General features: G+C 73.2%; 52 protein-coding genes (1 of these 52 running past the window's edge). 9 read left to right on the forward strand and 43 right to left on the reverse strand.

What is annotated here, in order from left to right:
• Positions 1–290 precede the first annotated feature (290 nt).
• From JQN83_RS27150 to JQN83_RS27165, 4 genes are read right to left on the reverse strand one after another with little or no spacing between them, the layout of a single operon-like run.
• The gene (locus JQN83_RS27150; protein WP_208570000.1) at positions 291–1184 is read right to left on the reverse strand and encodes a VOC family protein; all 894 of its coding nucleotides are present in this window, start codon (positions 1182–1184) and stop codon (positions 291–293) included.
• Positions 1181–1510, reverse strand: a complete 330-nt coding sequence (locus tag JQN83_RS27155) for a Dabb family protein (RefSeq protein ID WP_088647650.1) — start codon at positions 1508–1510, stop codon at positions 1181–1183. The genes JQN83_RS27150 and JQN83_RS27155 overlap by 4 nt, the downstream gene beginning before the upstream one ends.
• Before the next feature lie 10 nt (positions 1511–1520).
• Positions 1521–2009, reverse strand: a complete 489-nt coding sequence (locus JQN83_RS27160; protein WP_208570001.1) for an aromatic-ring-hydroxylating dioxygenase subunit beta — start codon at positions 2007–2009, stop codon at positions 1521–1523.
• A gap of 44 nt (positions 2010–2053) precedes the next feature.
• Complete coding sequence (locus JQN83_RS27165) at positions 2054–3427, reverse strand: aromatic ring-hydroxylating oxygenase subunit alpha (RefSeq protein WP_208570002.1); 1374 nt, start codon at positions 3425–3427, stop codon at positions 2054–2056.
• A 309-nt stretch (positions 3428–3736) separates the two neighbouring features.
• Here JQN83_RS27165 and JQN83_RS27170 point away from each other — a divergent pair, with 309 nt between their 5' ends.
• On the forward strand, positions 3737–4846 hold the full coding sequence (locus JQN83_RS27170) for an acetamidase/formamidase family protein (protein WP_208570003.1): 1110 nt from the start codon (positions 3737–3739) through the stop codon (positions 4844–4846).
• A 248-nt stretch (positions 4847–5094) separates the two neighbouring features.
• Here JQN83_RS27170 and JQN83_RS27175 read toward each other — a convergent pair whose 3' ends face one another.
• The 7 genes from JQN83_RS27175 to fdxA are packed head-to-tail and all read right to left on the reverse strand — an operon-like array spanning position 5095 to position 10718.
• Positions 5095–5994 carry a ribokinase gene (locus JQN83_RS27175; RefSeq protein ID WP_208570004.1) on the reverse strand — a complete coding sequence of 300 codons (900 nt, stop codon included), beginning with the start codon at positions 5992–5994 and terminating at the stop codon, positions 5095–5097.
• Positions 5995–5999: 5 nt separating this feature from the next.
• Positions 6000–6374 carry a cupin domain-containing protein gene (locus JQN83_RS27180; protein WP_208570005.1) on the reverse strand — a complete coding sequence of 125 codons (375 nt, stop codon included), beginning with the start codon at positions 6372–6374 and terminating at the stop codon, positions 6000–6002.
• A gap of 17 nt (positions 6375–6391) precedes the next feature.
• Entirely contained in the window at positions 6392–7324 is a 933-nt protein-coding gene (locus tag JQN83_RS27185) for an aldolase/citrate lyase family protein (protein WP_208570006.1), read from the reverse strand.
• A gap of 7 nt (positions 7325–7331) precedes the next feature.
• On the reverse strand, positions 7332–8498 hold the full coding sequence (locus tag JQN83_RS27190; RefSeq protein WP_208570007.1) for a hypothetical protein: 1167 nt from the start codon (positions 8496–8498) through the stop codon (positions 7332–7334).
• On the reverse strand, positions 8495–9430 hold the full coding sequence (locus tag JQN83_RS27195) for a fumarylacetoacetate hydrolase family protein (RefSeq protein WP_208570008.1): 936 nt from the start codon (positions 9428–9430) through the stop codon (positions 8495–8497). Before JQN83_RS27195 ends, JQN83_RS27190 begins: the two co-directional genes overlap by 4 nt.
• The gene (locus JQN83_RS27200) at positions 9427–10407 is read right to left on the reverse strand and encodes an NAD(P)/FAD-dependent oxidoreductase (RefSeq protein ID WP_208570009.1); all 981 of its coding nucleotides are present in this window, start codon (positions 10405–10407) and stop codon (positions 9427–9429) included. The genes JQN83_RS27195 and JQN83_RS27200 overlap by 4 nt, the downstream gene beginning before the upstream one ends.
• A complete protein-coding gene (fdxA, locus tag JQN83_RS27205) occupies positions 10407–10718 on the reverse strand; it encodes a ferredoxin (protein WP_208570010.1) in 312 nt (103 codons plus the stop codon). The genes JQN83_RS27200 and fdxA overlap by 1 nt, the downstream gene beginning before the upstream one ends.
• 212 nt (positions 10719–10930) lie before the next feature.
• Here fdxA and JQN83_RS27210 point away from each other — a divergent pair, with 212 nt between their 5' ends.
• Both JQN83_RS27210 and JQN83_RS27215 read left to right on the forward strand, forming a co-directional pair.
• Positions 10931–12262, forward strand: a complete 1332-nt coding sequence (locus tag JQN83_RS27210; protein ID WP_208570011.1) for a zinc-binding metallopeptidase family protein — start codon at positions 10931–10933, stop codon at positions 12260–12262.
• Between the two features lie 49 nt (positions 12263–12311).
• The gene (locus tag JQN83_RS27215; protein ID WP_208570012.1) at positions 12312–13121 is read left to right on the forward strand and encodes an IclR family transcriptional regulator; all 810 of its coding nucleotides are present in this window, start codon (positions 12312–12314) and stop codon (positions 13119–13121) included.
• A gap of 21 nt (positions 13122–13142) precedes the next feature.
• Here JQN83_RS27215 and JQN83_RS34250 read toward each other — a convergent pair whose 3' ends face one another.
• From JQN83_RS34250 to JQN83_RS27230, 3 genes are all read right to left on the reverse strand, one after another.
• Positions 13143–13898 carry an IclR family transcriptional regulator gene (locus JQN83_RS34250; RefSeq protein ID WP_208570013.1) on the reverse strand — a complete coding sequence of 252 codons (756 nt, stop codon included), beginning with the start codon at positions 13896–13898 and terminating at the stop codon, positions 13143–13145.
• 251 nt (positions 13899–14149) lie between these two features.
• Positions 14150–14602 (reverse strand): nuclear transport factor 2 family protein, encoded by a 453-nt coding sequence (locus tag JQN83_RS27225; RefSeq protein ID WP_307799767.1) that lies wholly within the window; start codon positions 14600–14602, stop codon positions 14150–14152.
• Complete coding sequence (locus JQN83_RS27230) at positions 14590–15039, reverse strand: VOC family protein (protein ID WP_307799768.1); 450 nt, start codon at positions 15037–15039, stop codon at positions 14590–14592. Before JQN83_RS27230 ends, JQN83_RS27225 begins: the two co-directional genes overlap by 13 nt.
• 186 nt (positions 15040–15225) lie before the next feature.
• Here JQN83_RS27230 and JQN83_RS27235 point away from each other — a divergent pair, with 186 nt between their 5' ends.
• A complete protein-coding gene (locus JQN83_RS27235) occupies positions 15226–16254 on the forward strand; it encodes an aldo/keto reductase (protein WP_208570015.1) in 1029 nt (342 codons plus the stop codon).
• Between the two features lie 258 nt (positions 16255–16512).
• On the opposite strand, the gene JQN83_RS27240 is transcribed toward JQN83_RS27235, so the two are convergent.
• From JQN83_RS27240 to JQN83_RS27290, 11 genes are all read right to left on the reverse strand, one after another.
• Entirely contained in the window at positions 16513–17115 is a 603-nt protein-coding gene (locus JQN83_RS27240; protein ID WP_208570016.1) for a response regulator transcription factor, read from the reverse strand.
• Positions 17112–18350 (reverse strand): sensor histidine kinase, encoded by a 1239-nt coding sequence (locus JQN83_RS27245; RefSeq protein ID WP_208570017.1) that lies wholly within the window; start codon positions 18348–18350, stop codon positions 17112–17114. The genes JQN83_RS27240 and JQN83_RS27245 overlap by 4 nt, the downstream gene beginning before the upstream one ends.
• Before the next feature lie 4 nt (positions 18351–18354).
• Positions 18355–19299, reverse strand: a complete 945-nt coding sequence (locus tag JQN83_RS27250) for an alpha/beta fold hydrolase (RefSeq protein WP_208570018.1) — start codon at positions 19297–19299, stop codon at positions 18355–18357.
• Positions 19300–19577: 278 nt separating this feature from the next.
• Positions 19578–20492 carry an ABC transporter permease gene (locus JQN83_RS27255; RefSeq protein WP_208570019.1) on the reverse strand — a complete coding sequence of 305 codons (915 nt, stop codon included), beginning with the start codon at positions 20490–20492 and terminating at the stop codon, positions 19578–19580.
• Entirely contained in the window at positions 20489–21850 is a 1362-nt protein-coding gene (locus tag JQN83_RS27260) for an ABC transporter permease (RefSeq protein ID WP_244253318.1), read from the reverse strand. The genes JQN83_RS27255 and JQN83_RS27260 overlap by 4 nt, the downstream gene beginning before the upstream one ends.
• Positions 21850–23442: an ABC transporter ATP-binding protein gene (locus JQN83_RS27265; RefSeq protein ID WP_307799770.1), complete on the reverse strand. Its 1593-nt coding sequence runs from the start codon at positions 23440–23442 to the stop codon at positions 21850–21852. Before JQN83_RS27265 ends, JQN83_RS27260 begins: the two co-directional genes overlap by 1 nt.
• A gap of 37 nt (positions 23443–23479) precedes the next feature.
• Positions 23480–24559 (reverse strand): BMP family ABC transporter substrate-binding protein, encoded by a 1080-nt coding sequence (locus tag JQN83_RS27270; protein ID WP_244253319.1) that lies wholly within the window; start codon positions 24557–24559, stop codon positions 23480–23482.
• Positions 24556–26031, reverse strand: coding sequence for an amidohydrolase family protein (locus JQN83_RS27275; protein ID WP_208570020.1), 1476 nt, complete (start codon positions 26029–26031; stop codon positions 24556–24558). Before JQN83_RS27275 ends, JQN83_RS27270 begins: the two co-directional genes overlap by 4 nt.
• Positions 26028–27050 (reverse strand): alcohol dehydrogenase catalytic domain-containing protein, encoded by a 1023-nt coding sequence (locus tag JQN83_RS27280; protein WP_208570021.1) that lies wholly within the window; start codon positions 27048–27050, stop codon positions 26028–26030. Before JQN83_RS27280 ends, JQN83_RS27275 begins: the two co-directional genes overlap by 4 nt.
• Before the next feature lie 173 nt (positions 27051–27223).
• Positions 27224–28540 carry a PucR family transcriptional regulator gene (locus JQN83_RS34255; RefSeq protein WP_208570022.1) on the reverse strand — a complete coding sequence of 439 codons (1317 nt, stop codon included), beginning with the start codon at positions 28538–28540 and terminating at the stop codon, positions 27224–27226.
• Positions 28537–30006 (reverse strand): aldehyde dehydrogenase family protein, encoded by a 1470-nt coding sequence (locus JQN83_RS27290; RefSeq protein ID WP_208570023.1) that lies wholly within the window; start codon positions 30004–30006, stop codon positions 28537–28539. The genes JQN83_RS34255 and JQN83_RS27290 overlap by 4 nt, the downstream gene beginning before the upstream one ends.
• A gap of 73 nt (positions 30007–30079) precedes the next feature.
• Here JQN83_RS27290 and JQN83_RS27295 point away from each other — a divergent pair, with 73 nt between their 5' ends.
• Complete coding sequence (locus JQN83_RS27295; protein WP_208570024.1) at positions 30080–31162, forward strand: NAD(P)-dependent alcohol dehydrogenase; 1083 nt, start codon at positions 30080–30082, stop codon at positions 31160–31162.
• Between the two features lie 142 nt (positions 31163–31304).
• Positions 31305–33566 carry a cytochrome P450/oxidoreductase gene (locus JQN83_RS27300; protein WP_208570025.1) on the forward strand — a complete coding sequence of 754 codons (2262 nt, stop codon included), beginning with the start codon at positions 31305–31307 and terminating at the stop codon, positions 33564–33566.
• A 159-nt stretch (positions 33567–33725) separates the two neighbouring features.
• On the opposite strand, the gene JQN83_RS27305 is transcribed toward JQN83_RS27300, so the two are convergent.
• The gene (locus JQN83_RS27305; protein WP_208570026.1) at positions 33726–34370 is read right to left on the reverse strand and encodes a TetR/AcrR family transcriptional regulator; all 645 of its coding nucleotides are present in this window, start codon (positions 34368–34370) and stop codon (positions 33726–33728) included.
• A gap of 94 nt (positions 34371–34464) precedes the next feature.
• Between JQN83_RS27305 and JQN83_RS27310 the strand changes: the two genes are divergently transcribed.
• A complete protein-coding gene (locus JQN83_RS27310; protein WP_208570027.1) occupies positions 34465–35877 on the forward strand; it encodes a DUF4386 domain-containing protein in 1413 nt (470 codons plus the stop codon).
• Positions 35878–35892: 15 nt separating this feature from the next.
• Here the strand turns inward: JQN83_RS27310 and JQN83_RS27315 are convergent, their stop codons facing one another.
• From JQN83_RS27315 to JQN83_RS27365, 12 genes are all read right to left on the reverse strand, one after another.
• Positions 35893–36960, reverse strand: a complete 1068-nt coding sequence (locus JQN83_RS27315; protein WP_208570028.1) for a TauD/TfdA family dioxygenase — start codon at positions 36958–36960, stop codon at positions 35893–35895.
• A gap of 129 nt (positions 36961–37089) precedes the next feature.
• A complete protein-coding gene (locus tag JQN83_RS33940) occupies positions 37090–37215 on the reverse strand; it encodes a hypothetical protein (protein WP_255554102.1) in 126 nt (41 codons plus the stop codon).
• Positions 37216–37301: 86 nt separating this feature from the next.
• Positions 37302–38510: an MFS transporter gene (locus JQN83_RS27320; RefSeq protein ID WP_208570029.1), complete on the reverse strand. Its 1209-nt coding sequence runs from the start codon at positions 38508–38510 to the stop codon at positions 37302–37304.
• A gap of 134 nt (positions 38511–38644) precedes the next feature.
• A complete protein-coding gene (locus tag JQN83_RS27325) occupies positions 38645–39790 on the reverse strand; it encodes an RNA polymerase sigma factor (protein WP_208570030.1) in 1146 nt (381 codons plus the stop codon).
• Positions 39791–39793: 3 nt separating this feature from the next.
• Positions 39794–40201: a YciI family protein gene (locus JQN83_RS27330; protein ID WP_208570031.1), complete on the reverse strand. Its 408-nt coding sequence runs from the start codon at positions 40199–40201 to the stop codon at positions 39794–39796.
• Between the two features lie 140 nt (positions 40202–40341).
• On the reverse strand, positions 40342–41622 hold the full coding sequence (locus JQN83_RS27335; RefSeq protein ID WP_208570032.1) for a sensor histidine kinase: 1281 nt from the start codon (positions 41620–41622) through the stop codon (positions 40342–40344).
• Positions 41622–42263 (reverse strand): response regulator transcription factor, encoded by a 642-nt coding sequence (locus JQN83_RS27340; protein WP_244253320.1) that lies wholly within the window; start codon positions 42261–42263, stop codon positions 41622–41624. Before JQN83_RS27340 ends, JQN83_RS27335 begins: the two co-directional genes overlap by 1 nt.
• An 80-nt stretch (positions 42264–42343) precedes the next feature.
• Positions 42344–43609, reverse strand: a complete 1266-nt coding sequence (locus JQN83_RS27345; RefSeq protein ID WP_208570034.1) for a cation:proton antiporter — start codon at positions 43607–43609, stop codon at positions 42344–42346.
• Complete coding sequence (locus JQN83_RS27350) at positions 43606–44943, reverse strand: cytochrome P450 (protein ID WP_307799773.1); 1338 nt, start codon at positions 44941–44943, stop codon at positions 43606–43608. The genes JQN83_RS27345 and JQN83_RS27350 overlap by 4 nt, the downstream gene beginning before the upstream one ends.
• A complete protein-coding gene (locus JQN83_RS27355; protein ID WP_307799774.1) occupies positions 44940–46001 on the reverse strand; it encodes an alpha-hydroxy acid oxidase in 1062 nt (353 codons plus the stop codon). The genes JQN83_RS27350 and JQN83_RS27355 overlap by 4 nt, the downstream gene beginning before the upstream one ends.
• A gap of 1 nt (position 46002) precedes the next feature.
• Positions 46003–47565 (reverse strand): NAD(P)-binding domain-containing protein, encoded by a 1563-nt coding sequence (locus JQN83_RS27360; RefSeq protein WP_372444149.1) that lies wholly within the window; start codon positions 47563–47565, stop codon positions 46003–46005.
• The gene (locus tag JQN83_RS27365; RefSeq protein ID WP_208570036.1) at positions 47555–49072 is read right to left on the reverse strand and encodes an aromatic amino acid ammonia-lyase; all 1518 of its coding nucleotides are present in this window, start codon (positions 49070–49072) and stop codon (positions 47555–47557) included. The genes JQN83_RS27360 and JQN83_RS27365 overlap by 11 nt, the downstream gene beginning before the upstream one ends.
• A gap of 63 nt (positions 49073–49135) precedes the next feature.
• On the opposite strand from JQN83_RS27365, the gene JQN83_RS27370 reads away from it, so the two are divergent.
• A complete protein-coding gene (locus JQN83_RS27370) occupies positions 49136–50680 on the forward strand; it encodes an NAD(P)-binding domain-containing protein (RefSeq protein WP_208570037.1) in 1545 nt (514 codons plus the stop codon).
• Positions 50670–52313 (forward strand): class I adenylate-forming enzyme family protein, encoded by a 1644-nt coding sequence (locus JQN83_RS27375; RefSeq protein WP_244253321.1) that lies wholly within the window; start codon positions 50670–50672, stop codon positions 52311–52313. The genes JQN83_RS27370 and JQN83_RS27375 overlap by 11 nt, the downstream gene beginning before the upstream one ends.
• A gap of 8 nt (positions 52314–52321) precedes the next feature.
• Here the strand turns inward: JQN83_RS27375 and JQN83_RS27380 are convergent, their stop codons facing one another.
• The 5 genes in view from JQN83_RS27380 to cysK are tightly spaced (at most 28 nt apart) and all read right to left on the reverse strand, a layout consistent with a single transcriptional unit that may run on beyond the window.
• Positions 52322–52993 (reverse strand): TRM11 family SAM-dependent methyltransferase, encoded by a 672-nt coding sequence (locus JQN83_RS27380; RefSeq protein WP_208570038.1) that lies wholly within the window; start codon positions 52991–52993, stop codon positions 52322–52324.
• The gene (locus JQN83_RS27385) at positions 52993–54297 is read right to left on the reverse strand and encodes an MFS transporter (protein WP_208570039.1); all 1305 of its coding nucleotides are present in this window, start codon (positions 54295–54297) and stop codon (positions 52993–52995) included. Before JQN83_RS27385 ends, JQN83_RS27380 begins: the two co-directional genes overlap by 1 nt.
• Positions 54294–55556 (reverse strand): ATP-grasp domain-containing protein, encoded by a 1263-nt coding sequence (locus JQN83_RS27390; RefSeq protein WP_208570040.1) that lies wholly within the window; start codon positions 55554–55556, stop codon positions 54294–54296. The genes JQN83_RS27385 and JQN83_RS27390 overlap by 4 nt, the downstream gene beginning before the upstream one ends.
• Before the next feature lies 1 nt (position 55557).
• Positions 55558–56847 (reverse strand): ATP-grasp domain-containing protein, encoded by a 1290-nt coding sequence (locus JQN83_RS27395; RefSeq protein ID WP_208570041.1) that lies wholly within the window; start codon positions 56845–56847, stop codon positions 55558–55560.
• Between the two features lie 28 nt (positions 56848–56875).
• A protein-coding gene (gene cysK, locus JQN83_RS27400; RefSeq protein ID WP_208570042.1) for a cysteine synthase A crosses the window boundary here: on the reverse strand, positions 56876–56894 show its 3' portion. Its footprint extends 944 nt past the window's final position; only the last 19 of its 963 coding nucleotides appear in the window; its start codon lies off the right edge, out of view; its stop codon occupies positions 56876–56878.

Consider the following 56894-nt stretch of genomic DNA (forward strand, 5'->3'; position numbering starts at 1 on the left):
GCTCCTCATCGAGGACCCTGCCCATTGATGATCTTTGTGTGAGAACTCAGATCATGGACAGGGTCCTCCCCATTCCGCTAGACCTCCACCACCACGAATCCCCCCGACGGTCAAAACACGAGAAAAGGCCCCGACCCGGGTTTGTCCCCGGGTCGGGGCCTTTCGTGTTCATGTCCACCGCGGCCCGAACCCCGAACCCGCGGATCAGGAGTCCGAAGTTCCCTCGCCCGCTGCACCGCGCCGACCGGTCGGGCGGGTGTGCGGCCCGCCCGCCGGTCACGGGCGAGGGGTCAGAAGCGCGCCCAGTCGTCGGCGGCGGGCCGCCACACGTCGATGTTGCGCGGGTCGACCGCCATCCGGCGGGCCCGGTGGGTCTCGTGCTCCTCGGGGGTGAACACCCGGTGCCTGTCGCACAGCTCGTAGCGCGGCCCGTGCCGGGTGTCGTGCATGTAGAAGGCGATCGACGTCGAGGCCGAGTGGTTGACCAGGTCCGAGGCGATCGGGACCTTCTTGTACTGGGCCCGCGCCCGGCCGCGCATCACGTGGTCGAAGCTCTTCATCATGAAGCACAGGTGCGCGACGTAGAACTCGTTGTTGCGCTGGATCGCCAGGCTGTGGTGGTAACGGTCCTCGCTGCGCAGGAAGACCGTGACGTCGCCGACGTGGTCGGACTCCTGGAAGCCGAGCACCTTGGTGTAGAACGCCAGCGTCTCGTCGTACTTGTCGGTGGCGAGGAAGGGGTGCACCAGGTCCAGCGGGCGCAGCTCGATCAGCGGCGGCTCGGCGTACTCCTGGAACTCGGTGAACAGCTCGACGATCAGCCCGTTGGGGTCGCGGACGGCGAAGCCCCGCTGGACCAGGCCCTTGACCCGGTCGGCCAGCTCGAAGACCTCGTGCCCGGCGGCGGTGACCCGCTCGCGCAGGTCGTCGAGGACGGCGTCGTTCTCGACGCTGAACCCGACCGCCGTGGTCCAGGACTCGGTGCGCTGCGGCGCGGCGACCAGCTCGATGCTGTGGTGTTCGAGGTCGGCGCGCAGGAACGCGTACTCGTCGTCGTGCTGCTCCAGTTGCAGCCCGACGTGGTACTGGAGGAACTCGATGGAGGCGGCCAGGTCCGGCACCTCGATCCGGGCGTACTCCATGCCGTAGGGCCCACGGCGGCGGGCGGTGGCCTCGGTGGTCATCTGTGACCCCTCTCGATGGGCTGGGCGTCCCCGGCGGTGGGGAGACTGACGATGGCCTGACGCTCGATGACCGGCCGCCAGCGTTCCCGGACGAACCGCTCGTGCGAGTCGCTGTGCAGGTAGTCGAGCAGGTCCTGCTCGGTGGGGAACTCCACGACGAAGCCGTGGGTCATGCTGGTGTCGCGGGTGCTGACGTTGACCCCGCTGCGCCAGTTGCGCATCGCGGGATACCGGCTCGGGAAGGTCTCCAGCTCGGCCAGGACGGACTCGGCCGCGCCGGGCGGCAGGTCGTCGCGGAACCGGAAGACCAGCATGTGGGTGATCATGGCGGCCGGCTCAGAGGATGAAGCTGAGTCGGGCGCCGGGGTCCATCGACTCCATCACCGGCACGGCCCGGCGCAGCCGGAACCGCAGCCCGTCCGGGTCGACCTTGAGCACGTGCTCGTAGCGGCCGACGTAGGTGTAGGCGCCGTTGTCGCGGTAGCGGTGGATGAGGAAGTTGGCGCTGATCCAGACGGTCTCCGCGCCGGCCTCCAGCAGCAGCACGTTGGAGATCATGCGGTGGGTCCGCGAGTGCGGGTTCTCGGCGTGCGCCTTGCGGCTCTTGAGCCGCTTGACCCGGGCCTGGATCAGCTCGTAGTCGTCGGCGACGAAGTACCCGGCGGTGGTGGCGTCCCAACCGGCCCAGTCGGTGGTCGGCACCTCCAGCCGGCCACCCGGCTCGATCAGGGTGAGCCACTCGTCGAGTCGCCACTCGTCGAGCAGTTGCGCCTCCCGGTAGAGGAAGTCCTCCACCTCGGCCCGGGTCACCTCGCGCGACTCCACCTTGACCACTCCCCCACGGCTCCCGGCCGTCGTTGACAACGCGCTCACTTGCCCGCACCCCCCGCGGCGGGTCCGGCGGCGGGCGTACCGGCCGGCGGGTCGCCGGCCACGCTGGTGCCCGCCCCGACGACCTCGGCCCAGCGCCGCCAGAAGCTGCGCATCGCGCCCTCGTCGATGGAGCGGCCCTGGTTGCCCTGCTTCTCGTTGGCCATGCCCCGGGACATGTCGCTCCAGTCGTGCGCAGGGTCGACCGAGTCGGCGGTCGCGGTGATGCCGCGCTGCACCGCCTCGTACGCCTCGATGTCGTCGGGGGTGGCAAGGCCGCCCGGTCCGACGAAGCTGACCATCGTCTTGATCCGCAGCGCGCGGACCGACTCCGGCTCGCCGACCTCGACGAACTGCCAGGCCCGCACGTCGGTGCGGTCGGCGGCGACGGGTTCGAGCTGCCGGATGGTCAGCGCCTCCAGGTCGAACAGCAACAGGTTGGGGAAGACGAACAGGATGCGGCTGGCGTCGGCCACCTCGGCGGCGAGTTCGGGGCCGAGGCGGGCCTCCAGCTCGCGGCGCTTGGTGACGGTGCGGGTCTTCTCCTCGTCGCCGAAGCGGGGCTCCCACACCATGCCGATCCGGCCGTTGTGCCCGGTGAGCACGAGCAGCCCGTGGCCGCCGCCGAGGTCGTAGGCGTACTGGTCGTCGTCGGTGACGGCGAAGCCGGTCTCGCGCAGGTAGCCGACGAAGGTGTTGTGGGTGGGGGCGAAGTGGTAGCCGTCCATCGCGTTCTCGACGGCCAGCTTCCAGTTGCCCTTCACGCTGTAGAGCTGCACGCCCGGCAGGGTGGTCATGCCGTGCTCGCCGATCTTGGCGGTCAGCGACATGTAGTGCGCGGCCGGTCCGAGGTGGGTCAGCAGGTCCGGCACGTCCGGGTCGAAGGCGACGAAGACGAAGCCCTCGTGGATCTGGAGCCGGGGCACCTGCCGCAGGGCCATCGAGGCCCGGAAGGCGGGGTCGTCGGGGTACGCGTCGTCACCGGGCAGTGCGGCCAGCTCGCCCGAGTTGCTGAACGCCCAGGCGTGGTAGAAGCACTGGAAGAACTTCGTGTTGCCCTCGCTGTGCCGGCACAGCACGGTGCCCCGGTGGGTGCAGGCGTTGAAGAAGGCCCGCACCTGGCCGTCGGCGTCCCGGCAGAAGATCAGCGGTCGACCGCCGAGGGTACGGGTCTTGAAGTCGCCCGCCTTCGGGATCTCGGTCTCGTGACCGAGATAGAGCCAGGTGTGATTCCAGATCCGGTCGACCTCGGTCCGGAAGACCTCCGGATCGCGGTACGCCGAGCGGTGCACCCGGAACCGCAGCGCCTCCCAGTCCTCGTCGATCATCGCGCCGGTTGCACCGAGCGGACGTACCGGCGTCTGCTGCGCCATCACCTCACCGCCTTCTACGTCATGCGAGACAGCATCTCGCTACACGATGCTGCTACTCCGCCATGGCAACTGTCAAGAGCAGGGAAGACTCCGGCACCGGGTTACTCGCTGTTAATACGAACGCAACACGTACCTGCTGATTCGCCGGCCACGATGCCCCACATCCGACTCGGCCCGGCCGATCCGCCCCACGGCGATCACCGGCCCCGGATGCGGCCCGCGCACCCCGTCGCCGGCCGCCGGCCACCCGCACCGGGCAGCGCCGTCCCGTCGCACCGCCAGCCGGTGTCACCCCTCCCGGAGGATGTCATGCTCCAGCCGCACGATGGCCCGATCGGTGGAACCCACTACCTGCCCAGCAACCCGGACACCTGCCTGTGGGGCCGGCTGCCCAACCGGGGGCACGACCCCGTGCTGCGGGTCGACTCCGGGGAGACCGTGACCATCGACACGCTCAGCCACGAGGGGATCCTGGAGGACCAGGGGCGTGACCCGGTCGGCTACCTCAAGCAGTTCGACGTGCCCACCGACCGGGTGCTCACCGACGCCCGCGACCTGGCCGCCTCCGACGTCGCCCACGACTACGACGCCGACGGCCCGCACGTGGTCACCGGCCCGATCACGGTGGCCGGGGCCGAACCCGGCGACCTGCTCCGGATCGAGGTGCTCGACCTGCTCGTCCGTGCCCCCTACGGCTTCATCAGCAGCCGCCACGGCTACGGCGCGCTGCCCGGGGAGTACCCGCTCACCCCCACCGACACCGGCCCCGACAGCGACGGCCCCCGGGAGTACGGCACCGTCAGCCACTTCACCGAGGTGATCCACCACGGCGGCCGGCTGTTCGGCACCCTGCCGTACGGCGACGGCCGGGCGGCCCGCTTCCCCCTCGCACCGTTCCTCGGCCTGATGGGCGTCGCCGTCGACACCGACGAGCCGGTCCACTCGGTGCCGCCCGGCGCGTTCGGCGGCAACCTCGACATCAACGAGCTGCAGGTCGGCTCGGCCCTCTACCTGCCGGTGCAGCTGCCCGGGGCGGGTTTCTACGCCGGTGACCCGCACTACGCCCAGGGCGACGGCGAGGTGGCGCTGACCGCCCTGGAGGCACCGCTGCGGGCCACCCTGCGGCTGTCGGTGATCCCCCGGGCGCAGGCCGGCCTGCTGCTCGGCGGGGTCGACGGGCCGTTCGGCGAGACCGCCACCCACTGGCTGCCGGTCGGCCTGCACGCCGACCTCGACGAGGCGATGCGGCGGGCCGTCCGGGCCGCCGTCGACTTCCTCGTCCGCACCCAGGGCATGCCCCCGCAGACCGCCCTGGCCTACCTCAGCGCCGCCGCCGACTTCGAGGTCAGCCAGGTCGTCGACGGGGTGAAGGGCATCCACTGCCTGATCCGCAAGGCCGATTTCCCGGCCCACTTCTGACCGACGGCCCCCTGCTGACCGACGGCACGGGTCCCGGCCGGTGGCACCACGCCACCGGCCGGGACGACCGGGAGGGGTCACCAGCGGACCCGGGTCACCGCACGGTGCACCGGCGAGGCCCGCAGCGGCACCGCCGCCACGCCGTCGCCCCCGACCGGGACAGGCCGGGGGCGACGCGCAGCCGGCCGGAGCCGGGCCGCTCCGTCGCCGGAAACAGCACGACGGGCGGCAGGATCAGGGAGAACAGGTCAGGCGACCGTGGGCACCTCGGCTCGGCGCGGCGCGGCGGCCATCGCCCCCGCCCGGGTGACGGTGACCGCCGCCGCCCGGCTCGCCCACCGGGCCGCCTCGTCGATCGCCGCGCCGTCGAGCAGCGCGTCGGCCAGGGCGGCACAGAAGGTGTCCCCGGCACCGGTGGCGTCCACCGCGTCGACCTGCTCCGCCGGCACCAGCCACTGCCGGTCGGTGGTCACCACCAGCGCGCCGTCGCCGCCGAGGGTCACCACCACCGGCCCCCGGGTGCCCAGCGACCGGGCCATCGCGGCCAACCCGTCGACCCCGACGTCCGGCGTCGGCGCACCGGCCAGGGCGGCCAGCTCACCCCGGTTGGGCACCAGCACGTCGACCCGGGCCAGGGTCGCCGGATCGACCGGGCGGGCCGGGGCCGGGTTGAGCACCACCAGGCCCTCCGCCAGGCGTACCGCCTCGGCCACCACCGCGGCGTCGACCTCCTGTTGCAGCAACACCGCCCGCGCCGACCCGAGCAGGTCACGCAGGGGCGCGAGGTGCTCGGGCGCGAGCCACATGTTCGCCCCCGAACTCACCGCGATGGTGCTGTCGCCGTCGGCGGTGACCAGGACGATCGCCTGCCCGGTCGGCCGGGGGGCGCGCAGCACCGCCTCGGTGGTCACGCCCTCGGCGGCGATCAGCCCGAGCAGCCAGTCCCCGTCGGCGTCGATGCCGACCGCGCCGACTATCGCCACCCGGCGACCCAGCCGGGCGGCGGCGACCGCCTGGTTGGCGCCCTTGCCGCCGCCGGTACGCCGGTGGTCGGCCGCGCCGAGCACGGTCTGACCGGGGGCGGGCAGCTCGTGCAGCGGCACCACCACGTCCACGTTGAGGCTGCCCACCACGACGATGTCGGTCATCGCGGTCAGCCCTGCCCCGGACGCCAGGCGTGCGGCAGGAAGTCCGCCCGGGGCGGGGCGAAGACGTCCACGTTGATGCACGGGCCCTCGGTCGGTTCGATGTAGTGCTCCGCGCCCCGCGGCACGAGCAGCAGCGAGCCCGGCCCCATCGGGTGCGGCACGCCGTCGACGTAGTAGTTGCACCGGCCGCCGAGGATCAGCACCAACTGGTCGAAGTCGTCGTGGTGGTGCGGGTTGAGGTCCATCCCGACGGCCAGCTCGTGCCAGGCGAAGAGGACCTCGTCGGTGGCGTACACCTTGCGGCGTACCCCGGGCCGGACCTCGGTGGCCGGGATGTCGTCCCAGTTGACCGAGATGCCGTACAGCTGCGGATTGAGCATGTGAACGCGTCCCCTTCTCAGGCGGGTCGGGCAGGTGCGGCGAGCCGACGCAGGCCGGCCCCGAGCAGTTGCAGGTCCGAGCCGACGACGAGGTACCGCGCGTCGGTCAGGCCGCAGCCATCCAGCGTTTCGGCGGAGCGCTCGGCGACCCAACCGCCGAGGGCGGCCCCGGTCGCGCGGGCCGCGTCGGCGATGTCCCCGGTGCGCCGCAACAACGGCCCCCGGTCGTCGGTGGTCGACAGGCCCAGGCTCACCGCCAGGTCGGTGGTCCCGACGAAGCCGACGTCCACCCCGGTCAGCAGGGCGGGCAGCGGGTCGTCGGTGGTCGCCGTCTCGATCTGCGCCACCAGTACGGGCGGGTGCTCGGCCTCCGCCGCCAGGTACCGGTCGAGGCCGTCACCGCCGTACCCCGCCGACGGGTGCGCCAGGCTGATGCTGCGCCGCCCGTGCGGGGCGTACCGGCTGGCCGCGCGCAGCGCCTCGACGTCGGCCCGGCGACGCACGGTCGACAGCTGCACCCCGACGGCCCCGGCCTCCAGCAGCCGGTTGACCTGGCCGGGGTCGACGGCCGGGACCCGGACCAGCGCCGGCAGGCCGGCCAGGGCGGCGAGCCGGAGCTGGTCGGTGGCGGTGCGCTCGTCCAGCCCGGAGTGCTCCAGGTCGACCACGACGAAGTCGAGGCCGGCGCGGGTGGCCAGCGCGATCACGTCGGCCCCGGGCAGCTTGACGAAGGTGCCGACGAGCTGCCCGCCGTCGCGCAGCGTGCCCCGCAGCCGGGCCCGGGCGGCGTGCACGCCGGTGGACGGCGTCGTCCCGGCGGACGCCGCCCCCGCTGCCGGCGGCCCGGCGGACACCGAACCCGGTGGCGTCGACCCGGCGGACACCTGCGCACGCCCCGGGGGCGGCTCGACGGCGGACGCCTGCGGCGGGGTCGGCTCGACGGCGGACATCAGCGGGTCACGCCCCGGTGGCGGGCAGGCCGCGCCACGGCACGGTCGGCACCTGCTCACCGGCGAGCAGCACCACGGCCGGGTCCAGCCGGGGCGCGGTGATCTTGTTGCCGGCGGCGTCGGGCAGCACCGCCTCCTCGGCCTCGGCCAGCACGGTGACGTGGGCCGGGCCGCCCTCGACCAGGGTGCCGTAGCCCTCGGCCTCCAGGCCGGTCAGCCGGGCCGGTGCGGAGGTCACCCGGGGCACCAGCTGCTCCAGGGTCATCCCCATCGCGCGCAACTTGGCCATGCTGGTGACCAGGTCGAAGACCGGGCCGCGCCAGTTGCGGGCGCTGGTGTCGGAGGTGACCACGTCGGGCAGGAAGCCCTGCTCGATCGCCGGGCGGGCGACGGCGAAGCTGAGGTTGCTCTTGCCGTGGGCGGACTCGAACAGCACCCCGCGCTCACGGGCGGCGTACACCTCGGGCAGCACGGTGCCGTCGTTGAGGATGCCGTACGGCTTGCCGGTGTAGCAGTGCGCCACGACGTCGCCGGGGCGCAGCAGGGGCAGGATCACCGGCAGCGGCTCCGGCGTCTCCCCGATGTGGATCATGAGCGGCAGGCCGGCCTCGGCGGCGAGCGCCAGGGACCGCTTGAGCAGCGGACGCCAGTCCATCCCGACGACGTCCTCGGAGAGCCGGATCTTGAAACCGCGCACCCGGTGCGGGTTCGCCTCGGCCACCGCCAGCGCGTCCTCCGGCACCAGCGTGCCCGGGTTGATCAGCTCACCGAACCGGAAGTCGATCAGGCCGAGGACCGAGACGTTGAGGAAGTTGACCAGCCGCATCCGGGCCGGGACGGCGACGTACTTCTCGAACGCGGCGAAGGTCGACGCGCCGACCGTGCCGGCGTCGCAGGCGGCCACGACGCCCCGGTGCAGGTGCGCCTCGTCCGGCGGGGCACCGACCTTGGAGACCTCGGCGAAGATGTGGGTGTGCGCCTCGACCAGGCCGGGCAGCACGTACTGCCCGGTGCAGTCGATCACCCGGTCGGCGTCGGCGGCGAGGCCGGGCGCGATCCGGGCCACCCGGTCGCCGCTGACCGCGACGTCGGCGACCCGACTGGCCCCGGTCTCGCCGTCGAACACCTGGCCACCGGCCAGCACCAGGTCGTATCGGTCGGAATTCTCACTCATGACATCGGGCTCTCTGTGCGAAGCGAGTGGGTCGACGCGCTGACGGCGGCCGCGCTGACGGCGGCCGGCGCGGGGTGGTCCGGGCCCTCGGCACGGAACCGGGTACGCAGGGGCAGCACCCCGGCGACGGTGACCTCCACCTGGTCGCCGGGGCTCAGGAAGCAACCCCGGTCCTGGCCGGTGCCGGTGGGAGTGCCGGTGAGCACCACGTCACCGGGTTCCAGCACCACGTAACTGGTGATCCAGGCGAGCAGGTCGGGCACCGGGAAGATCAGGTCGGCGGTGCTGGCCTGCTGGCGCAGCTCGCCGTTGACGGTGGTGCGTACCCCGATGGCCTCCCGGTCGGCGACCGCGCCGAGGCCGAGCACCGAGGCGCCCAGGGCGCCGAAGCCGGGGAAGCTCTTGGCCAGGGTGGGGTTGCCGGTGGCGGCCATCACGTCCCGGGCGGTCAGGTCGTTGGCGGCGGTGATCGCGGCGAGGTGCGCCCAGACCTGCCCGGCCGGGGTGTGGTGCATCCGCGCACCGACGACCAGGGCGACCTCACCCTCGTAGTCGGGCTGTTCGCTGACCGAGCCGGGCAGCGGCACGGTGTCCCCCGGGCCGGAGCCGGCGCTCGGCGACTTGAGATAGAGCACCGGTCGGGTGGGCAGCGCCCGTCCGGTGGTCCGGGCCTTGCAGTGGTAGTTCAGCCCGACCCCCCACACCGCCCGGGTGCCGGACAGCGGGGCGCGCAGGTCGCCGACGAGGGTCTCCAGCGGCAGCCGCCGCCGGACCCGGGCCTCGACGGCCGGGGTGAAGCCGAGTCCGGCGCGCAGCATGGCCGCCACGTCCGGGTACGGCAGGTCGAGCAGCTCGACGTCGTCACCGACGATCCGGCCCAGCCCGTACCGGGTGACCACCAGGTGCGCGTCGGCGGGCCCCGGGGCGGTCATGCCGCGTCCGAGGAGTGGCCGGGAACGGTGCCGAGCGCCGGGTTGACCAGTGGGGCCAGGTTGTTGACGGCGGCGGCGGCCTCACCGAAGCCGACCGAGATGAGGCGTACCTTGCCGTCGTAGTCGGTGATGTCGCCGGCGGCGAAGACCCGGGGCAGGTTGGTGCGCATCGACCGGTCCACCGCGATGTGCCGGCGACGCATCTCCAGCCCCCACTGCTCCATCGCGCTGAGGTCGGCGATGAAGCCGAGCGCGGCCACCACCGCCTGGGCGGGCAGCGTCTGGCGGCCCTCGCCGCGCACCTCGGCGATCTGCACCGCCTCGATGTGCTGCTCCCCGTCGATCCCGCAGACCTCGTACGGGGTGAGCACCCGCACGGTCGAGTCGTGCAGCTGGGTGACGCTGTGCTCATGGGCGCGGAACTGCGGTCGCCGGTGCACCAGGGTGACGCTGCTGGCGTACGGCTCCAGGGCCAGCGCCCAGTCGACGGCGGAGTCGCCGCCGCCGACCACCACGACCTCCTGCCCGGCGAGTTCCTCCAGCCGGGGTACGAAGTAGCGCAGTCCCCGGCCGAGGTGGCCACTGCCGACCGGCAGCTCGCGGGGGGTGAAGGTGCCGATGCCGGCGGTCAGCAGCACGGCGGCCGCCCGGACCTCGGTGCCGGTGTCGGTGCCGATCAGCACGTGGTCCTCGGCGCAGGTCAGCTCGATGGCGCTCTGCCCGAGCAGGAAGGTCGGCTTGGCGGTGGCGGCCTGGGTGAGCAGGGCGTCGACGAGTTCCTGGCCCCGGACGGCGGGCAGTCCGGCGATGTCGTAGATCGCCTTCTCGGGGTAGAGGGCGGCGATCTGCCCGCCGGCCTCGGGCAGCGAGTCGATCACCGCCACGCTCATTCCGCGGAAGCCGGCGTAGTAGGTGGCGTAGAGGCCGGCCGGGCCGGCGCCGACGATCGCGAGGTCGACCTCGTGCCGCTCGGCCATCAGCTGGCGCTTTCCGCGACGGCCGGGTGGTCGTGGCCGACCCGGCCGATCTTGCGGGCGCCGCCCGGGGTGCCGATCTCGGTGAAGAACTCGGCGTTGATCGGGCCGAACCGGGCCCGGTCGGCGGGCAGGTCGTCGAAGTGGAAGATCGAGGTGACCGGGCAGACCGGCTCGCAGCGCCCGCAGTCGACGCACTCGTCCGGGTTGATGTACATCATCCGGTCGCCCTCGTAGATGCAGTCCACCGGGCATTCCTCGACGCAGGACCGATCCTGTACGTCCACACATTCGTCGGTGACCACGTAGGCCATCGGTCCTCCTGCGGTTGGGTCGGCCGGCCACATCCGAGCCGACGTGGCAGGTCGGGGCGCGCAGCCGATCCGGCGTGCCGGGCCCGTTCCGCGACGTCGCCGGATGCGGGGGCGATGTCGTTTGGTGTCAGGCCACGCTAGAGACCTGGCCCAGAGTATGTCAACATACGAGACGTCATCTTGAATGAAGTCACGCAGGCGAGAGGAACCGGATGGACGACGAGGTGCCGGCGACCCTGCGCCACGCCGCCGAACGGGCGGTCGACGAGGCCACCCTGCTCGACGCCCTGGCAGCGCTCACCGCGCAGCCGACCCCGTACGGCCGGGAACGGGCCACCGCGCACCGCGTCGCCGACTGGGCCGCCACCCGCTGGCCGGAGCTGTCCTGGCAGGTCGACCCGCTGGCCCGCACGGCGGGCACCCCCGACAGCGCCAACCTGGTCGGCGGCTCCGTGCTCGGCGACCGCCCCGAGTTGCTGATCTACTCGCACCTGGACACCTCACTGACCGGCGCGGCCGACTTCGACGCCCCGATCACCGGCCGACGGACCCCCGCCCCCGCGCTGGAGCTGTCCGGCCCGGCCCGCGAGGTGGTCAGCGGCTTCGGCCTCGGGGTGGCCCGGGCGGCCGCCGCCGCCGCCCTGGTCGGTTACGCCGCCGCCGCCGAGGCCTGCCGGGCCGCCGGCCGGCCGCACCGGCTGACCCTACTGCTCGCCGCCACCGGCACCCACCGCGACGATCCCACCGCCGGGCCGGACGACGGGGTCGCGCCGGCCCCCACCGTCGGCGGGGTGCTCCACCACCTGGAGGACCGGCCACTGCCGGCCGCCGCGATCGTGGCCAAGACCAGCCCGGGCATCCTCACCGCCGAGCCCGGGGCGATGTTCCTGCGGGTACGGCTGACCAGCGGGTTCCATCCCGCCCTGTTCCGGGACACCGCCACGCCCCCCGGCGGGCTGCTCGTCCACCTGGGCGTGCTCGTCGAAGCGCTGGAGGAGTTCCGGCACGCGCACCTGGCCCGTCGGGCCGACCCGGACGCACCGGTCGGCGCGGAGTTGGGCATCGGGGCGGTCCGGGCCGGCCAACCGGGCAAACCCGACCTGCTGCCCGGGGTGGTCGACGTCCACCTCTACCTGACCACGGTGCCCGGCGACGACCCACGGCAGATCACCGACGCGCTGCGGGCGACCCTGACCCGGCGGCTGCGCGACACTCCCCTCGCCGGCTGCGGGGTGGCGGTGACCGGCCACCCGGCCCACCCGTCCGCCGCCACCCCGGTGGACGCAGCGATCTGCCGGCACGCGGGCGGAGCCTGGCTCGCCGCGCACGGCCGGCCGGCCCCACCGGTGCGCGGTTGGACCGGCTCGACCGACGGGGTGGTGCTGCGGCGACGGGGGGTGCCGACGGTGCGGCTGGGGCCACCGGCGCTCCCGCCCGATCCGACCGATCCGCGACGGGAAAGGTACGCGGTGCCGGAACTGATGCGCTTCGCCCGGTTGTATGCCGACATCGCGCTACGCCACCAGCAGGCATCGACAGGCTGACGTGTCATATGCCATGATACTGTCTCACTCTGCGCACAAAGGAATCCAGATGGCGGACGATGCCCCTTCGCCGGTCAAGAGCGCTGATCCCAGCTCACCGGCGATCCAGACCGTGCAGCGCGCGGCGGTCATCCTCAACGCGTTCACGGCGGCACGTCCGCGCCTGAGCCTCAACGAACTCACCGCCAGCCTCGGCACCAGCAAGGCCACCGCGCACCGCTACACCAAGGCGCTGCGGGAGAGCAACCTGCTGCGCTACGACGAGCGGGAGGGACTCTACTCCCTCGGGCCGCAGATCCTGACCCTCTCCGCCGCCGCCCGCGCGGCGATGCCGGTCATCAGCATCGCCGGTCCGCGCATGCAGCAACTGGTCCGCGAGATCGACGAGACCGTCGTGCTCAGCGTCTGGGACGGCGACACCGCCGTGGTGGTCCGCGCCGACGACAACACCGACCGGGTCATCCGGGTCAGCGTGCGCACCGGCTCCCGGCTGTCGCGCACCGAGTCCGCCCAGGGCCGGGTGTTCTGCGCCTTCCTCCCCGAGGCCGACGTCCCGGGGCTGGCCGCCGAGATCGCCGCCTCCGCCGAGCTGCGCCGGGAGGTCGACAAGATCCGACGCACCGGCATCTCGGCCAACACGCCCTCGGCCAACGGGGTCCGCAGCATCGCCGCACCGATCTTCCGGGGCAGCACCCTGATCGCCGCCATGGCCATCGTCGGCACCACCACCTCGGTGCCCGAAGGCACCGACAGCGCGCTCGCCATCGCCCTGCAACGCGTCGCCGCCCTGGTCACCGCCGAGCTGGGCAGTGGCGGCAACGGCCACCACCCCCCGGTCGGCAGCAACGGTCACCGCTGACGGGCGGGCAGACCCCGGGCGTCAGCTCGCGCCGAGCGCCTCGGACAACTCCCGCGCCACCAGCCGAACGCTGTCCGCCGCAGCCGCCTCCACCGCGCCGGACAGCGTCGTGCTGGTGCCCAACACGGCCAGGGCGGCCACCACCTGGGTACGCTCGAACACCGGCGCGGCCAGCACGCGTACCCCGAAATCCTCCGGGGAGTTGGCGGCGAAACCGTCCCGGCGGACCTGCTCGACGACCGCCCGCAGCCCCGCCGACAGCCGCAACTGGCGGGCCACCGCGGGCGCCTCGGCGGCCGACAGGTAGGCACAGAACACCCGACCCTGCGCCGAGCGCAGCAGATCCAACGGCGAGCCGGTACGCACACTCAACCGCACGTCACCGCTGGTGTTGTCCATGCAGCGGACCACCGTCGGCACCTCGCCGTTCCACACGCTCAGCACCGAGGTCTGGTTGGTCAGCCGGGTGAGCCGGTCCAGGTACGGCTCGGCGGCGGTGACGATGGGCAGCGCCGCACGGGCGGCGGCCTCCATCGCCAACACCTGCGGACCGAGCGTGTAGGTCGCGGTGGCCACGTCGAAGCGCAGCAGGTTGGCCGCCCGCAACGCGCGGGCGTAACGGTGCGCGGTGGCCCGGCTGATCGCCAGGTCGGCGGTCAACTCGGCCAGGGTGAGCCGGGGCCGCTCGACGGAGAAAGCCTGGAGGATCGTGGCGGCCCGCTGCACCGTCTGGATCGCCGGCGCGTCACCGGCCGACTCGTCGACTCCGCCCGTCACCGCGTCACCTCGCACTCGCCGTCCACCGAAAGGCGAACTCTACCGAGCACGGACCGTATCCGGCGACACGGACACCACCCCGGGCGACGATCCCCACCCGACGCCCCGACGACCGGGACGGACTCCCGCCCCAGGCGGGGCCGGCGTGGTAGGGGTGCGCGACGGTGGCCGGGCTGCTGCCGGCCCGGGTGGGTGGTTCCCCACCCGGAGCGCCCCACCTCACCGGGCGGCACCGCCGTGCCGACCCGGGTTCACGCCGGGCCGCCCGCCCCCGAACCGGGGACGGGCGGCGGTCCGGTGGCCGCGGCGAGCTGACGGTGGACCTCGCCGCTGTCCCAGTAGTCGACCCGGTGGGCGATCAGACCGTCAGCGTCGACCCGGAACCGGAACACGCCACGGATGCGCACCGGGGCCCGGCCGGCCGAAGCCAGCCGGAACGACATCCGGTACGCCACCGCCGCCCGCTCACCGTCGACGAGCAGCTCCTCCACCTCGTAGCGCAGGTCGACGAACTCGGCCAGGAAGCCGTCGAGCCGGGCCCGGTAACGGACCCGGCCGACCACCGTCCGGCCGAGGGCGGCGGTGTGCTCGTTGACGAAGTCGACGCTGACGCAACCGGCGACGGCATCGGCGTCGTGGGCGTTCAGCGCCGCCAGATACCGCTGGACGGCGGCGCGGGTGGAGGCTGCGGTCAGCTCCCCCACCGACGCCGCACGGTGTCGAAGACCTGCTGGTCGTGGGAGATCTCGATGACGTTGCCGTCGGGGTCCTTCAGCGCGCAGATGTAGCCGACCGGCGGCGGCATCTGCCGCGGCTCCCAGTGCAGGCAGCCCAGCTCGCGGGCCCGCGCGGCGATCTCGTCGACGTCCGAGCGCTGCGGCACCTCGATGCCGATGTGCGCGAACGGGTGCAGCAGACCGAGCTGGCCGCCCTTGTCCTTGTTGAAGGAGACGAGCACCAGCACGAACGGGGTGTCGGCCTGCTTGTCGTTGGAGAGCCAGACGCTCTCCCCGTCGGCGTCGGCGAACCGCTCCACCACCACCAGCGGGGTGAGCGTGGTGTAGAACGAGATCGCCTTGTCGAGGTCGCCGGTAGGCAACGCCACATGCGTCCATCGGGCTTGGGTCAGGCCGGTCGCCACTGTTACCTCCACCGTACCGAAATGTCCATCGCTATCGCGTCCACCAGCCTATTCACTGTTCGGTGGCGGGGGCGATGTGCCGGGGACACAAAGCCGACGCGCCGGCTTCGACGCGCCGGGACGGTGCCGGCGGCCGGCCGGCATGCCAGCGTGGGGGCACACCGCGTACGGGAGGACGGTCGGATCATGCAGTACCGCAGACTGGGCGGGACCGGGGTCGAGGTGAGCACCCTCTGCCTCGGCACCATGATGTTCGGCGCCTGGGGCAACACCGACGAGCAGGAGTGCCACCGGATCGTCGCCGAAGCGCTCGACGCCGGGATCAACCTGGTCGACACCGCCGACGTGTACGCCCACGGCGAGTCCGAGGAGATCCTCGGCCGGGCGCTGCGTGGTCGGCGCGACGACGTGGTGCTGGCCACCAAGTTCCACGAGCCGATGGGTGACGACCGCAACCGGCGCGGCAACTCCCGCCGCTGGATCCGGCAGGCGGTGGAGGGCAGCCTACGCCGGCTCGGCACCGACTGGATCGACCTCTACCAGGTGCACCGGCCCGACCCGCTCACCGACGTCGATGAGACCCTCGGCGCGCTGACCGACCTGGTCCGGGAGGGCAAGGTCCGGATGATCGGCACCTCGGCGTTCCCCGCCGAGCAGATCGTCGAGGCGCAGTGGGCCGCCGAACGCCGGCGACGGGAACGCTTCACCGTCGAACAGCTCGGCTACTCGATCCTCACCCGGGGCGTCGAGGCCGCCGCCCTGCCCACCAGCGCCCGCTACCGGCTCGGCGTACTGGTGTTCAGCCCACTCAACGGCGGCTGGCTGACCGGCAAGTACCGGTCGACGGCCGTACCCGCCGACTCCCGCGCCGGGCGCAACGGCGACCACTTCGACTTCCGCGACGCCGCCGCCCGGGACCGCAAACTCGCCCTGGTCGACGAGCTGGCCACCCTCGCCGACGAGAGCGGCCTGACGCTGATCGAGCTGGCGCTCGGGTTCGTGCTGAGCCACCCGGCGGTCACCAGCGCCATCATCGGCCCGCGTACCCTCGCCCAGCTGCGCAGCCAACTGCCCGCCGGGGAGCCCGCCGGGCTGCCGGCCGACGTGCTGGACCGGATCGACGCCCTGGTCCAGCCGGGTCACGACGTCAACCCGGCCGACGCCGGCTACCGGGTCCCTTCCCTGACCGACCCCACCCTGCGCCGCCGCCCCTGACGTCCCCACCGACACCCGCCGCAGCGGTCAGCGGGGCGGTCAGCGGGGTCCGCGTCGCAAGATCGCGCTCGAACCTGGTTGTAGTGGCCTCGCCACGCCCGGAAGCCACTACAACCAGGAACTAGCAGGATCTTGCCGGTCGGCCACGGGCAACGGGGCTGCCGCCGAGGCGGTCAGCAGGGCCGTCGGCGGGGTCCGCGTCGCAAGATCACGCTCGAACCTGGTTGTAGTGGCCTCGCCACGCCCAGAGGCGGACGCTCAGATCCAGCCGTGTTCCCAGGCGATCGTGGCGGCGGCGGTACGCGAGTCGACGTCCAGTTTCGCCATCGCGGACGAGATGTGGTTGCGGACGGTGCCGTGGGCCAAGCCGAGCTGCCGCGCGATGTTCTTGGTGGGCAGGCCGTCCCGGGTGAGCCGCAGCACGTCGATCTCGCGGGGCGTCAGCGGGCTCTCCTGCTCGGTCAGTGCCGACGCGGCGAGGCGGGCGTCGATGTAGCGCTCCCCGGCGGTGACCGACCGGATGATCCTGGCCAGCTCCGACGCCGGGGTGGACTTCGGCACGAAGCCGTGCACCCCGGCACTCAGCGCCCGCTTCAGCGTCCCCGGTCGGGCGTGCCGGGTGACGATGACGACCTGCGTCGCGACGAGACGCAGCAGTCGTCGGGCGGCGTCGACCCCGTCGAGTCCGGGCATTTCGAGATCGAGCAGGGTCAGGTCGGGCCGGTGGGCGACGGCAGCCGCGACGGCGGCCTCGCCGTCGGCGACGTCCGCGACGACCTCGATGTCGGTCTCCAGGGAGAGCAACGCCACCAGCGCGCCCCGGATGAGTTCCTCGTCGTCGGCGATCACGATCCGGATCACCGGCGGGTCCCCCGTCGTCTCCCCGTCGGGGTCGGCTCCTGCGCAGCGGGCGCTGGCGCGTCGGCGGCGGGCACCGGGATGCGGACGGTCAGCGTGAAGGTGTCGTCCTCGCGGGTGGTCTCGACCGTCCCGCGTTGGGCCGCGACGCGTTGGGTGAGGCCGGCCAGGCCCGTTCCGTCCGGACGCGGCACGCCCGCGGCGTTGTTGGTGACGGTCAGCCGGTACTCCGCCGCGACCCGGACGAGTGCGATGGTGGCTTCGGTCGCCCGGCTGTGCCGGAGCACGTTCGTCACCGCCTCCCTGATCGCGACGGCGAACACCGCGCCGAGGGCCACCGGCAGGTCCGGTGTCCCGATGTGGGCTATACACCGGATGCCGGCGGAGCGCAGTACCGCCGCCGCGTTGCGCGCCTCCGTCGCGACGGTGACGGTGCGGTAGTCGTTGACGACGGCGCGGGTGTCGTCGAGGGCCACCTGCGCGATCCGGCGGATCTCGGCGATCTCCCCGCCGGCCCGCTCGGGCTGGCCGGGCAGCAGCCGCTCCGCCAGTTCACTCTTCAACGCGATCACCTGGAGGTTGTGGCCCTGGATGTCGTGCAGGTCGGTGGCGAACCGGAGCCGTTCCTGCGCCACCGCCAGGTCGGAGGCGAGCCGGCGGGCGTGTTCCAGGCGCAGCACCACCTGCTGCACCCAGACCGCGCTCAGCGGCAGCAGGGTGAACACCGCGAGGGTGCTGAGCACGATGGCGTCGGCGACCGCGTCGGGCGGCGGCCCGACGCGCGACGGGGCCAGCACGCCGATCAGGCCACCGGTACCGATCGCCGCCCAGCAGCCGAGGATCACCGTGGCCCGCCACCGGCCGCGCACGAGACAACTGAGCACCCCACCCGCCGTCGCCAGGGTGAACGCCCACCCCCAGCCGGCGAACGGTGGTACGACGGCCAGCACCCACACCGCGCCGGACAGTGCCAGCAGCACCAGGACGAGCGGATGGTGCGGCGGCACCTCGTCGGGGCCCCGCAGCAGCAGGGGAATCACGGCGAGTCCGGCCAGGACGGCGGCGGTCGTCCCGACCAGAAGGACGACCGTCCGGGGGCCGCTGGCGACGCCGACGCCGAGCAACACCTGCACGACGCCGCCGATGAGCATCCCCAGCCCCAGGGAGAACACCGTGAACAGCCGCATCGCCCTGAGGTCGGCGGTGACCCGCGGTGCACCCGGCCAGGTGTCCGTCACCGGCTCAGCCTAGCGACCGGGCCGCCAGGAAAGCCCTGGTCTGCTGGGCGATCTCCGGCGACAGGGTGTGGTGCAGGTAGTGGTCGCCGGTCAGGAGGACGACCTGACCGGTGTCGACGCCCGCCGCCTGCTGCTCGTGCAGGGCGACCCAGTCCGCCACGTCGGGGTCGTTCGACCGGACGAACAACAGGACGGGCAGCCCCTTCGGGAAGGTCTTCCCGCTGACCGCGGCGAAGTTCGCCGGGGCGTGCTCCATCTCGTCGACCATGGTCGGGGCGGCCGTGTTCTTCGCGCTGAGCAACCGCAGCTGCTTCCTCGTCCGCTCGTCGTAGGGCAGGCCCGCGTACGGGTCGTCGGTGATCGCCGCCAGCGCGCGGGTGACGCCGAGCTTGCTCAGGCCGACGATCACCCCGGTCGGGATCGGGTCGTCCCAGCCGGGCTGGTCGGGGACGCTGCTGTCGATGCCGACGAAGGCGACGAGTTCGTCGGCGTAGTCGGCGGCGTAGGTGAGGGCGTAGATCCCGGCGATCGAGTGGCCCATCAGCACATAGCGGTCGATGCCGAGGTGCTGGAGCGCCTCGTGCACCTCCCGGGTGATGTTCGCGGCGGTGCGGTCGGTGTCGGTGGGGTCGCTCAGGCCGGTGCCGAACGGTTCGACGGCGACGACCCGGTAGGTGCTCCGCAGTTGCGTGATCAGTGGCTGGAAGTCGAGTGCGGGGGCGGCGGTGCCGAGGCCGGGCAGGAGCACGATCGTCTCGGCACCGTTGCCCTCGACCACCACGTTCATCTGTTTGCCGTCCACGGGCACGAGTTGCCCGTAACGGGTGATCGAGGAGGCTTCCGACTTCGTCGCCACGACGTTCACCACGGCGGTGGTCGCGAGCAGGAGCACCGGCACGGCGACCAGGACACCGAGGGTGGTGAGCACGACTCGCAGGGGCTTGCGCATGGGTTCTCATTTCGGATCGGCGGCGCATCCGGATCGCTCCCGTGATGCCTGACCAGCCAATCAAGCGCGCGAGGCGCTGCGGAAGTGTCCTGCTGTCACGACCGATCGTGACAAAAAGTCATGGTATGCCCCTGGGGCCCCCGGGTCCTCGTGATCAACGAGATACGACCACCACGCCGGGCGGGTGCCGACCCGCAAACCCACACGGCGCAGCGACCGCCACCGGAGGAGGGTGGCCGCTGCGCCGTGTGGGCGGACCGGAGTCGGGGAGTGCCCCGTCAGGTGGTGCCGCGTTGGAACGGTTGGGCCAGCGCCCGGGGTTCGCGGTGGGTGGTGGCGAACACCAGCATCGCCAGCAGGGCCAGCAGGTAGGGCGCGGCGATCAGCAGCTGCGAGTTCATGGTGACCCCCAGCGCCGGCAGCGCCAGTCGCATCGCGTCGGCCAGGCCGAAGACGACACAGCCGATCAGGGTACGGCCCAACCGCCATGCCCCGAAGATGACCGCCGCGATGACCAGGTAACCCCGGCCGGCGGTCATGTTCTGGTTGAACGAGCCGACCTCGCCGACCGCGAGGTACGCCCCACCGAGCCCGGCGAGCAGCCCGCACCAGAGCAGCGCCTGTCGCCGTCGCTTGTTGACCTCGATCCCGCTGACGTCGGCGGCCTGCGGGTTCTCCCCCACCGCCCGCAGCTCCAGCCCCCACCGGCTGCGCTCGACCAGCCACCAGGTCAGCGGGATCACCGCGAGCAGCAGATAGACCGGCCAGCGTTGGACGAACAGCATCGGGCCGACGATCGGGATGTCGCGCAGCACCGGGATGTCGACCTGCCAGACCTGGTGGCCGGTGAAGGTGCTCACCGTGATCAGGTAGCTGGTGAGGCCGAGCACCAGGGCGTTGAGCACCAGACCTACGACGAACGTGTTGATCTGCACCCGGTGCGACAGGATGCCGTGCACGAACGCCACCGCCACCCCGACCAGCGCGCCGGCCACCAGGCCGATGGTGGCGCTGCCGGTGGCGCTGGCGACCGCGATCGAGCCGAACGCCGCGCCGAGCATCATCGCCTCGACGGAGATGTTCAGGGTGCCGGCGCGCTGGGCGACGTACTCCCCGCAGGCGGCGAAGGCCAGGGGCACGGTGAGCCGGGCCCCGCTGGAGAGGATGGTGGCGATGTTGTCGGCGGCGCTCATGCCAACCTGCCTTCCATGGCGTCCTTGTTGCCGGCGTCGCCGGGGTCCGCCGGCGGCGGCGCGGTGCTCCGGGGGCCGGGGACCGGGGCCGTCGACCCGGCCGGTTCCGCCTGGGCGGACCCGGCAACCGGGGCCGACGTGTCGGCCGGGTCGGTCGACGCGGCGGCGGCCGGCGGAGCCGTCGGGGTCGGGGCGGCCGTCGCAGCGGGCGGTGCCGTCGGGGTGGAGGTGGGGGTCGACGGCTGGTCGGCCAGGCGGCGTCGGCGCAGCATGCCGATCACCACCGGGGGTGCGACGAAGGCCAGCACCAGCAGCGCCTTGACCACGTCGACCAGGAACGACGGCACGCCGGTGGCGGCCAGGAAGCTGCCGCCGGCCCGCAGCACGCCGAACAGCACCGCCACCGGGATGGCCAGCAGCGGATTGTTCCGGGCGACCAGGGCGACCAGCAGGCCGTCCCAGCCGATGTTGAGCGACATCCCCGGCTGCAACCGGTTGGTGCCGACCGGGCTGGTCAGCAGCAGCGCACCGGCCAGACCGGCCAGCGCCCCGGAGATCGCCAGCGCGATGCCGCCGAGGGCACCGACCCGCACACCCGCGTGCCGGGCCGTCGCCGGGTTGAGGCCGACCATCTTCAACCGGAAACCCCAGCGGGTACGCGCCATCACCAGCGCCAGCACGACCGCCACCACGACGGCCAGCACCAGACCCCCGTTGAGCTGGAGGTTCGGGTATTCGCCGAGGGAGGTGAGCCGGGCGTTCTCGGGCACCGGGTTGGACTGCGGGGACAGCGTGCCCCGGCCGAGCCGGGACTCCTGGAGCAGCCACGGGGTGTTCACCGCGAACGAGATGAGCTGCTGGGCGAGGAACGTCATCAGCATCGTACTCACCACGACGTTGACGCCCCGGAACCGGTACATCAACGCGCTGAGCCCGGCCCAGATCCCGGCACCGACCACCGAGGCGAGCAGCACCAGGACCAGCAGCAGCGGTCCGGGTACGGCCAGCCGCAGGCCGACCCACGCGCCGGCGAGCGCGCCGATCAGCACCTGCCCCTCCTGGCCGATGTTGAAGAAGCCGGAGCGGGCGCTGACGCAGGCCCCGACCGCGACCAGCAGCAGCGGCGCGACATAGAGCAGGGAGGTGGACCAGGCCGCCGGGGAGGCCATGCTGCCCTGGTAGAGGGCCTTGGTCGAGGCGGTCGGCGAGCCGCCGGTGACCGCGATCAGCAGGGCGGACAGGCCGAGCGCGACGCCGATCGTGGCGACCGTGGCGAGGCCGACCTGCCAGCCGCCGGGGCCGGGGTTGAGCCGGCGCAGCAGCCGCTGGCCGGTGCCGTCGATACCGAGGGTGGCCATCAGTGACTCACCCCGCCGACCAGCATGCCGAGCCGCTCGGCGGTGGCCTCGGCGGTGGGGAGCACCCCGACGATCCGGCCGGAGGAGATCACCGCGATCCGGTTGGCCAGGGCCATCACCTCCTCCAACTCTGTGGAGATCAGCAACACCGCCACCCCTTCCGCGGCGGCCTGCCGCAGCCGCACGTACATGTCTTCGATCGCGCCGACGTCCAGCCCGTGGGTGGGTTGGGCGGCGACCAGCGCCTTCGGGCCGGCGGACAGCTCCCGGGCCAGCACCACCCGCTGCTGGTTGCCGCCGGAGAGGCTGCGCAGCGGGGTGTCCGGGGAGGGCGCCACGATGTTGAACTCGGTCATCCGCTGCTGGGCGATCTTGTGCATCCGCCGCCGGCTGAGCACCCCCCGGGTGGTCACTGCGGCGAGGGACTTCATCACCAGGTTCTCGGCGACGCTCATGTCCAGCACCACACCGGAGTGGTGCCGGTCCTCGGGCACGATGCCGAGGCCGGCGTGGTGCAGCGCGCCGGGGCGGACCAGGTCGACCGGCCGGCCGTCGATCTCGACGGTGCCGGAGTCGGGGACGAGCAGCCCGGCCAGCAGCTCACCGACGGTGGCCTGGCCGTTGCCCTCGACCCCGTACAGGCCGACGATCTCGCCGGGGGCGACCTCCAGGCTGAGCTTGTCCAGCACCGGCAGGCCGCCGATGAGCATGGTGACCTCCCGCAGCCGCAACGCCGCGGGCTCGTCCTGCGCGGCCGGGCCGGGGGCCGTCGGGGGCACCACCGCCCCGTCGGCCTCGCCGACCGGCGCGGGGCGCTCGACCGGCAGCAGGCCCAGCGCCGCGCTCTCGGACTGCAACGACACCTCCCGGCCGACCATCTGCCTGGCGAGTTGCTGGGCGGTGGTGTCCTTCGTCGCGCCGTGGAACGCCACCGCGCCGCGCCGCAGCACGGTCACCCGGTCGGTGGCCGCCATGATCTCGGCGAGCTTGTGGCTGATCAGGATGACCGCCCGCCGTTCCGCCTGCACCACCCGGCGCAGCACGGTGAACAGCTCCGCCGACTCGGCCTGGGTGAGCACCGAGGTCGGCTCGTCCAGGATCAGGATGGACGGGTCACGGCGCAGGCACTTGATCAGTTCGACGCGTTGCCGTTCCCCGGCGGAGAGCCGGTCGACCCGCACGTTCGGGTCGATGGGCAGCCCGTACCGGCGGGACACCTCCTCGACCTGGGCGCAGGCCGCCGCCCGGTCGATCCGCCCGGTGTCGCCGAGGATGACGTTCTCCCAGACGGTAAGCGGCTCGATCAGGCTGAAGTGCTGGTGCACCATGCCCAGCCCGAGGTCGGCGGCGACCTGCGGACTGTCGATCTCGACCGGTTCGGTGCCGCGCGTGATGGTGCCGGCGTCGCGGTGCACCAACCCGAGCAGGATCTTCATCAGGGTCGACTTTCCGGCCCCGTTCTCGCCGAGCAGGCCGTGGATCTCGCCGGGTCGTACGGCGAGATCCACGGCGTCGCAGGCGACGACCGGACCGTAACGCTTGCTGACTCCGCGCAGGGTGAGAGCCGGCGTCAGCTGGTCGTCAACGTCCACAGTCCGTTTCACCTCGTTGGTCGTCGGGCAGCGGGAATCAGGAGCCGAGCTTGGCGACCGTCGCGGCGGTGTCGGTCTTGCCGCTGGCCACGTCGGCGACGAAGGCGTCCATCTTCTGGGTCTGCTCCGGGGTCGGCTTGCAGATCTTGACGGCCGGGTACGGGTCCTTGCCCAGCTCCCACTTCTTGGTGGTGCCGAGGGTCATCTCACCCTTGGCGAACAGCTCCAGCGCGGCGGCGAAGTACGCACCCGGGTCGAAGATGACCGAGATGTCGAAGCGCGGGTCGGTCGAGTCGCACCGGTCGGTGCCGGGGGTCAGGGTGAGCGCGCCGCCGGTGTTGGCCAGCTTGGCGGCGGCGTCGGTGGCCCCGCCCAGGTACGGGTAGACGACCTTGACGCCCTGGCTGATCTGCGCCTGGACGGCCTCCCGGGCCTTCGCCGAGTCGTTGAAGTCACCGGTGTAGGTGGTCACCAGGGTCGCGTTCGGCACCACCATCCGGATGCCCGCCTTGTACGCCTTGGCGGCGTTGACCGAGAAGTCGGCCTCCATGCCGGTGACGAAGCCGGCCTTGGTGGCGTTCTTGGCCTGCATGACCAGGCCGGTGGCGTACCCGGCGGCGAGCATGCTCTGGTTGGGGTCGTCGCTGGACAGCGTCACCCGGGGCGTCTGCGGGATGTTCTCCGATGACGGCACGTACCAGGAGGTCTTGGCGCAGACCGGCTCCTCGGAGGCCGGGATGGCGTCCTTGAGCTCGGAGGCCCCGAGCGCCACCATGTCCACGCCCTGCTGGCACAGCGCGCGGGCGGCGCTGAGCGCCTCGGTCGGCGGCACGTTGCCGCGCTTGATGACCTGCCAGCCCTTTTCGGTGGCGAACTTCTCGGCACCGATCACGAAGCTCTCGTAGTAGCCGTTGTCGTTGATGTCACCGGGGCTGAGCACGCCGATGACGACCTTGCCGTCACCGTTGGCGTCGGGCTGCCCGGCGGGGGCCGTACCGCTGCTGGCCGACCCTCCCGCCGACGGCGCGGTCGCGTCGTTGCTCGCGCAACCGACCAGGGCGAATCCCAGCGCCCCGGCGAGCAGCGCCGCCGGACCCCGACCAATCCTCATTGTCATGGTGCTTTCCCTTCACGTGGGGTCGGCGCACGGCCCGGCACGGACCGGCGCGCGGAGAACTCGGTCGCTGGCACGCTGGGCCAGCGAGGGGGGATGTCGATGCCGACCCGGCGCAGCAGGGCGGCCCGACGCTGGGCGGCCTCCTCGCGCAGGGCGTCGACGTCGACGGTGGTGATCCGCCGGTCGCGGACCACCAGCCGGCCGTCGACCAGAACGTCCCGGACGGTGTGCCCGGCCGCACCCCAGACGAGCTGGGTGGGCAGGTCACCGCGGGGAATCCAGGGGATGGTCCGGGTGTCGAGCAGCACCAGGTCGGCGGCCTTGCCGACCTCGATGGAGCCGGTCTGCGTCCCCAGCCCGACGGCGGCGGCGCCGTCGACGGTGGCCAGGGCGAAGACCTCGTCGGCGCGCAGCGGGTCGGGAACGCCCCGGTCCCGCTCCAGGCCGGCGAAGAGTCGGGCGGCCCGCCACAGGTCCGGGGTGTCCCCGGCGTTGTGCGAGTCGCAGCCCAGCGCGAGCCGGCCGCCGGCCCGGTGCAGCGCGGTGTGCCGGCCGGCCCGGGTGAAACCCTGGCCGAGCCGCAGGTAGGCCCCCGGGCAGGAGGCGACGGCGGTGCCGGTCTCGACGAGCGCGTCGACCTCGGCGTCGTCGAGCCACACCGCGTGGCCGAGCAGCAGTCGGGGGCCCAGCACGCCGAGGTCGGCCAGGTGCCGCACCGGCCGGGCCCGGCCGGCGGCGGCGTAGGCGGCGGCGTCCTCGGGGCCGGGCGACAGGTGCCAGGTCATGCCCACGTCGAGCCGGTCGGCCAGCTCCGCCGCGCCGGTGAACAGCGCGTCGCTGACCAGGTCGTGTCCGACCAGGGTGATCCAGCCGGTGACCAGCGGGTCGCCGGCCAGGGCGGCGACGGTGTCGGCCTGCACGGCGAGGGTGTCGGCGGCCGGCCGGGCGTAGGGCACGTCGGGGGCGTCCCAGCCCCAGCCGCCGACCCGGGCCCGGATGCCGGCGGTACGCAGCCCGGCGGCGACCCGCAGCGGGTGCGCCACCGTGCCGGGCTCCAGCAGGGTGGTGACCCCGTAGCTGAGCGACTCGACGGCGGTGAGGGTGGCCGACAACTCGTCGTCGTCGCCGGTGACCGCGCTGTGCAGCGGCACGATCCAGTCGAAGATCGCCTGCTGGGCCGGGACGTCGTCGGGGATGCTGCTGCGCACCAGCGGGTCGGCGGTGGTGTGCTGGTGGGCGTTGACCAGGCCGGGGACGACCACACAGCCGGTGGCGTCGAGTTCGGGACTGCCCGGGTACGCCACCCGCAGCGTCGCCGCCGGGCCGATCGCGGCGATCCGGCCGTCGACCACGGCGATCGTGCCATCGGGCACGACCGCCCGGTCGGCCGCCATGGTGACGATCTCGGCGTCGACGATCAGCAGGTCGGCCGGGCGGAGGTCGGCGGTGCCCGCCGTCGGGGTGGTGGTCATGGCCGGACGAGGATCTTGCCGATGAGGTCGCCGGACTCCTGCCGGGCGTACGCCTCGGTCAGTTCGTCGAGCGGGTATTCCGCGCCCCGGACCACCCGCAGGCCACCGGTGAAGTAGGCGTCGAGCATGTCGGCGAAGTCGGCCGGGCTGTACGCCCCGGCCCCGAGCAGCCGCAGCCCGCGCCGGTAGACGTCGGAGAGGGAGAAGCTGACCTGGTCGCCGGTGGTGTTGCCGAGCAGCACGATCCGCCCGCCGGTGCGCAGGCTGGCCAGCGAGGTGGCCCAGGTGGCGGTGCCGACGTGGTCGACGGCCAGGTCGACGCCGTGCCCGTCGGTGTGCTCGAGCACCCGCTCCACGGTGTGCTCGTCGAGGTCGAGCACGTCCGCGCCGAGGTCCGCGGCGACGGCCCGCTTGGCCTCGGTACGCGCCACGGCGAGCACCCGGGCGCCGGCCCGGCGGGCGAGTTGGATGGCGGCGATGCTGACCGCGCTCGTGGCGGCCTGCACCAGCACCCACTCCCCGGCGCGGACCTCACCGACGCGGTGCACGGCGTGCCAGCCGAGGCTCCACGCGGTGGGCAGCGCGGCGGCGTCGGCGAGGTCGACGTGGGCGGGCACCCGGTGCACGACGGTGGCGGGGACGGTGACGTACTCGGCGAAGCCGCCGGGGCGGTTGCCACCGACCACGGCCAGTGTCGGGCAGTAGCCCGGTTGGCCGTTCTTGCAGGTGGCGCAGGCTCCGCAGCCGATGGTCGGGTCGATCAGCACCCGGTCGCCGGGGCGTACCGTGGTGACCTGCGGCCCGACGGCGTCGACCTGCCCGGCGACGTCCATGCCGCCGACGTGGGGCAGGGCGAAGCCGGGGAGCAGGGCGGTGCGCCGCTGGAGCAGGTCGAGGCGGTTGAGGGCGGCGGTGTGCACCCGGACGACCACGTCGCCCGCGCCCGGCTCGGGGTCGGGCAGGTGCCGCAGGCTCAGCACCTCGGGCCCCCCGAAACCGGTCTGGACCATCGCCCGCATCGCAACCTCCCCCATGGTCTACCAGTCAATATGGCGTCTTGCATTGTGATTCTCGTTGCTTGGAGACGTACTCTGCCTGCGGCGCGGCGGCGTGTCAACGGCTTGCCGCAAAAGAGGCGGAACGGTTAACGAAGCAGGTCGTCCAGGCCGTTCACAGGCCACCCACCAGGGGATCAACCGGCCTCGGACGCGGCCAGCAACTCCCGCGCGGCCAACGCCGTACGCAGCACCGCGACCGTCTGCGGATCGAGCGGGTCGACCCCCAACAGCCGCTTGATCAGACCGACCCGGTAACCCACCGAGTTGCGGTGCAGGTGCAACCGTTCGCTGACCGCCTGCCGACTGCCCCCGGTCGCCAACCAGCAGTCCAGGGTGCGCAGCAGGTCGTCGCGGTGCGCGATCGGTCCCAGGTGCCGGTGCACGAACCAGCGCAACCGCTCGTCCGGCACGGCCAACAGCACCTGCGCCAGCCCCGCCTGCCCGAACGGCAGCTCGACGCGCTCGTCCGGGGCGCGCAGCAGCAGCCGCAGCAGCCGGTCCGCGTCCCGGAACGAGGCCGCCGTCCGGGCCGGCCCGGTCACCAGCGCACCGGCGACCACCCGCACCTGCCCGGCCCCCACGATCTGGTCCAACCGGACCCGCAGCCGGGTCACCTCGCGCTCCACGTCACCGTGCAGCAGGGTCCAGGCCCGCCGCCCTTCGGCCAGCACCGGCCGGTCCAGCCAGCTCAGCGCGGACGCCCAGCGGCGCTGCTGCGCCCCGGTGTAGGCGATCCCGGCGACGGCGTGCGGCTGGTCCAACCGCCAGCCGTGCGCCGCACCCGCCCGCAGCAGCTCGGCCTCCCCGGGCCGCAGTGGCCCGGCCCCGCCGGCAGGGGACGGCCCGGTCTCACCCGCCTGCGGCAAGCCGGCCCCGCCCGCCCGGAGCAGCCCGGCAACGCCCCCGGCGGGTCCGGCTGGCGACCCGGTGGGGTCGCCGAGGCCGTCACGCAGGGCCCGCAGCACCGTCGCGGCATCCCGGACGGCAGGCGGCGGCGACTCGTGCCGGACCGCCTCGATCAACAGTGCGGTGGTCGCGGCCCCCGCCAGCGCCAGTTGCCCGGCCGCGACCGGCTCAGCCAGCAGCAGCGCGCCGAGCCGGCGGGACCCCGCACCCACCGCCACCGCCCGACCGGTCCACCCGTCGACGCAGCGGACCAGGGTCGGCACCCCCGTTCCGGCCCGGCCGGTGACCAGGGCGCGGCGCACGTCGTCCGGCGCGGCGGCACAACGGGGGCCGTCCGCGCCGTCGCTGGCGGCGAGCAGCTCCCCCGATTCGGCCACCAGCCGGCAGGCCGCGCCGGTCCGCTCCGCCACCGCGGCCAGCAGCTCCGGCCAGCCGGCGCCACCGAACGCGAGTTCGGCGAGCCACTGGGCGAACGCGGCCGGCGACGGCGCGGCGGCGACGGCCAGCCGTGGGCGGGCCGCCGCCAGCTCACCCGATCGGCTCACGCCGACGGTCGGTCGAGCAGCCGGACCGCGACGGCCTTCTCCTGGGTGTACTCGCGCAGCGCCGCGTAGCCGCCGCCCCGGCTGAAGCCGCTCTCCTTCTGCATGTTGAACGGGAAGCCGATCACCCCGGCGTCGTGGAACTGGTTGACCGCGACCTGCCCGGAGCGGACCAGCCCGGCCACCCGCAGCGCCCGGGACACGTCACTGGTCCAGATGCAGGCCAGCAGGCCGAATTCGGTGCCGTTCATCAGCGCCACCGCCTCGTTGACGCCCCGGAAGCCCTGCACCGCCAGCACCGGGCCGAAGACCTCCTCGCGGACCAGCCGCATGTCCGAGTCGACCTGGTCGAAGACGGTGGGGGCGACGTACCAGCCGTCGTCGAACGCGGCGGTGGCCGGCTCGCCGCCGACGACCAGCCGGGCCCCGGCGGCCGGGGCCTCGGCCAGGAAACCCCGGACCCGCTCGTACTGGGCCTGGCTGACCAGCGGGCCCATGTCCAGGTCCTGGTCCCAGGGGCCGGTCCGGACGGCCTTCATGCCGGCGGCGACCCGCTCGACCACCTCGGCCCGGATCGACTCCTCGACCAGCAGCCGGGAGCCGGCGTAGCAGTTCTGCCCGGCGTTCTCGGTGATCGAGGCGATGATCGCCGGGATCGCCACGTCCAGGTCGGCGTCGGCGAAGACCACGTTCGGGGACTTGCCGCCCAGCTCCAGCTTGACCGGCACCAGGTGCTGCGCGGCGGCCCGCATGACGGCCCGGCCGGTCACCGTCGAGCCGACGAAGCTGATGTGGTCGATGTCGGGGTGCCCGGTGAGCGCGACCCCGGCCTCGGGGCCGAGCCCGGTGACCACGTTGAGCACGCCCGGCGGCAGCCCGGCCCGACGGCCCAGCTCGGCCAGCGCGAACGGCGACAGCGGCGCGACCTCGGACGGCTTCAGCACCACCGTGTTGCCGGCGGCGAGCGCGGGGGCCACGTTGGCGGCGGTGAGCACGGCCGGCACGTTCCACGGGATGATCACCGCGCAGACGCCGTACGGCTCCGGCCGGGTGTAGCCGAAGTAGTCGGGCGTACGGGTGGGCAGGGTGACGCCGGTGAGCTTGTCCGCGGCCCCGGCGAAGTAGTCGACGATGCCCTGGGTGATGTACATGTTGAGCCGCCCGCCGGAGCGGGGTTTGCCCACGTCACGCGACTCGTACGCGGCGAGTTCCTCGACGTGCTCGCCGATCAGCGCGGCCCAGCGCGAGAGGATCGCGCCGCGCTCGCTGGGCGAGGTGGCCGCCCAGCCGGGGGCGGCCCGCCGGGCGGCGGCGACGGCGTGGTCGACGTCGACCGCGCGGGCGCGGGCCACCGACTGGATGGTCTCCCGGGTGGCGGGATCGAGCACCGGTAGCTCACCGCCGTCGGCGGCGGCGGTCCAGTCGCCGTCGATGAGCTGGCGGGCGGTGGGAATGTCCAGGTCAGCCATGTGCGAATCCTTGACCCTCTACGTTTCGCATGTCAAGATGCAATCTCGCTTTGTGAGTCACTAGGGAGGGCGCGTGCGGATCACAGCGGCGGTGCTGGAGAACGCTGGAGGGCCGTTCACCCTCCAGCAGATCGACCTCGCCGACCCCGGGCCGGACGAGGTGCTGGTCCGGGTGCACAGCGTGGGGATCTGCGCCACCGACCTGGAGTTCGCCAACTTCTTCCCCACCCCGGCGGTGCTCGGCCACGAGGGCAGCGGAGTGGTCGAGCAGGTCGGCGCGCGGGTCACCGGCGTCTCGCCGGGTGACCACGTCGCGATGAGCTTCACCTCCTGCGGCGACTGCCCGCTGTGCCGGGGCGGAAACCCCGCCTACTGCCGCCAGTTCGACGCGGTCAACTTCACCGGCCGGCGACCCGACGGCAGCTCGGCACTCTCCCGCGACGGGCAACCGGTCAACGGCCACTTCCTGGGCCAGTCGTCGTTCGCCACCCACGTCGTCGCCCCGGCCCGCGCGGTGGTGCCGATCAGCAAGGAGATCGACCTGGGCGTGGTCGGCCCGTTCGGCTGCGGTTTCGGCACCGGGGCCGGCGCGGTGCTCAACGTGCTGCGCCCGGAGGTCGGCTCCTCGCTCGTCGTCTTCGGCGCGGGCGCCGTCGGCGTCGCGGCGATCCTGGCCGCCCGGGTGGCCGGTTGCGCGGTCGTCGCGGCGGTCGACGTCAACGCCGGCAAGCTCGACACGGCCCGACTGCTCGGCGCCACCCACGGGGTGAACTCCACCGACGGCGACCCCCGCGAGCTGCTGACCGCGATCGCCCCGCACGGCTTCGACGTCGCGATCGACACCACCGGCCGGGAGGACGTGCTGCGCCTCGCGGTCGAGTCGCTCGGCCCGCTTGGCCGCTGCGGCGTGGTCGGGATCGGCCCGAGCGAGCAGATGAGCTTCGAGTGGCGCAGCGTGCTCAACGGCCGCAGCATCACCGGCATCATCGGCGGCAGCAGCCTCCCGCAGGTGTTCCTGCCCAAGCTGCTGGACCTGCACGCCGCCGGCAACTTCCCGGTGGACCGCCTGATCACCCGGTTCCCCTTCACGCAGATCAACGAGGCGGTGGCGGCGCTGCGGTCCGGCGAGGTCGGCAAGGCCGTACTGACCCTCTGACCGGCCGACATCGACGTTTCTGCATCTTATCGTGAAACGTTGTCTCGCTATGTGAGCGACATTACCCTTGGCGTCAGACCCACACCCAGTGGCGCGGCTGGGCAACACCGCGCAGCGTCCCGCACCTGTGGAGCACGTCCCGATGACCGAACAGCAGCGCACCGCCCCGGCCGCCGCGCAGACCGCGACCGCAGACCGGCCCGTCGCGCCCTTCGACCACCACTCGGCCGAGTGCAACACCGACCCGGTGGGCTACTACCGGGAGTTCCGGCAGACCTGCCCGGTGGGCCGGACCGACGCGCACGGCGGCTTCGTCTACACCACCCGGTACGCCGACGTGGTCCGGATCGCCCGCGACGACGACACCTTCTCCTCCGCCCGCGCCACCGCCGGGGGTGACGGCACCGCCATCGTCATCCCCCGGGGCCCCGGCCTGGAGCAGTACCCGATCGAGCTGGACCCGCCCGCCGCGACCGGCTACCGCGACCTGATCAACCCGCTGCTCACCCAGGACGCGGTCGCCGAGCTGGCCCCGATGGTCGCCCGGCACACCACCCGCGTGGTGGACGCCTTCATCGCCGAGGGGTCGGTGGACTTCGTCCGCGACCTGACCAACCCGCTGCCGGCCGCCGTCACCCTCGACTGGCTGGGCTTCCCCGAATCCGACTGGGCCAAGCTCGCCGGCCCGATCCACGACATCTTCGCCGCGCTGCCCGGCAGCGAACGCGCCGTACGCGGGGCCGCCGGCCTGGCCTACCTCGACCAGCGCATCCGCGAGCTGATCGTCGAGCGGCGGGCCGTGCCGACCGGCGACGCGGTGAGCTACCTGGCCGCCCAGCGCCGCCCCGACGGGGAGCTGTTCGCCGCCGACGAGCTGGTCTCGGTCATCGGGCTGCTGATCGCGGGTGGGGTGGACACCACCACCTCGCTGACCGGCTCCACCCTGGTGCACCTGAGCCGGCACCCCGACGACCGGCAACGCCTGATCGAGTCCCCCGACCTGCTGCTCACCGCCACCGACGAGTTCCTGCGGGTGTTCGCCCCGTCCCAGTCGATGGCCCGTACCGTCCGCACCGACACCGAGGTCGGCGGCTGCCCGGTCGCCGCCGGTGAGCGGGTGCTGATCCCCTGGGTCGCGGCGAACCACGACCCAGTCGTCTTCCCCGAGCCCGAGCAGCTCCGGTTGGACCGCGACGCCGCCCGGCACCTGAGCTTCGGCATCGGCAGCCACCGCTGCGCCGGTGCCCACCTGGCCCGGCTGATGTTCCGCGAGATGATCACGCAGGTACTCACCCGGCTGCCCGACTTCCGGGTGGTGGAGGAGGGCCTCGTCGCCTACCCCACCCGGGGCAACCAGAGCGGTTGGGACGCGATCCCGGCCGTCTTCACCCCGGGTCCCCGCCGCGACGCCGACGCGGCGGGGACCCGGCCCACCGCCAGCCTGACCGGCGACCGGGAACTGGTCATGGCGGCCACCGCCACCGCCACCGACGAGGTGCTGGAGGTACGCCTGGCCGACCCGACCGGCGCGGAACTGCCACCCTGGGCGCCGGGTGCGCACCTGGAGGTGCGGCTGCCGTCCGGGCGGGTCCGGCAGTACTCGCTGTGCGGCGACCCGGCCGACACCCGGCACTACCGGATCGCCGCCCTGCGCGAGCCCGCCGGCCGGGGCGGTTCGGTGGAGCTGCACACGCTGGCCCGAGCGGGCGTCGCCCTCTCGGTACGCGGCCCACGCAACCACTTCCCGCTCGTCGACGCCCCCGCTTACCTCTTCCTCGCCGGGGGCATCGGGATCACCCCGATCCTGGCGATGGCCCGCGAGGCCGACCGCCGGGGCGTGCCGTTCCACCTGGTGTACGGCGGGCGTACCCGTGCCTCGATGGCCTTCGTCGACGAGGTGACGGCGCTGGCCGGGGACCGGGTGACCCTGCTGCCACAGGACGAGGCCGGCCTGCCCGACCTACGGGCGCTGCTCGACGCCACCGGGCCGGGCACCGCCGTCTACTGCTGCGGACCGACCGGCATGATCGACGCGGTGGAGCGGGTCTGCGCCGAGACGGACCGGTCGGGGCAGTTGCACGTCGAGCGGTTCACCGCCGGGGACGACCTGGAGGTCGCCTTCGACCCGGCGGCGAACACCGAGTTCGAGGTGCACCTGGCGCGGACCGGGGCGACCCTGCGGGTGCCGAGGGACCGCCGGATGATCGACGTGCTGCGCGAGGTCGTGCCGGGCCTGACCTACGACTGCGAGAAGGGCTACTGCGGCGCGTGTGAGACCCGGGTGCTCGCCGGTACGCCGGAGCACCGCGACTCGCTGCTCACCGACGAGGAGCGCGCGGCCGGCCGGAGCATGATGATCTGCGTCGGGCGGTGCCACTCGGAGCGGTTGGTGCTGGACCTGTAGGTCCTGCCTGGACGGCCGGCCCGGTCCCGGGGTCGGCCGTCCAGGCGTCCACCTCCGGGCTGGACGGCCCGGCCGCACCAGTGGCGCGGCCGGAGCCTCTGATGCGTGCGGCCCGGCCGGGGCCGGCGGTTCGTGCGGCCCGGTCGGGGCCGGTGGTCGTCAGGCCGCTTTCGCCAGGGCGTCGAGGATCAGGTCGAGGCCGAAGGTGAACTGGCCGCCGAAGTCGTAGCCGGGCTGCCGGACGTGCTGGGTGGCGAACTCCACCAGGTGCGGGTAGTCGCCCGCCGCGAAACCCGCCATGATCGCATCGGCGACCTCGGTGGCCGAGCCGCCGCCGTCGAACGGCAGTGACGCCTCCTGCAACACGAAACCGAAGACGTACGCGTCGATGACCGCGTAGGCGTGGGCCGTCATCGGCAGTGAGAAGCCCCCGCCCCGCAGCACGCCCAGCATCCTGTCGTGGTGGCGCAGGGTGGCCGGGCCGGGGCTGGTCCGGGTCTCGATCAGGGTCAGCGCCCAGGGGTGCCGGGCGAGGACCGTCCGGGCCGACAGGCAACGCCGGCGCACCTCGGCCCGCCAGTCGCCGCCCGGCGCGGGCAGGTCGATCTCGGCGAAGACCCCGTCGACGAGGGCGTCGAGCAGCTCGTCCTTGTTGCGGATGTAGTGGTAGAGCGACATCGGTTTGGCGTGCAGCGCGGCGGCGAGCGAGCGCATGGTCAGCGCGCCGAGACCGTCCGCGTCGGCGATGGCGACGGCGGCCCGCAGCACCCGCTCCCGGCTGAGCTGCCGCACCGGTTCGCCCACCTGTCGCTCCCCTGACACCCGGTTGACCGCCTGCACCGCCCACCGTACCGTACTAAGTAAGTCGTACTTAGTACGAAGAGCCCTGGAGGCGACGATGTCCCTGCGTGTGGCCGGTCGGTGGGCCGGCGCGTTCTTCCTGGCGGCGTTCGTCGCCTACGGCGCCGGCAGCGCGCTCGCCGGGCACCCGGCCGGGGTGGTGCTGGTGCTGGCCAACTCCGTGCTGGTGGCGGCGATCGGTGCGCTGGCCTTCCGGGCGCTGCGCCGGGTGCAGCCGGGCGCCGCCTGGGTCTACCTGGTGACCCGGGGCGCGGAGGCGTTCCTGCTCGCCGCCGGCATCGTGCTGCGGGACCGGTTCGGCGACGGGGCCGGCGACCTCGCCTACCAGCTGGCCATGCTGGCGCTGGGGCTGGGCAGCGTGCCGTTCTGCCTGACCCTGGCCCGGTGGCACTGGCTGCCCCGCTGGCTCGCACTCTGGGGAACTGTCGGCTACGCGCTGCTGGCGGTCGGCGCGGCAGCCGAGCTGGCCGGCGTGGCGGTCGGGGTCGCGCTGGCCGTCCCGGGCGGGTTGTTCGAGGTCGTCTTCGGCCTGCGGCTGCTCACCCGGGGCTTCACGCCGCCCGGCCCCGCCCCTGGACCACGCACGTCCGCCAGCGCCAGCGATGCAGACGCCCCGGCCACCACCGGCGGTGCAGCTGCGCCGAACAACACCGGCGGTGCAGTCGTGCCGAACAACACCGGCGGAGCGGACGGGGTGGGAGCGGGCGGCTCCCGCGCCCGCCGGGCGGCACTGGCCGCCGGGCTCGGCCTGTTGCTGATGGCGGTGCTCGCCGGGTGGGCCAACTTCGGCGTCGTACAGCCGCTGGTCGACACCGACGCGGCCGCAAGCGCCACCCGACTGCCGGCCCGGCAGGGGGCGCTCACCCTGGCCGTGGTCGCCCTGTACACGGTGGCCTGCCTCGACGTGCTGGTCGGCTGGGCGCTACGGGCGCTCCTCAGCCGCACCCGGCCCACCGTCGCACTGCTGTCGGCCTGGTGCCGCACCGGGTACGCGGTCGTCCTCGCCGTGGCACTCACCCACCTGATCGCCGTCGCCGGCCTGCTGCGCGACGGCGCGGGAGCCGACCGGCTCGCCGCCGACGGGCCTCCGCGACTCACCGGCTTCCAGCAGGTCTGGGACCTGGGCCTGCTGCTGTTCGGCGTCCACCTGCTGCTGGTCGGATGGCTGGCCTGGCGGTCGGACACCGTGCCGACCTGGGTGGCGGCGCTGGTGGCGGTCGCCGGTGCGGGCTACCTCGCCGACTCGGTCGGGTCGCTGCTGTCGGCCGACCAGCCGGTGCAGGTCTCCGGGGTCACCTTCGTCGGCGAGGTCGTCCTGATGGGCTGGCTACTCACCTACGCCGCCCGCCACCGCTCCCCCGGTGCCACCCCACCCGACGATGCACCGGATGCCGACCGCACGGGGACGGCCCGCCGCGCCACGACACTGGGGCGCTGCGGGCCGTCCTGACGAGGGGCCGGTGGGTCAGTTGCCCCACTCGAAGTTGGGCTCGACCGCCTCGGCGATGTGGAACCGGCCGCCCGGCGCGATCTCGCTGCCGCGCTCGGTCACCACGTGCTTGCCGAAGCCGCCCACCAGCGGCCGACCGACGTCGCGCTTGAGCCACAGCCGCAGCAGGTGCCGGCGGCGCTCCGGCTCCGGGAAGTCGACGTAACCGGTACGCGAGTGCAGGGCGGCGTAGTTCAGCAGCCACTGCACGTCACCGGGCTGGAAGTCCATGTCCAGGGCCAGGCCGGGCGCCTGGGAGACCTCGTCGTAGAGGTGCAGCAGCTCGATCTGCGCCTCGGTGAGGCGGGGCACCTCGGGGTAGTCCTGCGCCGAGAAGATCATCGAGGTGCCGGCGTAGGTGCTGAAGATGCCGTCGACGTAGCTGCAGATCGGCGAGGTGTAGGTGTGGGCCGGGGCGTCCGGGTCCTGCCGGTGCCAGTCCCAGTGCCACGGCTCGAACAGCAGCGGCGCGAGGTCGGGCCGGCGGCGCAGGATCTCGTTGTAGATGGTGGTGCCGCTGACCAGGCTGCTCGCCCCGCCGGCCTTGGCCGCCCGCAGGCACATCAGCGCGACCACGTCGGAGCTGTCGGAGTGGAACGGCAGCCGGTCGCGGACCCGCGACGGCAGGGCCGACGGGTCGTCGAGGGTCTTGTTGGAGGTGGCGATGACGTGGTCGAGCACGTCGCCCATCTGGTTCTGCCCCATCGGCACGCCGAGGTGCAGCCCCATCACGTAGAAGATCGCCCCGGCGAGGGTGTCGCCGTACTCCTCCGTGCGCAGGCCCCGGACCAGGATGAAGCCGCGTCCGCTGTCGAGCTGGCGGGCGCACTCCTCGTTGAGCCCGGCACAGGCCGGCAGCGGGTAGTCGGCGGCGGTCACCGTACGCAGGTCGGGGTTGTCGGCGACGAACCGACGGCCGACGGTCTCCAGCTCGGCGCGCTCGGCGTCACTGAGCTGGTAGACCCATTCGGTCGAGGTACGCAGCTCGTCACCGCGCCAGGCGGACGGGCCGGAGATGGGGGCGAGATCGATTGCGGTGGTCATGATGGTGCGCTCCGAGGGTCGGTTCTGCGGAAAACGGGTCAATGTCCCGGGGCGGCGGTGCCGCCCACCGGGATGATCAACGACGTGGGCGATCGCCGTGTCCCGGTCGGGAGACGGCGTGCCTGTCCATCAGAACGGGGTCTGCGGGTCCCCGGCGGCGGTCCCGGGGCGCATGCCCTCCCGCGGCGGGTGTACCCGCAACGGCTCCTCGTAGCCGCGCACCAGCAATCCAGAGCCTTGCGGAACTCGGATCATGGCGTTCTCCTGCGGCTGGCGATGATCGGTCCAGGCTAACCAACACCCACCGCAACGTCAACAGAGACACCATCTCGCAATACGATCTATTCTCGTCCCCGGACGGCCCGTCGCGCCGTACCGCCCCGGGCGACCAGCGGCTCGGCCAGCAGGACGACCAGCGCCACCGCAGCCACCAGGCCGCCCGCCAACGCCGTGCCCTGCACCCCGGACCGGGACAGCACCACCGCGCCGAGCAGGGACCCGCCGGCGATGCCGACGTTGAAGGCGGCGGAGTTGCCGGCCGCCGCCAGGTCGGCGCTGCCCGGGGCCACCTCCAGCACCCGGTTCTGCAGGGCGGGGGTCAACGCGCCCATGGCGAACCCGGACACGGCCAGCAGCACCCCGGTGGCCACCGGCGACCCGGCCAGCAGGAACATCCCGAGCAGGGCCACCACCAGCAGCAGCACCGGGGTCACCATCGCCACCCGCTGGTGGCGGTCGCTCGCGATCCCCCCGGCGGCGATGCCGGCGAAGTCCGCGAGGCCCCGGATCAGCAGCAGCAGGCCGAGAGCGCCCGGGGCGAACCCGGAGGCGTCGGTCAGGAACACGGCGGTGAAGGTGAACGCCGTGAACAGGCCCCCCACCGACAGCGCGGTGGCTACCACGACGACCGCGTACCGGCGGGCGTCCGGGGTGGTTCCGGTCGACGCGTGCGTCGCCCCGACCGCAACCGGCGGCATCAGTGTCACGATCGCCACGAACCCGGCCAGCGCCACGGCGGCCAGGGCCAGGAACGCCGACCGCCAACCCCACTGCTGACCCAGCCAGGTGCCCGCCGGCACGCCGAGCATCGGCCCGAGCGACGCCCCGGCGAACACGACGGAGGTGACCCGGCCGCGTACCCGGGCGGGGAACATGCCGGCGGCGGCGGGCGCGACCACCGCCCAGAACAGCGCCTGGGTGAGCGCGACGACCACCCGGGTCCCGAGCAGCACCTGGTAGTCGCGGGCGGCGGCCGACACCAGCGTGGCGACCACCAGCACGCCCAGCAGGACCCCCAGCAGCCGGCGACGCGGCACCCGCCGGGTGACGTGGGTCAGCGGCACCGAGACGACCGCGACCGTGACCGCGTAGCCGGTGACGAGCAGCCCCGCGTGCGACACGGACACGTCCAGGTCGGTGGCGACCAGGGGCAGGATGCCCACCGGCAACGTCTCCATGGCGACGTAGCAGAACGCCGAGACGGACAACGCGACCAGCGCCGCCACCGCCCGGGGCGCGGCGGTCACCCCAGGGGTACGACAGTCGGTCATCGCCCGGCCCCCGTCCCTGCGCCCCCCACGAATGCGGTCACCCCGAGAGCAGTCAAGGGTATCAATGAAAAGGGTCCCGTCCCGGGTCGACGGCACCGCCGTCAGCCCCGGGTACCGGGCGGGCGCACCGGTGATCAGCCGGGCGGACGGGTGTTGAGGCGGGCGGCCTGGCGGATCAGGTGGTCGCGTTCGGCGAGGTGGGCGGCCCGGTCGGCGGCCTCGGCGTACCACCGGGCCGCCGTCGCCCGGTCACCGGCCCGTTCGTGCAGGTACGCCGTCACCGCCGCGTGGCGGGGCACCGACGGGCCCACCGCCGCCAGGGCCGCCAGCCCCGCCCACGCCCCGTCGGCCTCCCCGACGGCCACCGCCCGGTTGAGCCGCACCACCGGGCTGTCGGTCAGCCGCGCGAGTTCGTCGTACCACTCGACGATCTGCACCCAGTCGGTCTCCCCGGCGGTGCGCGCGTCGGCGTGCAGCGCGGCGATGGCGGCCTGGGCCTGGAACTCGCCCAACCGGTCCCGGGCCAGCGCCGCCTGCAGGATGCGTACCCCCTCGGCGATCAGGGCGGTGTCCCACCGGCTGCGGTCCTGCGCCGCGAGCGGGACCAGGCTGCCGTCCGGCGTGGTCCGGGCCGCGCGACGGGCGTGGTGCAGCAGCATCAGGGCGAGCAGCCCGGCCACCTCGGGGTGGTCGACCATCGCCGCGAGCTGCCGGGTGAGCCGGACCGCCTCGGCGGCGAGGTCGACGTCGCCGGAGTAGCCCTCGTTGAACACCAGGTAGAGCACCCGCAGCACGGTGGCGACGTCGCCCGGCCGGTCGAGGCGTACGCCGGACACGGTGCGCTTGGCCCGGCTGATCCGCTGCGCCATGGTCGCCTCCGGCACCAGGTACGCCCGGGCGATCTGCCGGGTGGTCAGCCCGCCGACGGCACGCAGGGTCAACGCGACCGCCGAGGACGGGGTCAGCGACGGGTGGGCGCACAGGAAGTAGAGCTGGAGCGTGTCGTCCACCCCCGACGCGGGGCCGGGGGCCGGTTCCTCGACGACGAGGTCCTCACGCCGACGCCGGGCGGCGTCCGCCCGGCCCGCGTCGAGGAACCGGTGCCAGGCCACGGTGACCAGCCAGCCCAACGGGTCCCGGGGCGGGTCGGCCGGCCAGCCGTGTACCGCCTGGACCAGGGCGTCCTGCACGGCGTCCTCGGCCGCCGCGAAGTCGGCCCCGCGCCTGACCAGCACCCCGAGCACCTGCGGGGTGAGCCGGCGCAGCAGGTCACCGTCCACCGGTCAGTCGGTGATGGTCGGCGGCTCGGTCAGGAACGGGCGCAGCTCCAGCCACTCGTGGATCGGTCGCCCGCCCGCCCCCGGGGCGGCCGACAACTCCCCGGCCAGCTCGACGGCACGCTCGTAGCTGTCCACGTCGATCACCATCCAGCCGGCGATGAGATCCTTCGTCTCGGCGAAGGGCCCGTCGGTCACCGGAGGACGCCCCGGCCCGTCGTACCGGACGAACGTCCCCTCGGGGGCGAGCGCCTGCCCGTCGACGAACTCCCCGCTGCCCTCCAGCCGGGCCGCGAAGTCGTTCATGTACCGCACGTGGGCCGTGATCTCCTCGGGCGTCCACTGGTCCATCGGGACGTCGTTGACCGCGGCGGGGGCGCCTCGGTAGTGCTTGAGCAGCAGGTACTTCGCCATCGGGTGTCTCCTCGGTGCCGGTGCGACCACCATTCTGGCCGCATTCACCCCGGGGACGATGCTGGTCCCCCGTTCTCGACATCCCGGCCGGGATTTTTTCCCGGCAGCGGACCGGCGCGGCGACCGCCGTACTGCCCCGCTCACCGCTCCACGAGCTGCCGTACCCGCAGACGTCGGATCCCCGAGACCCGCTCCGTGGGGGCGGACGGTCGGGTGGCGGGCAGACGGACGGTGAAGACCGCCCCCCGGTGCGGCCGGCCCTCGGCCTCGATCGTGCCCCGGTGGCTCGTGACCACCTCCTGGAGCAGGGCCAACCCCAGCCCGAACCGGTGCTCCCCGGCACCCCCGCCACGGTGGAACCGGTCGAAGATGCGCCGCGCGTCGGCCTGGTCGAAGCCGTCCCCGCTGTCCGCGACCACGAACTCGGCGTAGTCGCCGCCACTGCGCAGCGACACGTCGATCCGGCCACCGGGGGGTGTGTGGGCGAGCGCGTTCGCGAGCAGCTCCCCGGCCACCCGGCGCAGCGCCGACTCGACCCCCGGCACCGGCAACGCCTCGCCGGGCAGGTCCGCCGCGACAGTGACCTGGCGTTCGGCGGCCCGGTCCGCCTCGGCGGCGACGGCCGCCCCGACCAGCGCGGTCAGATCCACCGGCGGGTACGCCCGGCGGTCGGCGGGAGCGGCGGCGAGCTGGGCCGAGAGCAGCAGGTCGTCCACGATCTCGCCGAGCCGGCGGGTGCCGCCGATCAGCCGGTCGAGATCCTCCAGGCTCGCCGCGCTGCCACCGGTATGGGCCCGCCGCGCCATCAGCTGGGCGCGGATGTGCACCTGGGCGATCGGGGTACGCAGCTCGTGGCTGGCGTCGGCGATGAACCGCCGTTGCCGGGTCAGCGCCTCCGCCAGTGGCGCGACGGCCCGTCGACCGACGAGCGCACCGGTCAGCACGGCGACGAGCAGCCCGACCGCCGCGGCGAGGCTGAACGCCAGCAGCAGGTGCCGACGGTCGGACAGCTGGAACCGCGCGTCGAACACCGCCTGGACGACCAGCCCGTCGTTGCGGGACTCGGTGCGGACGTGGTAGGTCGTGCCGTTGCGGGTGACGGTGGTGACCTCGGTGACACCGGTCGCGGCCACCGACGTCAGCGCACCGGTCAGCGGAAAGCCCGGCGGCGGCGGGTTGAGACCGGTGTCGGTGATCAGGCCGTTGTAGCGGAAGATCCAGCTGCACGCGGGCGGACCCGGAATGGTGGCGTGGCTGGTGCCCCACGCCAACTCCCGGTGGATCTGGGCCTCCTGGCTGCGCACCAGCACGGCGTACGAGAGGCCGCCGGCCAACAGCAGCAGGGCACCGATGGCCAGCCCGACCAGCAGGCCGATGCGCAACCGGGCGCGGCGCACCATCGCCTGCTCCACCAGCTCCATCAGAGCGCTCCGAGCCGGTAGCCCAGCCCGTGCACGGTGCGGACCACCGTCCGGCCGAGCTTGCGGCGCAGGTAGTAGACGTAGGTGTCCACCATGGACGCCGCTGCGGTCTCGTCGAAGACCCGGCGGCGCAACTCCGCCCGGGAGTGCACGAGGTTGGGCCGGGCCGCCAGCACCCGCAGCAGCTCGAACTCCCGGGCGGACAGCGCCACCCGGGTGCCGTCGGCCAGCACGGCGTCGCGGGACGTCAGGTCGAGCAGCCCGGCCCCGACACGCAGCACGGTGGTGGCCTCGGACGTCCGCCGGCACAACGCCCGGATCCGTGCGCTCAGCTCGTCCAGGTCGAAGGGTTTCATCAGGTAGTCGTCGGCACCCGCGTCCAGCCCGGCGATCCGGTCGCCCACCGTGCCCAGCGCGGTGAGCATCAGCGCGCGGGCCGGGACCTTCCGCGAACGCAGCCGGACGACCAGGTCGAGTCCGTCGAGCGCCGGCAGCATCCGGTCGATCACCATCACGTCGTAGGTGCGGGTCAGTCCGAGATGCAGACCCCGTTGGCCGTCCGAGGCGTGGTCGACGAGGAACCCGTCACCGACCAGTGACTCAGTGAGCAGGCCGGCCAGTTCCTCGTCGTCCTCGACCAACAGCAGACGGTTCGATCCTCCCCCGGGCATGCGTCCACAATCGCACAGAGTAAGGCTAAATAGTGACAGCTATCTTTTTATCATTTCACCACCGCGAGGGTCTGGGGTCGGACAGGGGTTTGCCTACGGGCCTCCCGGTGCTCGATCCAGCTCAGCAACGGAGTCGTCATCATCGTGGTGACCAGCGCCACCACCACCAGCACGGTGAACAACGAGGCGTTCACGATGCCCGCCTCCAGGCCGACGTTGAGCGCGATGAGCTGCATCAGACCCCGGGCGTTCATCAACGCGCCCACCCGCAACGCGACACCCTGCGACTCGCCCCGCACCCGGGCCGCCGCCCAGCAGGCACCGAACTTGCCGACGATCGCCGCCGTCACGCAGGCCGCCGCGAAGAGCAGCACCGGCGCGCTGCCCAGCAACCCGAACTCCGTCCGCAGCCCCGAATAGGTGAAGAACAGCGGCAGGAAGACCGTCGCGGCGACCGGGGTGAGGGTGTCCACCACCCGGTCGGTGTTGGCGGTGTGCGGCATCACCACCCCCACCGCGAACGCGCCGAAGACCGCGTACAGGCCGATCTCGTCGGTGTACCAGGCGACCAGGAAGAGCAGGGCCACCGTGCCGAGCACCCGGGCACCGTCGTTGAGGCGGGGGCTGGTCATCAACGCGGCGGTCACCCGACGCCCGGCCAACCACAGCACCAGCCCGAACAGCACCGCGCCACCGGCGGTGACGACCGCCGGCCCGGCCCGGCCGGAGGCGAACGCCAGCACCACCGCCAGCATGATCCAGGCGACCATGTCGTCGAGCGCACCACTGGCCAGCGACAACGTGCCGTGCCGGGTGCCGGCGTGCCCGCGTTCGGTGATGATCCGGGCCAACATGGGGAATGCGGTGATGGCCAACGCCACCCCGACGAACGCGGCCGACACCCCGATCGACGTCCCGTCGGCCCGCATCGGCACGGCGTCCGCAGTGACCAGGACCAGCCCCACCCCCAGGACGAGCGGCGCGGTCACCCCGGCCAACGACACCAGCCCGGCGGTGCCGGCCAGACCGGTGACCCGGTGGGCGCCGAACGCGTACCCGGCCTGGAACATGAACAGCACCAGACCGACCTGGCCCACCACGTAGAGCACCGGCAGCAGCGCCGTCGGGAACAGGGCGTCCTTCACCTCCGGCAGGACGAACCCGAGCAGCGACGGGCCGAGCAGCACCCCGGCGAGCATCTCGCTGACCACGGCGGGCTGACCCACCCGGCCGAGCAGCCAGGCCACCGCCTTGCAGAAGATGAGGATCACCGCGACCGCGATGAAGAACCGTGGAGCCAACTGGGTGGGGGTCACCGGACCGCCTCCTCGAAGTAGTTGGTGCACAACCGTTGTCGCCGGGCGTCGACGACCATCCAGGCGCCGAACACCAGTTGCCGGACGCTGCGTCCCACGTCGGCCCAGCGGTCCCGCCACCGCATCGCGGCCAGCCGCAGCCGCCCCGGGCCGGGGACACCGGCCGGGGTCAGGTACGCCGGGCCCCGGCTGGGCAGCGACCGGCTGTGCGCGGCCGACGACGCCAGGGCGTACCGGCGCAGCACCTCACGGGTCGCGGCCCGCATCATCACCGGCGCGACCCCGCGCGCCGGGCAGGCCCGGTTGGCGGTGACCCCGTAGGGGATGAAGCGGGCATCCCGGCGGGCCAGCGTCCGCCACCGGTCCGGGTCGAACCGCTCGTCGCCGGCCGGCCCGCTGCGCTGGAACGCCAGGTAGTTGAAGAGCAGCACCGACCCGGCGGGCAGGGTCACCCCGGCGGGCAGCGCGATCGGCGCGGAGGTGATCCGGTGGGCGACCCCGAAGAGCGGATGCAGCCGCAGGGTCTCGTCGATCACCCGGTCCAGGGTGTCGTCGTCGTCGAGGCCCCGCTGGAGATCCGGATGGTTGGCCAGCGCCAGCAGCACGTGCGACATCGCCTCGGACATCTGCACCACCGCCGTGGTGCCGAACGCGCCGTGCAGGTACCAGGCCGTCTCCTCGGCGGTGAACGGCGGCGGCAACGTCACCGGGCAGGTGCCCGCCTCGACCCGCCCGCGCAGGTACCGGGTCAACGGGGCACGCCGGTCCAGGTGCCGCAGGCCGGTGCACTTCAGCGCGGCGGCCACGTCGGCGGCGTTGGCGACGAACAGCGCCCGGACCTCCCTCGGGCACACCTCCCCGAAGATCAGCTCGTGGTAGACCTCCGCCCACACCGGCATCATCAGGTCCCGCAGCCGCACGTGGACCCGCCCCGCCGGCAACTCGTCGAGCACCCGCCGGGTGGCGGCGGTCGCGAGGGCGTCGGCACGCTGCGGGCGCAGGGCGAGCACCCGCCGGGTCACCCCGGCCACCGCCCGGTAACGCTCCCCCGGCTCCAGGTGCTCCTGGTGCATGTGCGGGCCGGGTGACAGCCAGTACCAGAACAGGTCGGACAGACCGGCGCCCCGGCTGCGCCCGTCCGCCGCCGGATCAGCGTACAGCCGCTCGAAATCCTCCACACCGACCAGCGGACCCGGCACCGGGATGCCCTCCCCGCCGTTGACCCGGGCGAAGACCCACTGCCGCAGCCGCACCACCGCCGAGGGCAGCCACCGGGGCAGCGTCCAACCCACCCCGAGCACGACCACCGCGCCCCACACCACCGGCCCGCTCACGCCGACGCTCCCGTGGTGACGAGATCGGCGCTGAGATCGCCGGGTCGGGCGACGCCGACCAGGGCCAACGCCCGGTCCAGGTCGGCGCGCAGCAGGTCGAGCACGTGCCGTACCCCGGCCGCGCCGGCCACCGCCAGCCCCCACAGCACCGGACGGCCGACCAGCACCGCCGTCGCCCCGAGCGCCAACGCGACAAGCACGTCCGTGCCGCGTCGCAGGCCCCCGTCGACCAGGACCGGCAACCGGCCGTCAACCGCCGCCACGACGGCCGGCAACGCGTCCAGGGTGGCCGTCACCCCGTCGAGTTGCCGGCCGCCGTGGTTGGAGACCAACACCCCGTCCACCCCGTGCTCGACGGCCAGCCGGGCGTCCTCGGGGTGCAGCACCCCCTTGAGCAGGATCGGCACGGTGGTGAGCCGGCGCAGCACGGCGACCAGCTCCCAGCCCACCCGGGCGTTCATCTCGATGTCCCGGACCCGGCCGTTCGCGTCACGCATGTTCTCGCAGACCATGCCGGAGGGCAGGTCCACGAAACCGTGCCGCAGGTCGCGCTCGCGCCGACCGAACACGGGCGAGTCGACCGTGACGACCAGGGCCCGGCAGCCGGCGGCCACCGCCCGCCGTACCACGGTGGTGGTGAACTCCAGGTCGGTGTGCGGGTAGAGCTGGAACCACAGCGGCCCGCCAGCCGCCGCGATCTGCTCGACCGGCCGGGTGGCCGCCATGCTGACCACCATGACCGTGCCGGCCTCGGCGGCGGCGCGGGCGGTCGCCACCTCCCCCTCGGGGTGGGCCAGCCGGTGGAACGCGGTCGGTGCGACCAGCACCGGCATCGACAGCGCACTACCGAACAGCGAGATCCGCAGGTCGCGCTCACCGGCACCGCGCAGCACCCGGGGCCGCAGCCAACGCCGGCCGAACGCCGCCTCGTTGGCCCGCAGGGTCCGCTCGTCGCCGGCCCCGCCCGCGAAGAAATCCCAGTGCACCGGGTCGAGCCGACGCCGGGCGGCGGCGGCCACGTCGGCCAGGTTCAACCCCACCTCGTCGGCGGCCGGCACGTCAGTCCCCGGCCCTGCGCAGGCAACGGTCGACGAACGCGGCCAACGGTGTCACGTGCACCTGCGGCCGGTCCCACCGGTTCTCCAGGTTCTCCGCCAGGTGGTGGGTCGCGACGACCTGCCCCGCCCGGTGGTGGCGCACCACCGGATGCAGGTACGCCGCGTCGTGGGCCTGACCGACGACATCCTGGGCCACCCGTTTCACCGTCACGTCGAACGGGTCCACCTGGTCGTGCTCCGGGCCGTACTCCAGGGTGACCACGAAAGCGTCGGAGTAGTCGTGGTCGGCGGTGCGCAGACCGGCCTCGGCGAAGTACGCCACCGGCACCTCCTCGTGGTAACGCGCGTCGGCGTCGGCGACGGTGACCACGTCGGCGAGGACGTCGAACTGCTGCCACAGCGCGGAGGTGCGGTTGACCCGGGCGATGATCGCGTCGGTGATCGCCGCACCGGTGGCGTCCAGCTTCTCCGCCGGCCACGGCGCGTCCACGTACCGCCGTTCGAGGATCTTGTGCAGGGCCCGTACGGCGTAGCGGAAACCGTGGATGAAACCGTTTGTGGAACGCTTGAAGTCCCGTTCCTGGGTGATGGTGCCGGCGAAGTACAGGCCGGGGACGTTGACCGACTCCCACGCCGGGGTCTGCGCCGGGAAACGGTCCCGGATCGCCAGCTCCGGCCGGCAGGACTCGTCGAAGATCGACGCGTCGAACGCGAACCCGGTGCAGGCGAGCACCCGGTCGTAGCGCAGTTCCTTGGTGACCTCGTCGGCCCGGGAGAACGCGAACGTCACCAGGTAGCCGTCGGCGTCGCGGGTGATCTGCCGGACGGTGCCGTCCAGGATCGCGTTGGCCGACTTGAGCTGGTAGGTGTCGAGGAAGTTGTTGTTCACCGCGCGCAGGTGCCCGACGTAGTGGGTGCGCCAGGCCAACCGCACCGAACTCGGGCCGGCCAGGTGGATCAGCGTGGTGGTCTCCATCAGGCTGTCCGCGGTCTCGAAGGCGGAGTTGCCCTTGCCGATGATCAGCACCTTCTGGTCGAGGTAGTCACGCGGGTCGACGGGCATGTCCGCGTACTGTTCGGCCAGCTCCAGCCCCGGGATGTCCGGCAGGTACGGCCGGGACACCCCGGTGGCGACGACCACCCGCCGGGCCCGGAACGTCTCCCCGGCGTGCACCTCGAAGACGTCGTCCACCTTGGACACCGAGGTCACCCGCCTGCCGTAACGCACCTTGACCCCGGTCTTCGCGGCGAAGTCCGCCAGATAACGGACCATCACGTCGGCGTCCGGGAAGTACCGCTCGGTGTACGTGGTGAACCGCAGCGCCGGATCGTCGGTGAGCAGCGAGTTCCAGTCCAGCCGCAGGTTGAACTCCGGGTCGTCGGAGCCGGTGTGCGGCTTGTTGATGGAGATCAGTTGCCGGTGCCGGGGATAGGTGGCGAAGAACGCGCCCGGGATGTCCGCGCCCTCCAGCACCAGGTAGTCGCGCCGGCCGTCGGCCTCCAGCAGGGCCGCCAGTTGCAGGCCGGCCGGCCCGGCCCCGATGATCAGATAGTCAAGCGTCACGACGGCCATCCAGGGTGAGAGGGGTCAACGGAAGTTCGAGCGTGTCCATGACGTCGGCGGCCCGCCGCACGTCACCGTCGAGCGGCCGGTCCGGATCCACCGGGGGGATCGCCTCCACCAACGCCGCGAGCGCTTCGCCGCAGCCCGGCGCGGTGGGCGTCCGGGCACCCACGTACGCGGCCTGCCGCAGCCCCAACGCGAGCGACCCGACGATCAGCCGGAGCAGCCCGGCCTGGTCCCAGACCCGCAGGGCGGCCTGGGTGCCGAGCGGGATGACGTCCTGGTTGTGCAGGTTCGTCGGCAGGCTCTGCATGCTCGCCGGCATGGCGTCCCGGCGGATCTCGGCGATCAGCGCGGTCGAGGCCAACTGCACCCCCTGGAGCCCGTGCTGCTGCCCCGGGCCGGCGGCCAGCATCGGCGGCAGGCCACCGTTGCGGTGCGGGTCGACGAGCAGGTCGAGTTGCCGCTCGGCGAGGTTGCCGACCTGCGCCACCACCATCGACAGCAGGTCGGCGGCGAACGCGGCCGGCTGGCCGAAGAAGTTGCCGCCGTGCACCACGAGATCGTCGTCGGGAAAGAACAGCGGGTTGTCGCTGACGCTGCCCAGGTCGGCGGTGACCACGGCATCGACGTGGCGCAGCGCGTCCTCGGCCGCGCCGAGCAGCTGCGGCGCACACCGGATGCTGTACGGCTCCTGCAACGGGCGCTTGCCCGACGGGACCAGCCCGTCGCTGACCCGCCGCATCCGCACGCCCACGTCGATCGCGCCCGGATGGCCGTACGCGCGCAGCAGCCGGGCGTCGAGGAACTGCGGATCGGCACCGAGCAGATCGGCCAGCAGGCAGGTGAGCACCTGCACCGCCCGGTGCGCTGCCCGCACGGCGGACAACGCCAACGCCGTCGCCGCAGTGGTCAGCGAGGTGCCGTTGACCAGGGCGAGCGCGTCCCGACCGTCCAGCGGCAACGGCTCCAGACCCGCCCGTCGCAACGCCTGCGCCGCCGGCAGGCGTACCCCGTCGAGGTAGGCGTGGCCGCGACCGCGCAGCGCCTGGGCCACCGCCCCCAACGGGATCAGGTCACCACTCGCGCCGACCGAACCCCACCGCGGCACCGCCGGCACGAAGGTGGTGCCGAGCATCGCCGCCAACGCGTCGACCACGTGCGGGGACACCCCCGACGCGCCCTGGGCCAGCGACCAGGCCCGCACCAGCACCGTCGCCCGGACGATCGCGGGGGCGAGGTCGGGGCCGTGGCCCGCGCCGAGGTGGGCGAGGGTGTTGTCGGCCTGGTCGCGCAGGTCGGCCCGGCCGGCGTACCCGACGAGGGCGCCGAAACCGGTGGTGCTGCCGTACACCGCGCGGTCCTCACCGAGCACCTCGGACAGGAAGATGCGGGTGTGCGTGACCCGGTCGCGGACCTGCGGCCCGACCACGACCCGGACCGGGTCCCGGGCGGCGCTCAGGTCGGCGATCCGCAGCGGGGCCGCGAGATCTACCTCTGTCGTCATGCGACGGGACCCTAGAGACGAAATCTCAGAACGCTTTGAAATCGGGCCGATACGGTGCGCCGCATGACGCTCGACTACCTGATCATCGGAGCCGGGCCGGCCGGGCTCCAACTCGCCGCCCTGCTGGAGCGCGACGGCCGCGACCATCTGGTGTTGGAGGCCGGGCCGGCGCCGGGCACGTTCTTCGGCCGCTACCCGCGGCACCGCCAGTTGATCTCCATCAACAAGGTCTGGACCGGTTCCGACGATCCGGAGTTCAACCTGCGCTCCGACTGGAACTCGCTGCTCACCGACGACCCGTCGCTGCTGTTCCGCAACTTCAGCCGGCGCTACTTCCCCGACGCCGACGACATGGTACGCTACCTGGCCGCCTTCGCGCAGGGGCTACGGGTCCGGTACGACACCCGGGTCACCCGGATCGCCCGCGACGGCGACCTGTTCACCGTTCAGACCGACGCCGACACCCTGACCGCCCGCCGGGTCGTCGTCGCCACCGGCGTCTCGAAGCTCTACGTCCCGCCGATCGACGGCGTCGAACTCGCCGAACGCTACGACACCGTCAGCGTCGACCCGGACGACTTCACCAACCAGCGGGTCCTGATCATCGGCAAGGGCAACTCGGCCTTCGAGACCGCCGACGCCCTGGTCGAGACCGCCGCCGTCATCCACGTCGCCGGCCCGCACTCGATCCGGCTGGCCTGGCAGACGCACTACGTCGGGCACCTGCGCGCGGTGAACAACAACTTCCTCGACACCTACCAGCTCAAGTCGCAGAACGCGGTCCTGGACGGCACCGTCGAGCGGATCGCCCGCCGCGACGACGGCGGCTACCGCATCGACTTCCGGTACGCCCGCACCCGCGAGTCGATCCGGCAACTCGACTACGACCGGGTCATCCTGTGCACCGGCTTCCGCTTCGACGCCAGCATCTTCGACCCGTCGGCGCGACCCCGGCTGGCCATCAACGACCGCTTCCCCGAGCAGACCTCCGGCTTCGAGTCGGTGAACGTGCCCGGTCTGTACTTCGCCGGCACCCTCACCCAGCAGCGCGACTTCAAGCGCTCCACCAACGGCTTCATCCACGGCTTCCGGTACGGCGTACGCGCCCTGCACCGGATGCTCGCCGCCCGGCACCACGGCACGCCGTGGCCGGCCACCACCCTGGACGCCACCCCGGAAGCGATCACCGACGCGATCATCGCCCGGATCAACCGCACCTCCGCGCTGTGGCAGCAGTTCACCGTCCTCGGCGACGTCGTCGTCATCGCCGACGGCGTCGCGCGCTACCACGAGGAGGTGCCGGTGGCCCACCTGCACGACGGTGGCCTGGGGGCCGAGCCGTTCGCCGTGGTCACCACCCTGGAGTACGGCCCGGACCACGACCAGGTCGACCCGTTCGACATCACCGTCCCCCGGATCGCCGAGAACGACGCCGAACGCGCCCACGACGCCAGCTACCTGCACCCCGTCGTCCGGGTGCACCGGGGCGGGCAGCTCGTCGCCACCCACCATCTCGCCGAGAACCTGGAGAACAACTGGGACCTGCCCGGCGTGCACCAGCAGCCCCTGGCGCTGTTCCTCAAGGGCGTCCTTTCCGATGCCGGCTGAGCACCACCACGACGACCGTCGCGCGGCGGAACACCAGCACGCCGACCACCGCGCGGCTGAGCACCACGACGACTACCGTCGCGCGGCGGAGCACGACCACGCCGACCGCCGCGCGACGGGGCCCGGCCACCACGGCGGGCACGACCGGGCCGGTCGCGGGTCGGCGGACCGCGACCGGGCCGGTTCCGGCCCGGTCGCCGCCGGTGGTGAGCGGTGGCCGCAGCCCATGCTGCGGTTGCTCACCACCGGTGGCGACCGGCCGGTCTTCGAAGACGGCGACCGGATCGTCGGCGCGGCCGAGCTGGCGGACCTGGTCCGGCGGACCGCCAGCGGGCTGCGCGCCGCCGGCATCGGGCCGGGTCGGGCGGTGGCGTTGCGGATCGGGGTCACCCCGGAGGCGCTCGCCGGTGTCCTCGCCGCGTTCACCGTCGGCGCCCGGGTCTCCGGCATCCGGCCCGAGCTGACGCCGGCACAACTCGACCGGCTGCTCGCCAGCGACGACGCGCTGCTCGTCGACGACACCCGGCTCGCCGCGCTGGCGCGGACCCCCGACGACGGCAGCCCGCTGGTCGCCGCCGGCCGGCCCGCCGACATCGCCCGGATCACCTGGACCAGCGGCAGCACCGGCAACCCCAAGGGCTGCGCCCAGACGTACGCGGCGATGGGCGCGGCCTGGGCGGCGTACCCCGAACGGTGGCCGGCGGCGATCGCCGACCTCGCGCCCCGGCTGGGCCGCTACCTGGTCTTCGGTTCACTGAGCAGCCAGGTGATGCTGGAGTACGGCATCCTCACCCTCGCCGCCGGGGGCACCCTGGTCGCCGCCCGCCCGCCGGGCTTCCCCGGCATGATCACCCGGCACCGGGCCACCGCGAGCGTGATCACCGTCGGCAAGCTGCACCAGCTCGTCCGCGACCAGCGCACCGACCCGGTCGACCTGAGCAGCCTGCGGGCGCTCGTGGTGTCCGGTTCGCCGCTCACCGCGTCCCGGCTCGCCGAGGCGCTCGACGTGCTCGGGCCGGTGGTCTTCCACGGCTACGGGCAGACCGAGACCGGCATGATCGCGATGGTCACCCCGACCGAGCTGCTGGCCGACCCGGGCCGGCTCGCCTCGGTCGGGCGCGCGCCCGACGTGGTCGACCTGTCCATCCGCGACGCCACCGGCCGACCGGCCGCCGAGGGTGAACTCTTCGTCCGGACCCCGGCGCAGGCCAGCGCCTACTGGGCGGACCCGGTCGAGACCGCCGAGGTGTTCACCGACGGGTGGGTGCGCACCCGCGACCTGGCCCGGTTGGACGCCGACGGCTACCTGCACCTGTCCGGCCGGGTCCGGGACGTCATCATCGTCAACGCCAACCTGGTGTACGCCGGCCCGATCGAACGGGTGCTCGCCGCCGACCCCGCCGTCGCCGAGGCGTACGTGGTCAGCCGTCCCGACGACGTCACCGGCGAGGCGGTGCACGCGTACGTGGTGCCGGCCACCGGGTGCCCGTTGGACGTCGGCCGGCTACGCGACCGGGTCGCGGCGACCCTGGGCGGAGCCGCCGTCCCGACGACGGTCGAGGTGATCGACCGGGTCCCGGTGGGGCCGAGTGGCAAGCCGGACAAGCGCGCGTTGGGCGTGGGCACCGGCTGAGCCGTCGACTACCGCTTCTGCGCGACGAGCAGATATTCGTGGGCCCGGTTGTTGACCAGCGGGTCTCCCCCGGTGACCGGGCGCGGATACAGGTGGATGCGTTCGTCGCCGAGGGTGAGGTGCCCCCCGAGCACCCGGCCGACGTCCCACGCCAACGGCACGAACCGGTCGGCGACCCGCCGGTTCTGCACCGCGACCACCGCGTACGCGCCCCGCTTGAGGACCCGGGCCAGCGCGTGGAAGGCGTGGTCGAGGGCGGTCAGGTAGGCGGAGTAGTCGCGCAGCGCATAGAACTGACCGTCGACCGGGGAGTCGGTGTCGAGCGCGGTGCCGAAGTAGGGCAGGTCGGTGACGACGAAGTCGACGCTGCGGTCGGGCACCGGGGGCCGGCGGGCGTCACCGCAGATCATCACCTGCTGCGGGTACGCCCCCAGCCGGCGCGACGCCTGCGCGGCCCGGTCCGGGGATATCTCCAGGCCGATGCCCCGCCGACCGGTGACCGAGGCCGCCACCAGGCTCGTCCCCCACCCGGCGAACGGGTCGAACACCAGGTCCCCGGGGTGGGTGAACTCGGTGATCAGCGGCGCGATCTGACTCACCCAGCCGCACTGCCCGGCGGCCTGCGGTGGCGCGTGCCGGGGATCGTCGCCGGTGAGCACCACCCAGCTGGCAACTCCCATCAGTTCTTCTCCCTGACTCGTACGAGCCCCGCGGCAGCACGGCCATCCCCGGGGTCGGTTTCGGTGGGCGGTGGGGCCTCCTGCGCCGGGGCCGGCTGCGGTCGGAGCGCCTCCGGCGGCAGGTGGGGTTCGAGGCGCAACACGCCGACGGCGGCGACCACCACACCCACCGCCAGCACCAGCCACATGCCGGTCGGCGACAGCGACAGCAAACCGGTCAGCACCGCCGGCGCCAACGCGCCCGGCACCGCCCAGGACAGCTGGTAGACGGCCAGGTGCCGACCCCGGGTCTGCGCGGGGGCGGCGTTGACCACCAACGCCGACGCGGTCGCCCCGTGCAGGAGTTCCCCGACGGTGAACAGCCCGGTCGCGGCGAAGACGCCCGCCAGCAGGACCGCACCTCCGGCCGTCGCCCCGAGCACCGCGAACGACACGAACGACAACCCGAAGATGCCGGCGCCGGCCGCCACGGCCCGGGACCGGCGGAACCGGGTCAGCGCCCGGGTGACGGGGATCTGCGCCACCGCGATGCCGATGGTGTTCACCGCGTAGAGCGCGCCGACGAGCGAGGCCGGCTGCCCCAGGTGCAGGGTCACGTAGACGGGCAGGCTCACCGACAACACCATGTAACCGAACGCGGTCGGCACGTTGAGCAGGGTGAGGGCGAGGAACGGCCGGTTACGGGCCACCAGCCGGTAACCCCGGCGGGCCGCCGCGGCCGGGGCGGTGGCATCGGGTCGACCGCCCTGGACGGGGATCGCGCGGATCAGCCCGGCCGCGACGGTGAAGGCCACCGCGGCGGTCAGCACGATCACGGTGAACGCCCGGTCGGCCCGGACGGTGAGGGCGGCCCCCGCGAGCAGGCCACCCGCGCCGAGGCCGGCGTTGCGCAGGCTGCGTTGCGCGGCGATGAGTTTGTCCCGGGCGCTGCCCGTGGCGATCTCGGCGACCAGCGAATGCACCGACGGGGAGAACGACACGTCGCCGAACGCCACCACCAGCACGGCCAGGAACAGCGGCCCCGCCGAGTCGACCAGGGGGTAACAGGCGAAGGCGGCGGCCCGCAGCAGGTAACCGCCCACCACGACGGCCCGCGCGCCGAACCGGTCGACGAGCACCCCGGTCAGCGGATTGGCGATCAGGCCGAGCACCGCCGCCGCGCTGACGATCGCGCCGACCCGCCCCACGGACAGGCCAGTGCTGTGCTGGAAGTAGATCAGCGACAGCGGCAGGTACATGCCGCTGCCGGTGGCGTCGATCACCATCGCGGCCATGTACCGGGCCTGGACACCCCGGGTCGTCACGACGGCTCCCCGATCTGGATCTGCTCGGCGACCCGGTCGCCGAGCCGGCGCAGCCGCGCCTCACACTCGACCCGGGTCGGGGCGACGGCGATGGCGGCGGTCAGGAAGTCGGCCGACCCGGCGGCCGGTGGGATCACCTGCCCGGGTCGCGCCCAGCACCAGAACCGGCGCACCCAGGGCTCCGTCGGCGGGGTGGGCACCGTGCGGACCAGCCCGGGACGCTTCATCATCAGCACCTGACCGGACATGCTGCGCGGACGCGGCCGGACGCCGCCGGCGAGCCGGTCGACGGCGGGGACGGGCAACCCGAGGTGGGTACGCAGCTCCGCCTCCGCCAGGTTGACGCCGAACATCACCTCGAACACCTCGCGGATCTTCGCCCCGCCGCTGCGGCAGGCGATCTCGCAGAGCACCAACCGGTCGTCGGGGGTGTGGAACACCTCGGCGTGGAAGGCATGGTCGGTGAGCCCACCGGGGCGGCGGGTGAGGGCGGCCAGCACCCGGTCGACCAGATCGAGCAGCCGCCCGGTGAGCGGGTCGTCCGGGTCGAGCGTCACGTCGACGCGCGGGCCCGGGTCGCTGCCGAACGAGGCGAGGTCGTACTGGTACTGCGAGGGCCAGGCCACGGCGGTCCGACCGGCCCGGACGAACCCGTCGACGTGGCACATCCTCCCGGGCACGAACCGCTCGACGATGATGTCGTCGCGGCTGCCGCCCCGGTACAGCTCGTCCAGGTGGGTCCGCAGCTGCCCGGGTGACCGGACGATACGCAACCCGATGGAGTTGTAGCCGGCCCGGTGCTTCAACACGACCGGGTACCCGTGCTCGGCGGCGAAGTCCGACACCTGCGCCGCCGTGGCCGCCAGGGCGTACGGGGCCACCTCGATGCCGGCCGCCGCCGCCTGCTGCTTCATCAGCAGCTTGTCGCGGAACGGCCGGATGTCCGCCGGTCGGGGACCGGGCAACCCCCAGCGCACCCGCAGGTCGGCGGCGAGTTCCAGGTCCGCCTCGTGCAGGGCGACGACGTGCCGGGGCCGGTAGCGCTCGGCCAGCGCGGTGGCCCGGTCCGCCACGTCCCGGTCGTAGTGGTCGAGCACCTCGAGGTGGGCCAGGCCCAGGGTGTCGGTGGGGACCTGCTCACCGAAGGACTCGATCTTGTCGCGGGCGGCGAGCACCACCACCGGCTGGTCGTGGTCGGCGAGCCAGTCCCGGTACGGGAACGGCTCCAAGGGATTGCGGTGCAGGATCAGCACGCTCATGTCAGGCCACCGCCCCGGACACCTGAGCCACCTCGGCGACCCGGGCGAGGTGTTCCCCGCCCCGGTCGTCGACGATCCGGATCCGGATGAACTCGTCGATGACCTGGGCACCCCGGGCGGCGGCGGCGGTCGCGGTGGGCCCGGTGACGGCGACCAGCCCGAGCCGGTCCCAGTTGTCCCGCAGGGGACGTACCTCGTCACCGGGGCGGGCGCTGATCCGTACCGCCAGGACGTCGGGTTGGCGCAGCGCCTCCTCGACCCCCTCGACGGACAGCACCCGGCCGGGTGGACCGACGATGGCCCGTACGCAGCCGCCACCCCGGGGTGCGGGGCTGTCCGGCAGCGCGTCGACCAGGCGGAACGGCCACCCGACGGCGAGCCGGTCCAGGTCGATGCCGTAGACCGCCCGCACCAGCTCGGGGATCGCGTCCCCGCCGTAGCGGTGGTGGCCCTCGATGATGCGGGCCCGGGTGCCACTGAGGCGGACCTCGGTGTGGCAGGGCCCGTCGGTGAACCCCAGGTGGTCGAGGAACGTGCCGACGCACTCGCCGACCCGGTCCCAGGCGTCCTCGGTGAGCCGGGCCGGCACGGCGTGGCCGAGTTCGGCGAAGTGAGCCGGGTCGGTCATCTTCTCGGTGACGGTGACGACCACGTGCCGGCCGGCGAAGCTGAACGTCTCGACGCTGAACTCCCGACCGTGGACGTACTCCTCCATCAGGAAGTCGTCGAGCACCAGCAGGGTCGACACCCGGTCGGTGCGGGTCCCCCGCAGCCGGCACACCTGCTCCCACACGGCCTCGTGCCCGGACGGGTCGTCGACCCGGAACACCCCGATGCTTGCGGTGGCGGCGGTCGGTTTCACCACGAACGGGTATCCGTGGCGTGCGCCGAAGGCGCCCAGGTCGTCGAAGTCGTGCAGCGGTGTCGCCGCGACCGCGTCGGCGTCGCGGCGGACCAGGTGGCGGCGCATGGCCAGTTTGTCGCGGAACCGGCGGGACACCGGGTAGGTGGTGCCGTCCAGGCCGAGCAGGTCACGGGCGCGGGCCGCGATGTCCAGGCCCGGCTCGGTCAGCGAGACCACCTGGTCGATGCGCCACTGCTGGTGCAGCCGGGTCACCACCGGCGCGGTCAGGGTCCAGTCGGTGTAGTCGAGCACCTCGGCGACGTCGGCCAGCCGCCGCTGCCGATCGGTGATCTTGGTGGGGTGCTGGAGCAGGAGCACCCGCAGACCGAGTTCCTTCGCCGCGACGAGGGTGTCGTCGACGCCACCGACGAGAAGCAGTGTCCTCACGGGAGTTCCTCTCCAATCCTCGGGCGTCTCACGGACGCTCCGACCAC

Source organism: Micromonospora antibiotica (assembly GCF_017599305.1).
GTDB classification, from domain to species: Bacteria; Actinomycetota; Actinomycetes; order Mycobacteriales; family Micromonosporaceae; genus Micromonospora; species Micromonospora antibiotica.

What these genes read in the sequence shown, in the direction of transcription:
- JQN83_RS27150 (WP_208570000.1), bottom strand. Translation starts at nt 1,184, where the DNA reads ATGACCACCGAGGCCACCGCCCGCCGCCGTGGGCCCTACGGCATGGAG.
- JQN83_RS27155 (WP_088647650.1), bottom strand. Translation starts at nt 1,510, where the DNA reads ATGATCACCCACATGCTGGTCTTCCGGTTCCGCGACGACCTGCCGCCC.
- JQN83_RS27165 (WP_208570002.1), bottom strand. Translation starts at nt 3,427, where the DNA reads ATGGCGCAGCAGACGCCGGTACGTCCGCTCGGTGCAACCGGCGCGATG.
- JQN83_RS27170 (WP_208570003.1), top strand. Translation starts at nt 3,737, where the DNA reads ATGCTCCAGCCGCACGATGGCCCGATCGGTGGAACCCACTACCTGCCC.
- JQN83_RS27175 (WP_208570004.1), bottom strand. Translation starts at nt 5,994, where the DNA reads ATGACCGACATCGTCGTGGTGGGCAGCCTCAACGTGGACGTGGTGGTG.
- JQN83_RS27180 (WP_208570005.1), bottom strand. Translation starts at nt 6,374, where the DNA reads ATGCTCAATCCGCAGCTGTACGGCATCTCGGTCAACTGGGACGACATC.
- JQN83_RS27185 (WP_208570006.1), bottom strand. Translation starts at nt 7,324, where the DNA reads ATGTCCGCCGTCGAGCCGACCCCGCCGCAGGCGTCCGCCGTCGAGCCG.
- JQN83_RS27190 (WP_208570007.1), bottom strand. Translation starts at nt 8,498, where the DNA reads ATGAGTGAGAATTCCGACCGATACGACCTGGTGCTGGCCGGTGGCCAG.
- JQN83_RS27195 (WP_208570008.1), bottom strand. Translation starts at nt 9,430, where the DNA reads ATGACCGCCCCGGGGCCCGCCGACGCGCACCTGGTGGTCACCCGGTAC.
- JQN83_RS27200 (WP_208570009.1), bottom strand. Translation starts at nt 10,407, where the DNA reads ATGGCCGAGCGGCACGAGGTCGACCTCGCGATCGTCGGCGCCGGCCCG.
- fdxA (WP_208570010.1), bottom strand. Translation starts at nt 10,718, where the DNA reads ATGGCCTACGTGGTCACCGACGAATGTGTGGACGTACAGGATCGGTCC.
- JQN83_RS27210 (WP_208570011.1), top strand. Translation starts at nt 10,931, where the DNA reads ATGGACGACGAGGTGCCGGCGACCCTGCGCCACGCCGCCGAACGGGCG.
- JQN83_RS27215 (WP_208570012.1), top strand. Translation starts at nt 12,312, where the DNA reads ATGGCGGACGATGCCCCTTCGCCGGTCAAGAGCGCTGATCCCAGCTCA.
- JQN83_RS27235 (WP_208570015.1), top strand. Translation starts at nt 15,226, where the DNA reads ATGCAGTACCGCAGACTGGGCGGGACCGGGGTCGAGGTGAGCACCCTC.
- JQN83_RS27250 (WP_208570018.1), bottom strand. Translation starts at nt 19,299, where the DNA reads ATGCGCAAGCCCCTGCGAGTCGTGCTCACCACCCTCGGTGTCCTGGTC.
- JQN83_RS27255 (WP_208570019.1), bottom strand. Translation starts at nt 20,492, where the DNA reads ATGAGCGCCGCCGACAACATCGCCACCATCCTCTCCAGCGGGGCCCGG.
- JQN83_RS27260 (WP_244253318.1), bottom strand. Translation starts at nt 21,850, where the DNA reads ATGGCCACCCTCGGTATCGACGGCACCGGCCAGCGGCTGCTGCGCCGG.
- JQN83_RS27270 (WP_244253319.1), bottom strand. Translation starts at nt 24,559, where the DNA reads ATGACAATGAGGATTGGTCGGGGTCCGGCGGCGCTGCTCGCCGGGGCG.
- JQN83_RS27275 (WP_208570020.1), bottom strand. Translation starts at nt 26,031, where the DNA reads ATGACCACCACCCCGACGGCGGGCACCGCCGACCTCCGCCCGGCCGAC.
- JQN83_RS27280 (WP_208570021.1), bottom strand. Translation starts at nt 27,050, where the DNA reads ATGCGGGCGATGGTCCAGACCGGTTTCGGGGGGCCCGAGGTGCTGAGC.
- JQN83_RS27290 (WP_208570023.1), bottom strand. Translation starts at nt 30,006, where the DNA reads ATGGCTGACCTGGACATTCCCACCGCCCGCCAGCTCATCGACGGCGAC.
- JQN83_RS27300 (WP_208570025.1), top strand. Translation starts at nt 31,305, where the DNA reads ATGACCGAACAGCAGCGCACCGCCCCGGCCGCCGCGCAGACCGCGACC.
- JQN83_RS27310 (WP_208570027.1), top strand. Translation starts at nt 34,465, where the DNA reads ATGTCCCTGCGTGTGGCCGGTCGGTGGGCCGGCGCGTTCTTCCTGGCG.
- JQN83_RS27315 (WP_208570028.1), bottom strand. Translation starts at nt 36,960, where the DNA reads ATGACCACCGCAATCGATCTCGCCCCCATCTCCGGCCCGTCCGCCTGG.
- JQN83_RS33940 (WP_255554102.1), bottom strand. Translation starts at nt 37,215, where the DNA reads ATGATCCGAGTTCCGCAAGGCTCTGGATTGCTGGTGCGCGGCTACGAG.
- JQN83_RS27320 (WP_208570029.1), bottom strand. Translation starts at nt 38,510, where the DNA reads ATGACCGACTGTCGTACCCCTGGGGTGACCGCCGCGCCCCGGGCGGTG.
- JQN83_RS27330 (WP_208570031.1), bottom strand. Translation starts at nt 40,201, where the DNA reads ATGGCGAAGTACCTGCTGCTCAAGCACTACCGAGGCGCCCCCGCCGCG.
- JQN83_RS27335 (WP_208570032.1), bottom strand. Translation starts at nt 41,622, where the DNA reads ATGGAGCTGGTGGAGCAGGCGATGGTGCGCCGCGCCCGGTTGCGCATC.
- JQN83_RS27365 (WP_208570036.1), bottom strand. Translation starts at nt 49,072, where the DNA reads ATGACGACAGAGGTAGATCTCGCGGCCCCGCTGCGGATCGCCGACCTG.
- JQN83_RS27370 (WP_208570037.1), top strand. Translation starts at nt 49,136, where the DNA reads ATGACGCTCGACTACCTGATCATCGGAGCCGGGCCGGCCGGGCTCCAA.
- JQN83_RS27375 (WP_244253321.1), top strand. Translation starts at nt 50,670, where the DNA reads ATGCCGGCTGAGCACCACCACGACGACCGTCGCGCGGCGGAACACCAG.
- JQN83_RS27380 (WP_208570038.1), bottom strand. Translation starts at nt 52,993, where the DNA reads ATGGGAGTTGCCAGCTGGGTGGTGCTCACCGGCGACGATCCCCGGCAC.
- JQN83_RS27390 (WP_208570040.1), bottom strand. Translation starts at nt 55,556, where the DNA reads ATGAGCGTGCTGATCCTGCACCGCAATCCCTTGGAGCCGTTCCCGTAC.